General features: G+C 76.1%; 50 protein-coding genes (1 of these 50 running past the window's edge). 22 read left to right on the forward strand and 28 right to left on the reverse strand.

Annotated elements, in window-relative coordinates:
• Positions 1-114 precede the first annotated feature (114 nt).
• Positions 115-1,500 carry a hypothetical protein gene (locus AB0442_RS26120; protein ID WP_366165746.1) on the reverse strand — a complete coding sequence of 462 codons (1,386 nt, stop codon included), beginning with the start codon at positions 1,498-1,500 and terminating at the stop codon, positions 115-117.
• 276 nt (positions 1,501-1,776) lie between these two features.
• On the opposite strand from AB0442_RS26120, the gene AB0442_RS26125 reads away from it, so the two are divergent.
• From AB0442_RS26125 to AB0442_RS26135, 3 genes are all read left to right on the forward strand, one after another.
• Positions 1,777-2,829 (forward strand): transposase domain-containing protein, encoded by a 1,053-nt coding sequence (locus tag AB0442_RS26125; protein ID WP_366165748.1) that lies wholly within the window; start codon positions 1,777-1,779, stop codon positions 2,827-2,829.
• A 319-nt stretch (positions 2,830-3,148) separates the two neighbouring features.
• Complete coding sequence (locus AB0442_RS26130) at positions 3,149-4,093, forward strand: hypothetical protein (RefSeq protein WP_366165749.1); 945 nt, start codon at positions 3,149-3,151, stop codon at positions 4,091-4,093.
• A 105-nt stretch (positions 4,094-4,198) separates the two neighbouring features.
• On the forward strand, positions 4,199-4,717 hold the full coding sequence (locus tag AB0442_RS26135) for a DinB family protein (protein ID WP_366165750.1): 519 nt from the start codon (positions 4,199-4,201) through the stop codon (positions 4,715-4,717).
• Between the two features lie 43 nt (positions 4,718-4,760).
• Here AB0442_RS26135 and AB0442_RS26140 read toward each other — a convergent pair whose 3' ends face one another.
• Positions 4,761-5,354 (reverse strand): TIGR03086 family metal-binding protein, encoded by a 594-nt coding sequence (locus tag AB0442_RS26140; RefSeq protein WP_366165752.1) that lies wholly within the window; start codon positions 5,352-5,354, stop codon positions 4,761-4,763.
• Between the two features lie 85 nt (positions 5,355-5,439).
• Between AB0442_RS26140 and AB0442_RS26145 the strand changes: the two genes are divergently transcribed.
• Both AB0442_RS26145 and AB0442_RS26150 read left to right on the forward strand, forming a co-directional pair.
• Positions 5,440-6,240, forward strand: a complete 801-nt coding sequence (locus AB0442_RS26145; protein ID WP_366165754.1) for an AraC family transcriptional regulator — start codon at positions 5,440-5,442, stop codon at positions 6,238-6,240.
• 130 nt (positions 6,241-6,370) lie between these two features.
• Positions 6,371-7,261 (forward strand): hypothetical protein, encoded by an 891-nt coding sequence (locus AB0442_RS26150; RefSeq protein ID WP_366165756.1) that lies wholly within the window; start codon positions 6,371-6,373, stop codon positions 7,259-7,261.
• Between the two features lie 7 nt (positions 7,262-7,268).
• On the opposite strand, the gene AB0442_RS26155 is transcribed toward AB0442_RS26150, so the two are convergent.
• Together AB0442_RS26155 and AB0442_RS26160 are read right to left on the reverse strand one after the other, a co-directional pair.
• The gene (locus AB0442_RS26155; protein ID WP_366165758.1) at positions 7,269-7,850 is read right to left on the reverse strand and encodes a Uma2 family endonuclease; all 582 of its coding nucleotides are present in this window, start codon (positions 7,848-7,850) and stop codon (positions 7,269-7,271) included.
• A 113-nt stretch (positions 7,851-7,963) separates the two neighbouring features.
• Positions 7,964-9,226, reverse strand: a complete 1,263-nt coding sequence (locus AB0442_RS26160; protein ID WP_366165760.1) for an MFS transporter — start codon at positions 9,224-9,226, stop codon at positions 7,964-7,966.
• 101 nt (positions 9,227-9,327) lie between these two features.
• Between AB0442_RS26160 and AB0442_RS26165 the strand changes: the two genes are divergently transcribed.
• The 4 genes from AB0442_RS26165 (at position 9,328) to AB0442_RS26180 (ending at position 13,459) form a co-directional block, all read left to right on the forward strand.
• Positions 9,328-10,428 carry a DUF5937 family protein gene (locus AB0442_RS26165; RefSeq protein ID WP_366165762.1) on the forward strand — a complete coding sequence of 367 codons (1,101 nt, stop codon included), beginning with the start codon at positions 9,328-9,330 and terminating at the stop codon, positions 10,426-10,428.
• Positions 10,429-10,491: 63 nt separating this feature from the next.
• Complete coding sequence (locus AB0442_RS26170) at positions 10,492-11,061, forward strand: TetR/AcrR family transcriptional regulator (protein WP_366165763.1); 570 nt, start codon at positions 10,492-10,494, stop codon at positions 11,059-11,061.
• 92 nt (positions 11,062-11,153) lie between these two features.
• Positions 11,154-12,041 (forward strand): MoxR family ATPase, encoded by an 888-nt coding sequence (locus AB0442_RS26175; RefSeq protein ID WP_366165765.1) that lies wholly within the window; start codon positions 11,154-11,156, stop codon positions 12,039-12,041.
• The gene (locus AB0442_RS26180; protein WP_366165767.1) at positions 12,038-13,459 is read left to right on the forward strand and encodes a VWA domain-containing protein; all 1,422 of its coding nucleotides are present in this window, start codon (positions 12,038-12,040) and stop codon (positions 13,457-13,459) included. Before AB0442_RS26175 ends, AB0442_RS26180 begins: the two co-directional genes overlap by 4 nt.
• Before the next feature lie 25 nt (positions 13,460-13,484).
• On the opposite strand, the gene AB0442_RS26185 is transcribed toward AB0442_RS26180, so the two are convergent.
• The 4 genes from AB0442_RS26185 to AB0442_RS26200 all read right to left on the reverse strand — a co-directional run bounded on the left by AB0442_RS26185 (position 13,485) and on the right by AB0442_RS26200 (position 17,241).
• Positions 13,485-14,186 carry an SDR family oxidoreductase gene (locus AB0442_RS26185; protein ID WP_366165769.1) on the reverse strand — a complete coding sequence of 234 codons (702 nt, stop codon included), beginning with the start codon at positions 14,184-14,186 and terminating at the stop codon, positions 13,485-13,487.
• 76 nt (positions 14,187-14,262) lie between these two features.
• Entirely contained in the window at positions 14,263-15,519 is a 1,257-nt protein-coding gene (locus tag AB0442_RS26190) for an ArgE/DapE family deacylase (protein ID WP_366165770.1), read from the reverse strand.
• A gap of 175 nt (positions 15,520-15,694) precedes the next feature.
• A complete protein-coding gene (locus AB0442_RS26195) occupies positions 15,695-16,249 on the reverse strand; it encodes a DM13 domain-containing protein (RefSeq protein ID WP_366165772.1) in 555 nt (184 codons plus the stop codon).
• A 122-nt stretch (positions 16,250-16,371) separates the two neighbouring features.
• Positions 16,372-17,241, reverse strand: coding sequence for a GNAT family N-acetyltransferase (locus AB0442_RS26200; protein ID WP_366165773.1), 870 nt, complete (start codon positions 17,239-17,241; stop codon positions 16,372-16,374).
• Between the two features lie 203 nt (positions 17,242-17,444).
• On the opposite strand from AB0442_RS26200, the gene AB0442_RS26205 reads away from it, so the two are divergent.
• Both AB0442_RS26205 and AB0442_RS26210 read left to right on the forward strand, forming a co-directional pair.
• On the forward strand, positions 17,445-18,257 hold the full coding sequence (locus AB0442_RS26205; protein WP_366165774.1) for a hypothetical protein: 813 nt from the start codon (positions 17,445-17,447) through the stop codon (positions 18,255-18,257).
• Positions 18,258-18,443: 186 nt separating this feature from the next.
• The gene (locus AB0442_RS26210; protein WP_366165775.1) at positions 18,444-20,297 is read left to right on the forward strand and encodes a serine/threonine-protein kinase; all 1,854 of its coding nucleotides are present in this window, start codon (positions 18,444-18,446) and stop codon (positions 20,295-20,297) included.
• 30 nt (positions 20,298-20,327) lie between these two features.
• On the opposite strand, the gene AB0442_RS26215 is transcribed toward AB0442_RS26210, so the two are convergent.
• The 7 genes from AB0442_RS26215 to AB0442_RS26245 form a co-directional block, all read right to left on the reverse strand.
• Positions 20,328-21,140, reverse strand: a complete 813-nt coding sequence (locus tag AB0442_RS26215; protein ID WP_366165777.1) for a hypothetical protein — start codon at positions 21,138-21,140, stop codon at positions 20,328-20,330.
• Positions 21,133-21,888: an ABC transporter permease gene (locus AB0442_RS26220; protein ID WP_344625397.1), complete on the reverse strand. Its 756-nt coding sequence runs from the start codon at positions 21,886-21,888 to the stop codon at positions 21,133-21,135. Before AB0442_RS26220 ends, AB0442_RS26215 begins: the two co-directional genes overlap by 8 nt.
• Positions 21,885-22,817: an ABC transporter ATP-binding protein gene (locus AB0442_RS26225; RefSeq protein ID WP_366165778.1), complete on the reverse strand. Its 933-nt coding sequence runs from the start codon at positions 22,815-22,817 to the stop codon at positions 21,885-21,887. Before AB0442_RS26225 ends, AB0442_RS26220 begins: the two co-directional genes overlap by 4 nt.
• Positions 22,818-22,829: 12 nt before the next feature.
• Entirely contained in the window at positions 22,830-23,963 is a 1,134-nt protein-coding gene (locus AB0442_RS26230) for a hypothetical protein (protein ID WP_366165780.1), read from the reverse strand.
• A 194-nt stretch (positions 23,964-24,157) separates the two neighbouring features.
• On the reverse strand, positions 24,158-25,018 hold the full coding sequence (locus AB0442_RS26235) for a hypothetical protein (RefSeq protein WP_366165781.1): 861 nt from the start codon (positions 25,016-25,018) through the stop codon (positions 24,158-24,160).
• Positions 25,015-26,235, reverse strand: a complete 1,221-nt coding sequence (locus AB0442_RS26240) for a pitrilysin family protein (RefSeq protein ID WP_366165782.1) — start codon at positions 26,233-26,235, stop codon at positions 25,015-25,017. The genes AB0442_RS26235 and AB0442_RS26240 overlap by 4 nt, the downstream gene beginning before the upstream one ends.
• A 332-nt stretch (positions 26,236-26,567) precedes the next feature.
• Complete coding sequence (locus AB0442_RS26245) at positions 26,568-26,711, reverse strand: hypothetical protein (protein ID WP_344625392.1); 144 nt, start codon at positions 26,709-26,711, stop codon at positions 26,568-26,570.
• Between the two features lie 121 nt (positions 26,712-26,832).
• On the opposite strand from AB0442_RS26245, the gene AB0442_RS26250 reads away from it, so the two are divergent.
• From AB0442_RS26250 to AB0442_RS26260, 3 genes are read left to right on the forward strand one after another with little or no spacing between them, the layout of a single operon-like run.
• A complete protein-coding gene (locus tag AB0442_RS26250) occupies positions 26,833-28,590 on the forward strand; it encodes a hypothetical protein (protein ID WP_366165784.1) in 1,758 nt (585 codons plus the stop codon).
• On the forward strand, positions 28,575-29,873 hold the full coding sequence (locus AB0442_RS26255; RefSeq protein WP_363543734.1) for a YcaO-like family protein: 1,299 nt from the start codon (positions 28,575-28,577) through the stop codon (positions 29,871-29,873). Before AB0442_RS26250 ends, AB0442_RS26255 begins: the two co-directional genes overlap by 16 nt.
• Complete coding sequence (locus AB0442_RS26260) at positions 29,870-31,024, forward strand: TfuA-like protein (RefSeq protein WP_366165786.1); 1,155 nt, start codon at positions 29,870-29,872, stop codon at positions 31,022-31,024. The genes AB0442_RS26255 and AB0442_RS26260 overlap by 4 nt, the downstream gene beginning before the upstream one ends.
• Positions 31,025-31,106: 82 nt before the next feature.
• Here the strand turns inward: AB0442_RS26260 and AB0442_RS26265 are convergent, their stop codons facing one another.
• From AB0442_RS26265 to AB0442_RS26305, 9 genes are all read right to left on the reverse strand, one after another.
• Positions 31,107-32,819, reverse strand: a complete 1,713-nt coding sequence (locus tag AB0442_RS26265; RefSeq protein WP_366165788.1) for a proline--tRNA ligase — start codon at positions 32,817-32,819, stop codon at positions 31,107-31,109.
• A gap of 209 nt (positions 32,820-33,028) precedes the next feature.
• On the reverse strand, positions 33,029-33,826 hold the full coding sequence (locus tag AB0442_RS26270) for an aldolase/citrate lyase family protein (protein WP_366165790.1): 798 nt from the start codon (positions 33,824-33,826) through the stop codon (positions 33,029-33,031).
• The gene (locus tag AB0442_RS26275; protein WP_366165792.1) at positions 33,823-35,511 is read right to left on the reverse strand and encodes an Ldh family oxidoreductase; all 1,689 of its coding nucleotides are present in this window, start codon (positions 35,509-35,511) and stop codon (positions 33,823-33,825) included. The genes AB0442_RS26270 and AB0442_RS26275 overlap by 4 nt, the downstream gene beginning before the upstream one ends.
• Positions 35,508-37,076, reverse strand: coding sequence for a hypothetical protein (locus tag AB0442_RS26280; protein WP_366165793.1), 1,569 nt, complete (start codon positions 37,074-37,076; stop codon positions 35,508-35,510). Before AB0442_RS26280 ends, AB0442_RS26275 begins: the two co-directional genes overlap by 4 nt.
• Positions 37,057-38,439 carry a hypothetical protein gene (locus AB0442_RS26285; RefSeq protein ID WP_366165795.1) on the reverse strand — a complete coding sequence of 461 codons (1,383 nt, stop codon included), beginning with the start codon at positions 38,437-38,439 and terminating at the stop codon, positions 37,057-37,059. Before AB0442_RS26285 ends, AB0442_RS26280 begins: the two co-directional genes overlap by 20 nt.
• A 13-nt stretch (positions 38,440-38,452) precedes the next feature.
• Entirely contained in the window at positions 38,453-39,160 is a 708-nt protein-coding gene (locus AB0442_RS26290; RefSeq protein ID WP_366165797.1) for a hypothetical protein, read from the reverse strand.
• On the reverse strand, positions 39,157-40,395 hold the full coding sequence (locus AB0442_RS26295; protein ID WP_366165799.1) for a hypothetical protein: 1,239 nt from the start codon (positions 40,393-40,395) through the stop codon (positions 39,157-39,159). The genes AB0442_RS26290 and AB0442_RS26295 overlap by 4 nt, the downstream gene beginning before the upstream one ends.
• A complete protein-coding gene (locus AB0442_RS26300) occupies positions 40,392-40,856 on the reverse strand; it encodes a cupin domain-containing protein (RefSeq protein ID WP_366165800.1) in 465 nt (154 codons plus the stop codon). Before AB0442_RS26300 ends, AB0442_RS26295 begins: the two co-directional genes overlap by 4 nt.
• Complete coding sequence (locus tag AB0442_RS26305) at positions 40,853-41,731, reverse strand: hypothetical protein (RefSeq protein WP_366165801.1); 879 nt, start codon at positions 41,729-41,731, stop codon at positions 40,853-40,855. The genes AB0442_RS26300 and AB0442_RS26305 overlap by 4 nt, the downstream gene beginning before the upstream one ends.
• A gap of 273 nt (positions 41,732-42,004) precedes the next feature.
• On the opposite strand from AB0442_RS26305, the gene AB0442_RS26310 reads away from it, so the two are divergent.
• The 4 genes from AB0442_RS26310 (at position 42,005) to AB0442_RS26325 (ending at position 46,219) form a co-directional block, all read left to right on the forward strand.
• Complete coding sequence (locus AB0442_RS26310; protein WP_366165803.1) at positions 42,005-42,937, forward strand: nucleoside-diphosphate kinase; 933 nt, start codon at positions 42,005-42,007, stop codon at positions 42,935-42,937.
• Positions 42,938-42,948: 11 nt separating this feature from the next.
• Positions 42,949-43,761 carry a phytanoyl-CoA dioxygenase family protein gene (locus tag AB0442_RS26315; protein ID WP_366165805.1) on the forward strand — a complete coding sequence of 271 codons (813 nt, stop codon included), beginning with the start codon at positions 42,949-42,951 and terminating at the stop codon, positions 43,759-43,761.
• Complete coding sequence (locus AB0442_RS26320; protein WP_366165806.1) at positions 43,758-44,771, forward strand: class I SAM-dependent methyltransferase; 1,014 nt, start codon at positions 43,758-43,760, stop codon at positions 44,769-44,771. The genes AB0442_RS26315 and AB0442_RS26320 overlap by 4 nt, the downstream gene beginning before the upstream one ends.
• A gap of 107 nt (positions 44,772-44,878) precedes the next feature.
• A complete protein-coding gene (locus tag AB0442_RS26325; protein WP_366165808.1) occupies positions 44,879-46,219 on the forward strand; it encodes a helix-turn-helix transcriptional regulator in 1,341 nt (446 codons plus the stop codon).
• On the opposite strand, the gene AB0442_RS26330 is transcribed toward AB0442_RS26325, so the two are convergent.
• A complete protein-coding gene (locus AB0442_RS26330; protein WP_344627602.1) occupies positions 46,220-46,381 on the reverse strand; it encodes a hypothetical protein in 162 nt (53 codons plus the stop codon).
• A 287-nt stretch (positions 46,382-46,668) separates the two neighbouring features.
• On the opposite strand from AB0442_RS26330, the gene AB0442_RS26335 reads away from it, so the two are divergent.
• Positions 46,669-46,929 (forward strand): hypothetical protein, encoded by a 261-nt coding sequence (locus AB0442_RS26335; protein WP_366165810.1) that lies wholly within the window; start codon positions 46,669-46,671, stop codon positions 46,927-46,929.
• A 79-nt stretch (positions 46,930-47,008) separates the two neighbouring features.
• Here the strand turns inward: AB0442_RS26335 and AB0442_RS26340 are convergent, their stop codons facing one another.
• Complete coding sequence (locus AB0442_RS26340) at positions 47,009-50,014, reverse strand: BTAD domain-containing putative transcriptional regulator (RefSeq protein WP_366165812.1); 3,006 nt, start codon at positions 50,012-50,014, stop codon at positions 47,009-47,011.
• Positions 50,015-50,555: 541 nt separating this feature from the next.
• Here AB0442_RS26340 and AB0442_RS26345 point away from each other — a divergent pair.
• The 3 genes from AB0442_RS26345 to AB0442_RS26355 all read left to right on the forward strand — a co-directional run bounded on the left by AB0442_RS26345 (position 50,556) and on the right by AB0442_RS26355 (position 53,676).
• Positions 50,556-50,765 (forward strand): hypothetical protein, encoded by a 210-nt coding sequence (locus AB0442_RS26345; protein ID WP_263103044.1) that lies wholly within the window; start codon positions 50,556-50,558, stop codon positions 50,763-50,765.
• 215 nt (positions 50,766-50,980) lie between these two features.
• Entirely contained in the window at positions 50,981-52,948 is a 1,968-nt protein-coding gene (locus AB0442_RS26350) for a hypothetical protein (RefSeq protein WP_366165813.1), read from the forward strand.
• Between the two features lie 29 nt (positions 52,949-52,977).
• Positions 52,978-53,676 (forward strand): hypothetical protein, encoded by a 699-nt coding sequence (locus tag AB0442_RS26355; protein ID WP_366165815.1) that lies wholly within the window; start codon positions 52,978-52,980, stop codon positions 53,674-53,676.
• Positions 53,677-53,758: 82 nt separating this feature from the next.
• Here the strand turns inward: AB0442_RS26355 and AB0442_RS26360 are convergent, their stop codons facing one another.
• Together AB0442_RS26360 and AB0442_RS26365 are read right to left on the reverse strand one after the other, a co-directional pair.
• Positions 53,759-54,874, reverse strand: coding sequence for a LacI family DNA-binding transcriptional regulator (locus AB0442_RS26360; protein WP_366165817.1), 1,116 nt, complete (start codon positions 54,872-54,874; stop codon positions 53,759-53,761).
• A gap of 108 nt (positions 54,875-54,982) precedes the next feature.
• On the reverse strand, positions 54,983-56,582 hold the 3' portion of the coding sequence (locus AB0442_RS26365) for a carbohydrate binding domain-containing protein (protein WP_366165819.1). The gene runs 1,430 nt beyond the window's last position; the window shows 1,600 of its 3,030 coding nt (coding positions 1,431-3,030); the start codon falls outside the window, past its right edge; it ends in the stop codon at positions 54,983-54,985.

Below are 56,582 nucleotides of genomic sequence, written 5' to 3' on the forward strand. Positions count from 1 at the left end.
GGGCTTCCCCCGGCCTTCCTGACGCGTTCCTGGCGCTGTCCGCACCGATCTTGACGGCTCCTTGATCGGGAACGGGCGGGCATCGCCCGGTTCAGTCCCGTCACATGACGGGCGTCAGCCGTGTCCCTGGTCGGGGTAGCGGCAGGCGGCCTTGCGGGCACGGGCCAGGTCGGCCTCCGGGAGTTCCGCCCCCGGCAGCGCTCCGGTGGGCGCGGGCCGGGCGATCAGCCGGGCGTCCGCGACGGCGGTCGGCCCGTCGCCGCCGAAGCAGGCCACCGCCACCACCGGCACGGCCGGGCCACCACCGCCGGCCGCGCCGCCCTCGGCCGGTGCGGCGGGCCGCCAGGTCACCTTGAAACCGGTGGCGGCCTCGGAGGTGAAGCCGATCTGCTGCCACTGGGGCATGGCGCTGCCCGATCGGGGCAGGTAGGCCGCGTAGCCGACGATCGCCACGTGGTCGCCGGTGGCACGGAGTTCGAGCGCGCCGGGCGCACCGGCGGGTGCGGCCGCGGCGAGCGCGATCGAGGAGGCCGGGGCCACGCCGTCCGGGCAATCGGCGGGGCGCAGCCCGGCGGGCGGGTTGCCGTGGACGACGGCGGAGGAGACGTAGCCGCCCGTGGCGAGCCGGAACCACCGGACGTCGGGCGAGCCCGAGGTGGTGTCGAGCACGACGTCGCCGAGGCAGAAGCCGGTGAGGGCGAGGCGGCAACCGCTCGGGAGCTGGGCGACGACGTCCGCGCTGAGGCTGGCGCCGGCCCGCACCCGGGTGGTGGCGTTGTACGTCTCGCCGGCGAAGAGGGCGGGGGTGGCGCCGTCGGCGGCCGGGCAGCCGACCGCGGAGGCGGCCATCGCGGAGGCCGAGGCCATCGGAGCCGCACCGGCGGAGGGGTGGTTCGCCGCGGAGGAGGTGGACCGCACCACCACCAGGACGAGGACGACGGTGAGGGCGAGCACGGCGGCCGTGCCCGCGGTCGTCCAGCCGACCGGCCATCGGCGCGCCGGAGCGGATTCGGCGAGGTCGGCGGGTGCAGTGGTGCCGGGGGTGGGCGGGGCCGCGTCCGCGGACGCCCCGTCCGCCGTGCCGTCGGCCTGTGCGGCGGACTCCGCGGCGGGCTTCCCGGCGGACGGTGCGGCCGGTGTTGCCGATGCCGCGGCTGCGGGTTCGGCGGCGGTGGCGAGGGTGGTGGCCGGCGGTTCGGGCTCGGCGGGGGCGGGCGGCGCACCGGCGTCGGACGCCAGTCGCTTGTCGACCTCCTGCCAGCGCCTGGTCCACGCGGCCACGTCGCCGCCGCAGGCGCCCACGTAGGCCTGGGTGACCTCCAGGCTGGGGAACCGGACACCGCCGGCGGCATCGCTCAGGGTGGTTGCGCCGAAGCCGGCCCGGTCGGCCAGAACCCGGTAAGTGGGGTTCCCTGCCTGCTCCCTGACGATCCGGAGGTCGTAGGCGAAGGCCTGTACCGGGCCGTCGGCCGGATCGACGGGGCGCGGTTTGCGGGCCACAGGGTCTCCTCAGCTGACGGGTCGACAGTTCGCTCGGGAAACTCACGGGATCTGCCCCGTGTTCCTTCACTGCGTGCACGGATGGTGTGAATTCGATCACTCATGCACACGCCACATTCATGACATGAACATAACCGGTCGTCGCGCCCGTCCCGCGGCCGCGCTACCGCCGCGCTACGCCGCGGATACGCGCAGCGGCGAGACTTCGGCGGGGGCCGCGCCCGACGCCGCATCGGGCGCGGCCCCCGCCGCACCGACTCACCACCGGGGATGCCCTTGTCCTACGACACCGCCCCCACCGGGCCCGACGACCGCGGCGACGCGGACGCGGCCGTGGTGGACCTGCTGGTCCGCGCCTACCCGCCGGAACTCGTGGACGCGGCGATCGCGGCCTGCGGCCGCACCGAGCGCAGACGCCGCCTGCTGCCGGCCCGCCGGATGGTCTACTTCGTCCTCGCGATGGCCGCCTTCTCGCCCGCGCCCTACCTGGACGTGATGCGCCGCCTGGAGTCCGGCCTGCGCCGCGCAGGACTCAGCCAGCCCGGCCCGTCGGCCGGCAAGGCCGCCATCTTCCAGGCGCGCGAACGCCTGGGCAGCGGCCCGCTGGAGGTCCTGTTCCGGGACTCCGCGCTCCCCGGCACCGAAGCCGGCACCGGCGGAGCGCCCGCTCCACGGCAGTGGTCCGCACCGCCGCACCACTGCGCGCCGTACTGGCGGGGCCGCACCCTGCACCTGCTCGCCGAGCGGCGCACCGCCGCCTCCCGGCACACCTCCCCCACCCCGCGGCTCACGGTCACCGGACTGCTGGACGGCGGCACCGGCCAGGTCGTCGACGCCGTCTGGGACGCGTCCGGCGCACCCGCGACCCTGCTCCGCTCCGTCGGGCCGGACACCCTGCTGGTCGTCCAGGGACCGGCCCCGGACCACGCGCTGGCCGCTGCGGCGGCGGCCCGCGGCACCGGCGTCGCCTGGCGGCTGCCGACCGCCCGGCTGCCGCTGCAGCCCGAACGGCGGCTGGAGGACGGCTCGTTCCTCGTCCGGCCGCGCGGCGTGCCGCTGCGGGTCATCGGGGCCGGCCTGGTGACCACCCTGCTCGACCCGTCCCTGGCCCCGGCCGGCGAACTCCTGGCCGCCACCGACGCGGTGCCCGACGGCCGCCTGCTCGGCGCGGCCCTGCTCGCCGCCGGACCGGACGCCGCACCGCTCACCAGCCGCACCGCCGAGGGCGTCGACCAGGAGCTGTACGGCCGGCTGCTCGTGCACAACGCCCGGCGCCGCGCCGCGGACCTGGCCGCCTTCGCCTGCGGCCCGTGCCCGGGGGCCCGGTGAACCGTTCCTAAGCAAACGACATTGCCCGCCGCGAAATCGCGCGGCTAGCGTTCCGTCCGGCCGGCCTCGCCGCCGCCGCGCCCGCGACCCCGGCGCGGCGGGCACAGCCCCCGCCGAGAACCACGTCGGCCCGTTCCACACGCGAACCACCGGGCGACCGGGCGCACCCCCACACCTGCGACCGCCGCCCTCCGACCGGGAACGCCTCGTGCACACCCGACGAGCACGCCCCGCCGGAGTCCGGCCGCGCCACCGCCGGGCGGCCCCGGCCCGCCCCGCCGCGCGACCATCCGCACCCGCCCCGAGGAGCCCCCAGGCCATGCCCGGACCATCCCGCCTCCTGACCGCCCTGGCGGCCGCCCTGGGAGCGGCGGCAGTCCTCGCCTCGGCCACCGGCTGCTCGGGCTCCGCCGGCGCGGCCCCGGCGGCCCATGCCCCGGCGCCCACAGCCACCGTGACGGACGGCCTCGACCTGCGCCTGCCGCTCGCCGACCACCTGCTCACCCCGCAGGCGCGGCGCGACCTCGACCGCGCCGCGCGGAAGCTGGTCGACCAGTGCATGCGCCGCTTCGGCTTCGCCCTCGCCGACGATCCGGTCCTGGCGGACAGCGGCCCCACCACGCCGGCCCGGATGCGGTACGGGGTGACCAGCGCGCAGCAGGCGAGGACCACCGGGTACCACGCCGCCCCGGCCGACCCCGGTCGGCCGGCCACGCCCGCGGCCACACCCGGGCCCCGGAACGCCGACCCGGGGTACCTGCTCGTGCTGCGCGGCAACGGCACGGCCGGCACCGACGACGGCACCCCCGCGCCCTACGGCTCCCGCACGGTCCCGCCGGGCGGCTGCACGGGCGAGATGACGAAGGAGCTCTCCGGACGGGCGGCCTTCCTCGGCGATCCTCCGCTGGTGCGCGAGATCGACGCGGAGGGCTTCACCGAGTCGCAGCGGACGCCCGCCGTGCAGGAGGCGTTCCGCGGCTGGTCCGCGTGCATGCTCGCCAACGGCTTCCACTACGGCACGCCGCTGGACGCCGCCGCCGACCCGGCCTTCGCGGGGGAGGGCCCGGGCCGCGACGAGCGGCGGACGGCCGAGGCGGACGTCGCCTGCAAGCAGCGGGGCAACGTGGTCGGCATCTGGTTCGCCGCCGAGGTGGACCGGCAGCACGCCCTGATGGCGGGGCACGAGGACGAGTTGCGCACCGTCGGGATCCAGCTACAGGAGCAGGCGGCCCGGGTCGACGACACCCTCAACACCGCGGGCTGAGCCCGCACGGACCCCGGCGGGGCCGGTCGGCAGCGGCTCTGCCGGCCGGCCCCGTCGGCACCGACTGCCGCGGGCCGCAAGTTGGTTCGGGTACAGTGCGGAGCCATGGAGACATGGGGGGCGGCACTGTACGGGGACCCGTGCGCGGCCTGCGGCTTCGCCTGGTCGGCGACGCCCGCGGACTGCCTCGCGGTGGTGGGCGAGCTGCCGCGGCGGTTCCGCGAGTTGCTGGACGGCCGGACGGGCCGGGAGCGCCACCCGGAGCTGGAGTGGACACCGGCCGCCTACGTCAGCCACGTCACCGACAACCTGCGGATCTGGGCCGAGCGGCTCGCCGGCGCCCGGCTGGCCGGCGCCGCCGACGTCGGCGGCTACGACCCCGACCTGGTCGCCCGGGGCCGCCGCTACCTGGAGATCGCCCCGGCGGCCGCCCTCTGGTCGCTCGACCGCGCGGTGCAGGCCTGGACGGAGTCGGTGACCGCCGCCGTCGCGGCGGGCACCGTCCTGCGGCACGCCACCCGCGGCCCCCAGCCCGCCGGGACCATCGCCCGCAACAACGCCCACGACGGCCACCACCACGTCCACGACGTCCGCCGCATCCTGCACCACACCGACACCCGGTGACCGGGGCGTCCAGCGGTCTGCCGGCGGTGGGACGGGCCCCGGGCTACGCCTGCTCGGGGGCCCAGTGCGGGTCGCGGCCGGAGGCGGCGAGGGCGCGGTGGAGCAGCGGGGCGTCGGCGGGGAGCGGGACGGGGTCGGCGAAGCCGCCGAACTGCCGGTAGAGCTCGGCGTTCTCCTCGACCACGGCGAGGACCAGCTCGGCCAGGTCGTCGGGCACCTCGACCTCGGTGCCGGTGGCGCGGGCGACGTCCCAGCCGTGCAGCACCATCTCCTTGATCAGCATCTTGGCGATGGTCTCGGCCGGGACGGGCGTGCCGCCGAGGTCCACCTCGCCCTCCCAGACGGCCGGGTCGGCCCACGCTCCGACGGCCCGGTCCAGCTGCGCGGCGTAGGCCTCGGCCCAGGCGGCGTCGGCGGTGAAGTCGCGGGCGACCAGGTCCTCCGGCAGCGGGGTCCGCAGGGCGCGGTGCTCCAGGCCGTGCGAGGTGTACAGCACCCAGTGGTTTACCAGGGCCCGGGTGTCGAAGTCGGTGCAGGGGGTGGGGCCGTCCAGGTGCTCGGGGCGGACGCCGCGGGCGATGCGGGCGGCCTCGGCGGCGGCGCCGGACATCCGGGGGTGCAGGGGGTGACCGTTCATGCGGCCGATCCTCCGCCGGCGCCCCGGCCGCGGTCTTGAAGAAACGCGACGGCCCGGCCGCGCCGCGCCCACTACCCTGGCCGGCATGAGTGCACCGGACCTGGGACGCGGGGTGCTCCACCCCGGCAGGGCGGCGGCCGTGATCGAACTGGATCGGCGTGAGCCCGCCCCCGGGGCGGACCGCTTCGCCGAGTTCTACTGGCTAGTGCGCTGGGACTGCCGCGACCGGCCGCCGTACGAGCAGAAGGTGCTCGCCCACCCCCATGTGCACCTGGTCTTCGAGGAGCCCCGGGCGAGGGTCTACGGGGTGGACCGCTCGCTGTTCGTCCGCCGGCTGGAGGGGCGGGGGCACGCGCTCGGGGTGAAGTTCCGGCCCGGCGGCTTCCGCCCGTTCACCGACCGCCCGGTCTCCGCCCTCGCCGACCGGTCGGTGCCCGCCGCCGAGTTCTTCGGCCCGGAGGCCGACCGGCTGAACGAGGAGATCACGGGCGGCCCCGCCGACCCGGAGCGGCTCCGCGCCCTCGCCGACGCCTTCCTGCTCGCCCGCCTGCCCGAACCCGACCCGACGGCCGACCGGGTCGCCGCCGTGGTCGAGCGGATCACCTCCGCCCCCGAACTGCGCCGGGTCGACGACCTCGCGGCGGAGTTCGGCCTCGGAGTGCGGCAGCTGCAACGGCTGTTCGCCGAGTACGTCGGCGCCTCGCCGAAGTGGGTGCTGCGGCGGGCCCGCCTGCACGAGGCGGCCCGGCACGCCGACAGCGGCGCGGACGTCGACTGGGCGGCCCTCGCCGCGGACCTCGGCTACGCCGACCAGGCCCACCTCACCCGCGACTTCACCGCCGCGGTCGGCACCCCGCCCGCCCGGTACGCCCACGGCTCGCGCTGACCCGTCCACGGCCCCGACCTGCGACCATGCACCGCGGTGTCACGCTGTGCTACCGTCCGGCTACGGATCAAAAGTTGACCCCGGCGGTGCGCCAACACCCCGGGGCCCGGCACAGGAGCAAGCCCTCCACATGCACGTCCACCTTATCGCGCCCGACCGGTATGTCCGGGCATCCCGCGAGATCGTCCGGCACCCGCGTCTGCGGGCCACCGCCAAGTCCCTGCTGCTGTGGGCGCTCTCCCTGCCGCCCGGCACCAGGGAGACCGTCCTGACGATCGGTCACCGGATGGCCGAGGGGCGCATGGCGGTCTCCCGCGCCCGCAACCAGCTGATCGACGAGGGCTACCTGCACGTCCGCCGCCGCCAGCACCCCACCAAGGGCACCTGGACGACGGACGTCATGGTCACCTCCGTCCCGCTCCGCACCGCCGAGGAGATCGCCGCCGCCTGGGAGGGCGCCGCAGCGACCGACCGCACCGCGGCAGCCGGGGACGCCCCGGCGCCTCCTGCGCGTCGAATCCCGGCACTCGGCCGGTCGAAGGGTCGGCAGGCCCGCACTTCACCAGATTCCAAGACTGCGGAGAACACCCCACCACCCGACGGGGCCTGCGGGCCGGAGGCCCGCCTGCTCCTCGAACTCGCCCGGCACGACCCACGGTTGCGTCTGAGCACGGCCGAGGCCGCCGCCCTCGCCCCGCTGGCGGCCGACTGGCTCACCCGGGACGCCCGACCGCACCGCCTCCTGCACACCCTGCTGGCCGGCCTGCCCGAACGCGTCCACGCCCCGCAGGCCCTGCTCCGCACCCGTCTGCAGCGCAGCATGCCCACGGCCCCGCCCCCGGCGGCGCCGGCACCCCGGGGGCTGCCGCCGGACCTCCCGCCCGGGTCGACGCGGCCGCCGCGGAACGCAACCGGGTCGGCGCCGGCCACGCCCGCGAACTGCTCCGCGGGGCCCAGATCCCCCGCCCGGTACCGGCGCCGTAGCCAGGCCGCCGGCCGCCCTCAGCAGCACATCCCCTGACGAAACCTCAGCGCACCCAGGCGGTGAGCGGCTCGGTGTCGAGCACGACACCCACCGGCTCCGGGAGCACCACCTCGCGCCCGAAGGGCACGGTGAGGGTGCGCTCGTACCGGACGCCGTCGGGGTCGCTGTGGACGGTGACCTCGCAGCTGTCCCGGTCGATCAGCAGGTACACCGGGATGCCGGTCTCGGCGTAGGCGCGCGGCTTCTCGACCCGGTCCCGCCGGTCGGTGTCCGAGTCGTACGAGGTGACCTCCACGACCATCAGTACGTCCTCGGTGCCGGCCCACTCCCCCTGGCCGACGAACGCGTCGGCCGGTGCCAGCGTGCCGTCCGGGCGTGCGTGACCGGCCCGGTAGGACTGCACCTTGAGCCCCTGGTCGTGCAGCCAGAGGTCCGGCCGTGCCTGGATGCAGATCCGCATCAGCCACTGGATGATGCGGCCGTGGTCGCCGTCGGGCACCGGTTTGACCCCGAGCTTTCCGTTGATGAACTCGAGCCGCAGCCCCTCGGCCGACCTGGCCGCCAGGCGGGCGACTTCCTCGAACTCCTCGGGCAGCATGTGAGGCCTGTCGGAGAGCGCGGTCATGAGCTGTCCTCCTTCGCCTCGGACATCCGCCCGGCATCCGGCAACGAGCGCCTTCCCGTCCGACAATAGCGGCCGAGGTCGGCCCGTGGGCGGCACCTCGGTGGCAGTGTCCCTCACACCCGCGGGCCGAAGCGGCGGACGAGGGCGGCGCCGAGGATGGTGGCGGCGGCGAGGACGGGCCACAGGAGGTGGGGACCGGCGGCGAGGAGGGCGGTGAGGGCGGCGGGGGCGGCGGCGCGGCCGAGGCCGCTGGAGAGCTCCCAGCGGGCGAGGGCCCGGCCGAGGCGGGCGGGCGGTGCGGCGGCGACCACCAGGGCGGTGCCGGTGCCGGTGTAGAGGATCTCGCCGGCGGTGTAGAGCACCGAGACACCCGCGACGGCCGCGGCCCCGGCCGTGCCGCCGAGCGAGCCGGCCGCCCAGAAGCCCAGGTAGGAGAGGGCGAGCACCAGACCGGAGGCGGCCAGGGCGGACCTCCGGGAGCGGCGGGAGATCCACAGCACCACGGCGAGCTGGGTGGTGATCACCATCACGGTGTTGCCGACGAAGATGCCCGAGGACCAGGCCGGTGCGACGTGCAGGGTGGTCACCAGCAGCGCGGGCAGGGCGACTTCGAGCACGTCGAAGCAGAAGGCGTACGGCAGGTTGGCCACGCGCAGCAGGGCGGTGCCGCTCGGCCCCTTTGCGGCCGTCCCGTCGGCAGGGGTGTCCCGCCGGGCGGCGGCCGGCCGGACGGTGAGCCGCAGCGACCAGACCAGGCCGGCGGCCAGCAGGCAGGCGAGGGCGGTGGCCAGGGCGAGGGTCCGCAGGGCGCCGGTGCCGCCCGCGGTCGCCGCGGTGGCGGCCAGGGCGCCGACGCCGAGGCCCGCGTTGCGCAGCGCCCGTCCGGCGGCGAGGGCGGCGTCCCGCAGCCGGCCCTCGGTGAGTGCGGCGACCACTGCCGCGTGCGCGGTCGGCCAGGACTGGCTGCCGATGCCGAGCAGCACGGCCGCCGCGGTGAACCCGGCCGCGCCGGAGGCGGCGAGCAGGACCGCCACGCCGGTCGCCCGGGCGAGCAGCGTCGCGGCCACCGGCAGGCTCCGTGCACCGCGGTCGATCCAGCGTCCGGTCAGCGGCACGGCGGCCAGGCCGGCCAGCATGCCGGCGGAGAGCGCGAGTCCGGCGGTGCCGACGCCGAGGCCGATCACCCCGACGCCGTACAGCAGCAGGAAGGGGCGGAGCAGGCCGGCGCCGAGTGCGTCGACCAGGACGGCAAGGGCGTAGCGGCGGCCACCGGCGATGCTCAGCAGGCGCGCGGTGCCGGGGAGTTCGGCGGCCTGGGACGCAGTCGGGGCGTCAGCTGTCGCGGCGGGGCGGGCGGGGCGGTGGAGGAGGCTCATGGCGGCCACGCTGCGCCGCGGGGCGGGGCGGTGGCACGCGGATTGACGGTCCCCGTCAACCGTCGGCGGGAGGGTGGGGACGGGATGGCAGGATCGCCGGCATGAGTCTGACCATCGACGTCACCGGCCTGCCGGCCGAGGCGCTGCTGTTCGCGCCGTCCCCGCTGGCGGAGCTGAACGCGATGCTGCACGTCCTCGCGGAGCCCGCGCACCATCCGGAGCTGCACGGCTGGGCGGCGGCCACCACCGGTGCGCTGCCCGCGGGCCTGGCGGACCGGCTGCTGGAGGCGGACTTCCTGTGGCGGTCCTCGCGGGCGGACTTCCTCTTCCCGGCCCTGCCGGGTACCACGCTGGCGGAGGAACTGGACGCGGTGGACCGGCTGGAGGACGAGCTGTACACCGTCGCGGCGCTGGTCACCACCTGCGGCTCGTCCCGGCTGTCGTACCGGCCGGCGGGTTCGCCGCTGACCGATCCGGCGGCGGCCGAGCGGGCGCGGGACCTGGCGGCGGCCCGGGGGCCGCGGCAGGCGGCCTTCGCCGACCGGCTGCTCGCCGATCCGCCGGCCGCCCGGGCGGCCGTGCGCCGGCTGCTGGAGGACTGCGAGCGGGCGTTCTTCGCGGACGCCTGGCGCCGGGTGCTGCCCTCGCTGGCCGCGGACGCCCGGCAGAAGGCCGACCTGCTGGCCCGGCGCGGCCCGGCGGAGGCGCTGGCCGCGGTCTCCCCGGTGATCGTGCTGGACGAGGCGGAGCCGGGGCGGCGGCGGATCGTCGTCGACAAGCTGCAGGACAACACGACCAGTGCGGTCGCTGCGGGCGGGGTGACGTTCATCCCGAGCGCCTTCGGGCGGCCGCACCTGCCGGTGGTGTACGCGGCCGGGTGGCGGCCGGTGCTGCAGTACCCGATCGCCGAGGCGGGCGGCACCGACCCGGTGTCGCTGGCGCTCGTCCAGCAGCGGCTGGAGGCGCTGGCCCACCCCGTCCGGCTGCGGCTCGCCCGGACGATCGCGCGCGGCCCGCACACCACGGGCGAGCTCGCCGACGCCTGGCAGCTCACCGCCCCCGAGGTCTCCCGCCACCTCGCGGTGCTGCGCAGGGCCGGGCTGCTGACCACCCGCCGCCGCGGCCGCTACGTGCTGTACGAGCTGGACCTCGCCACCAGCGCCCGGCTCGGCGGCGACCTGCTGGAGGCCGTGCTGCGCTGAGCCCGACCAGGGTCATACACCGATCGGTTTCCTCGCGGCGGCGCGGGCGGTAGCCTCGGCGGCATGGACACCCAGGCGAAGCCCTCCCCGCGCGACCGGCTGCTCGACGCCGCGACCGAGCTCTTCTACCGGGAGGGTGTGGGCGCCGGGATCGACGCGCTGTGCAAGGCGGCGGGGGTGTCCAAGCGGTCCATGTACCAGCTGTTCGACAGCAAGGACGAGGTGATGGCGGCAGCCCTGGAGCGGCGCGCGCCCGGGTACGCGGCGCTGCTGCTGCCCGGGGCGGACGACCCGCGCCCGCCCCGGGCCCGGGTGCTGCACGTCTTCGAGCGGCTGGAGGAGCTCTCCCGGGCGGAGGACTACCGCGGCTGCCCGTTCCTGGCGGCGCAGGTCGAGCTGAAGGACGGGGCGCACCCGGCGAGCGTGGTCGCCACCCGGGCCAAGCAGGCCCTGACCGACTTCTTCCGGACCGAGGCCGAGCGCGGCGGGGCCGCCGATCCCGCGCTGCTGGCCCGGCAGTTGACGCTGGTCTTCGACGGCGCGAGCGCCCGGGCCGGGGCGGCCGGGGAGTCGCTGGCAGGACTGGTGGTGCCGACGGCGACCGCCCTGCTGGACGCGGCCGGGCTGCACTGAGCCCCGGCCGAGCCGGCCCGCGAAGACCGTTCCACCGGAAGGTACTCACGGGTAACATGCCCTGCACGGTCTGACACCCAAGGGAGTCGAGCATGCACGGCACGGACGGAACCCCGGTCGGAACGGGCTTCTTCGACTCGGTCGACGAGGTCGCGGCCCGGCTCGCCGAGGTCGGCTACCTCGCCTCGACCGCCGTCGCCACCACCGTGTTCCTCGCCGACCGGCTCGGCAAACCGCTGCTCGTCGAGGGCCCGGCGGGCACCGGCAAGACCGAGCTCGCCAAGGCCGTCGCCCGGCTCGGCGCCGCCCGGCTCGTCCGGCTGCAGTGCTACGAGGGCATCGACGAGGCCCGCGCGCTCTACGAGTGGAACCACGCCAAACAGCTGCTGCGGATCACCGCCGGCCGCGACGAGAGCTGGGACGAGGCCCGCACCGACGTCTTCGGCGAGGAGTTCCTGCTCAGCCGGCCGCTGCTCACCGCGATCCGCGGCGAGGAGCCCACGGTGCTGCTCATCGACGAGACCGACAAGGCCGACGTCGAGGTGGAGGGACTGCTGCTGGAGGTGCTCAGCGACTTCCAGATCACCGTGCCCGAGCTCGGCACCATCCGGGCGGTCCGCCGCCCCTTCGTCGTGCTCACCTCCAACGCCAGCCGGGAACTCTCCGAAGCCCTCCGCCGCCGCTGCCTCTTCCTCCACCTGGACTTCCCCGACGCCGAGTTGGAGCAGCGGATCGTCCGCCTCAAGGTGCCCGGCCTGGACGCGGTGCTCGCCGAGTCGCTCGTCACGGTGGTCACCGCCCTGCGCGGCATGGAACTGCGCAAGGCACCCTCCGTCGCCGAGACCATCGACTGGGCGCGGACCCTGCTCGCCCTCGGCGCGGGGACGCTCGACGGCGCCCTCCTCCGCGACACCCTCGGCGTGGTCCTCAAGCACCAGGACGACCTGCTCAAGGCCGCCGCGAAGCTGGCACCCGCGTGACCGGCCCGCAGGCCCCGGCCACCCCCGCGGACCCGCCCGACCTCGCGGCCCGGCTCACCGGCCTCGTCCAGGCGCTGCGCGGCCACGGCCTGCGGATCGGCCCCGGCGAGACCGCCGACGCGGCGGCCGCCCTGGCCGTGCTCGGACTCGCCGACCGGGAGCAGGTCCGGGAGGGCCTGGCCGCGGTCCTGCTGCGTGCCGGCGGCCAACGGGCCGTTTTCGACGCGGTGTTCGACCTCTTCTTCCCGCTCGGCGTCGGCACCCCGCACGGCGCCGGGCAGCCGCCGGACCCGCCCGTGGACCGGCCCGCCGCCGTCGCCGAGCTGCGCGACCGGCTCGCGGAGGCGCTGGCCGCGGGCGACCGGGCGGCGGGCGCCCGGATCGCCGGCGAGGCGGTCGAGGCGCTCGGCCGCTACGGCACCTCGCCCGGCACGGACGGCTGGTCCGCCTACCAGACCCTCGGCCTCCTCCACCCGGAGACCCTGCTCGCCCGGGTGCTCGCCGCGCTGCGTGCCGGGCCGGCCGGCCCGGACGACGGAGGGCTCGGTGACCGGCTCGCCGAGGACGAAGTCCGGCGGCGCATCCGGGAGTTCCGCGCCCAGGTCGGCACCGAGGCGCGCCGCCGGGTCGCCGAAGTGCGCGGCACCGAGCGGATCGCCGCACGCGCCGTCGCCCCCGCCCCGGACCGGGTCGACTTCCTCGCCGCCGGGCCCGAGCAGCTCGCCGAACTGCGGCGCACCGTCCAGCCGCTGGCCCGCAAACTGGCCACCCGGCTGGCCGCGCGCCGCCGCCGGGCCGCGCACGGCCGGATCGACCTGCGGCGCACCCTGCGGCGCTCGCTCTCCACCGGCGGGGTGCCGATGCGCCCCGCGTACCGGCGGCGCCGCCCGGCCCGTCCGGAGATCGTGCTGCTCTGCGACGTCTCCGGCTCGGTCGCGGGCTTCGCACAGTTCACCATGCTGCTGGTGCGGGCGATGCGCGACCAGTTCGCCCGGGTCCGGGTGTTCGCCTTCGTCAACCGCACCGACGAGGTGACCCGGCTGGTCGCCGCCGACACCGACCCGGCCGAACTCGGCCGCCGCATCCTCACCGAGGCGGCGGTGGCGGGCTGGCACGGCAGCAGCGACTACGGCGCCGCCCTCGGCGAGTTCGCCGAACGCCACCTCGACGCGGTCGGCCCGCGCACCGCCGTCCTCGTCCTCGGCGACGCCCGCACCAACGGCTGGGACCCGAACCTGCCAGCCCTGCAACGGATCGCCGACCGCGCCCGCCGGGTCATCTGGCTCAACCCCGAACAGGCCACCCTCTGGGGCACCGGCGACTCCGCCGCCCTCGCCTACGCCACCGTGGCCGAGATGCACCCCTGCCGCAACGCCCGCCGCCTCACCGACCTCGTCGCCCGCCTGCTGCCGGTCTGACGCCCCGCACGGCCACGGGCGGTCGTCAGGCGGCGAGCTGGGGGTAGAGGACGGCGAGGTCGCCGGCGAGGCCGGCCTTGACCTGGCGGGAGAGGTCGTCGGCGAGCACCTCGTGGGCGTCGGACTCGATGCCGTCCAGGGCGCGGTGGGCCACGTCGACCGGGTCCGCCTTGGGGGCGGTGATGCCGGAGGTCAGGTCGGTGTCGACGTAACCGACGTGCAGGCCGGTCACGTTGATGCCGCGCGGCTTCAACTCCAGGCGCAGCGAGTTGGTCTGCGACCAGAGGGCCGCCTTGGAGGCGCTGTACGAGCCGGCCAGGCCGATCCAGGACAGCACCGAGTGGACGTTGAGGAGGTGGCCGCCGCCGTTGCGTTCGATCAGCGGGACGAAGGCGCGGGCGGTGAGCAGCGGGCCGTAGAAGTTGGTCTCGAACTCGCGGCGGACGTCCTCCACCGGCGAGTCCAGGAAGGACGCGTTGACCGCGGCGCCGGCGTTGTTGATCAGGACGGTGACGTCCTGGGCGCGGGCGGCGGCGGCCGCGACGGACGCCGGGTCGGTGACCTCCAGCGCGAGCGGGACGGCCTCGGGGTGGGTGACCGTCCGCGGGTCGCGTGCGGTCGCGTAGACCTTGGCGGCGCCGCGTTCGTACAGCGCGTCCACCAGCGCCCGGCCGATGCCGCGGCTGCCGCCGGTGACGAGGACGGCTGCGCCCTTGATCGCGGTCATGGGAATCTCCCCTCAGAGGAAACCGATCGGTTTCCACCAAGGTAAACCGATCGGTTTCCACCTGCAAGCGGCTGGGTCAGTCCGCCCCGGCCGAGCGGAGCACCGCCAGCACCAGGGTCCGCGCGACCTCCGCCGTCTCCCGCACCGACACCTGCTCCCGCGGGCTGTGCGCGACCCGGACGTCCCCCGGCCCGAACTGCAGCGTCGGCACCCCGGCGGCCGCGTACAGCCGCAGGTCGCTGCCGTACGGCGCACCCCGTTCGCGCAGCGCCGGACCGCCCACCGCGTCCGCGTGCGCCGCCCGGACGAGACCGCCCAGCGGATGCCCGGCGGGCAGCCGGCCGCTGGCGAACAGCCCGCCCGGCCAGGTCACCGACGCCGGGTGCTCCCGCAGCCACGGGTCCGCCGCGCAGGCCCGGGCCACGCACTCCTCCAGGTCCGCCATCGCCGCCGCCGGGTCCTCCCCCAGCCGCACCCCGAGCCGGCCCTCGGCGACCAGCCGGTCCGGCACGCTGCTCGCCCAGTCCCCCGCCCGGACCTTCCCCACCGAGAGCGCGTACGGGATCGGGTACTCCGCCATCAGCGGGTCCGGAGCGGTGTTGCGGGCGGCCTCCAGCCGGGCCAGCGCGGCGTGGACGGGCAGGTAGGCGTCGATCGCGCTCACCCCCTCGTTCCGGGTGCCGGCGTGCGCGGCCCGGCCGTGCACCTCGATCCGGAAGGTCAGCGCGCCGGCGTTCGCCGTCACCAGGGTGCCGCCGGTCGGCTCGGTGATCAGGCAGGCGTCGCCGGTGTACCCGCGCCGCAGGGTGCCGAACGCCCCGAGGCCGCCGTCCTCCTCGCCGACCACGAAGTGCACCGCCACCCGCCCGCGCAGCCGGGCGCCGCTCGCCCGGATCGCGGCCAGTGCGGCGAGGTGCGCCGCCAGGCCGGCCTTCATGTCGCAGGCGCCGCGGCCGTGCACCGCGTCCCCGGCCACCCGGGGCACGAACGGGTCGCCGACCCACTGGGCGGCGTCGCCCGGCGGCACCACGTCCACGTGCCCCTGCAGCACCACCGTCGGGCCGTCGTCCCCGCCGGTGCCCGCCACCAGCCCCCAGGCCTCCTCGCGCGGCGCCTCCGTGCCGGGGAAGTCCGGGTGCGCCCGCAGCGCGGGCAGGTCCATCGACCACAGGTCGGTCTCCAGGCCGAGCCCGTCGAGCAGACCGGCCAGGTGGTGCTGGATCTCCGACTCGGCGGCGCTGCCGGTCACGCTGGGGATCGCGATCAGGTCGAGCAGCGTCCGGGCGACGGCCGCCAGCGCGGCGGCCTCCCGGGCGGTGAGGTCTGCGGTCACGGGCGGGCCTTCCGGTCGGGGCCCGCCCGGCAGCCCTGGCGGGCCGGTCGGAGGGCGGGCCGGTGGGTCGCCCGCCCAGCCTGTCAGAGTGCCCCGCCTGTCAGAGTGCCCCGCCCGGGTCACGGGCCCGCCGGCCGCCCCGCCGGACCTGCGCCGCGGCCCGGGGCGGGCGGGCTCAGACCCGGGCGAGGTCGGCGGCGCCGAAGCCGACCGAGAAGCGGTGGCACCAGATCACCGCGCTGCGGACCCGCTCCAGGTCGGTGCCGGGCGGCACGGTGTAGTTCTGGTTGCCGAGGTTGCCCTTGAGCCGGTCCAGTTCGACCGCGCCCTCGCCGAGCGAGTCCAGCCGCGACTGGGCGGCGGGCAGCGCCGACAGGTACACCCGGACGTCCGGGCCGTCCGAGGTCCGCAGGTCCTCCAGCCGCAGCACCACCGTGCCGTCGGCCAGCCGCACCAGCCGGGCCGTGCCGGTGGTGGGGTGCTCCCCGGCGACGAACCCGCCCCGTGCCAGGTCCACCGGGGCCGCCGGGGCGGTCGTCGCGGCGGCCGACGCGGCCGGGCTCGCGGACACGGACGCGGACGGCAGCGCCTCGTCCACCGAGGTGCTGGTGAACGCCTTCCAGGGCGCGAACAGGTACAACCCGAACCCGCCGACGAGCAGCACCAGCAGGGCGAGCGGAACGGTCACCCGCCGGGCGGGCCTGCGGCGCAGCGGTGCACGGAACTTCACGGTCTCCCCCGGGGGTGCGTCGGACGGCGGCAGACCTCATGGGTACCGCGCGGCCGTCGGCCCGCGCCATGTTCGCGGCCCGGCGGTAAGAAGCCCGTAACCTGCCCGGCCCGCAGCCCGGTTCAGGCCGGCGGCGGCCCCTCGGCGCCCTGCGACAGGTCCTTCACGAAGGTCGTCGCACTGCGCCGCACCGTCATGCCCACCCGCTCGTAGAGGCCGAGCGCGCCGGTGCCCGAATGCGTCCACAGCGTGCAGGAACGCCGGCCGGCCCGGTGGAAGGCCAGGAAGGAGTGCCGCAGCAGCAGCCGCGCGATCCCCCGGTTGCGGTGGTCGTGGGCGACCGCGACCCGCTCGACGTACCCGTCCTCGGTGTCGGGGAGGTCCAGCGCGAGGACGGCGCCGACGACCTGCCCGTCCACGAAGGCCAGCGAGGACATCCGCGCGGCGAACGTCGGCCGCTCCACGGTGTGCTGCGCCCACTCCTCGTACGCCTTGCGGCGCGGCTGCCACTCGGCGAAGGCGTCCTCGGTCAGCCGGTGCACCGCCGGCCCGTCGCCCGCACGGAACGGCCGGACGGTGACGCCCTGCGGGGCCTGCGGCAGCGCCGGCTCCCGGGGCATCGCGATCTCCATCAGCCAGGCCCGCACCAGCGGCCCGTAGCCGCGGGAGCGGACCAGGGCCACGGCCCCCGCGTCGGAGTCCGGGACGGTCTGCACGATCCGCTCGGTCCCCGTCTGCCGGGCGCGCGCCTCCGCCCAGTCCAGCAGGGCGGCGCCGAGGCCCCTGCCCCGGTGCTCCGGGTGCACGTCCACCTCCGACCGCCGGTCGACCCAGGCCCGTGCGGCCGGCCGCCCCTGCGCGTCGTGCACCAACAGCGTGTCCGCGCCCAACTCCAGGCCCGGCCGGGCCAGATCGGCCGCGATCCCGCCCGGGTCGGTCTCCACCTGCCCGTACAGCTCGGTCTCGCACGCCGCCACCAGTCCGTGGATCACCGGCACGTCCTCGGCGCACGCCGCCCGCCCCCGGTACCCCGCCGGCAATCCAGGCACCACACCCGTCATCGGCCCCACACTCCCGCGCAGCAGTCCTCCGGTCCCGGCCCGGCACCGCGTCAGTCTCCGCCACCCCCGCATCCACGGCAACGGATTACCCGAAGCCCGGCACACCCCGCACCTGCCCGCCTAGGCTCCCGCCCATGCAGCAGAGCGCGGGCGGTTCGAAGCAGGCGGCGGCGGACCGGTTGGACGCGGCGATGCGGCAGGCGCTGCTGCCCTCCGAGGCCAGGGTGCGGCTGGGTGCCTGGGCGGCCGACAAGGGCGCCGCCTTCGCTGGGGCGGCGGGCACCGGGATGCACGGTGTGGGGTGCGTACCGGCGCACTGGGCGGGCATCGGGCCGTGGCCGGAGGTGCTCGGGGTCAGGGGCGCGACGGGCACGGTGGCGGTCAGCCGGGCGCAGGTCCGGGAGGCCGTCGGATCGGCGCTGGACGGCGGGCGGTGGGACGAGGCGCTGGTCGTGCCGTACGTCTGGGGGCGCGGCAACCGGCCCTGGCGCGGGCCGGTCGTGCTCGCCGGGATCCTCGCGCACCCGGGGACGGCCGGGGCGCTCGCCGGAGCCGTGCAGGCGTTGACCTCCGAAGGTGCCGTGGCGGCCTACCGGAGGCTGGACGGCGCCGTGCCGGGGCTGGGGCCCGCATTCTTCACCAAGTTCCTCCATTTCGCGGGCCTCGCCCTGGTGGAGGCCGTCCCGGGGCCGCTGCCGCTGATCCTGGACTCCCGGGTGGCGGCCGCCCTGCGTGCCCTGGCGGTGCCGGTCGGCCTGGCCGCCGGGCTGCCGGACACTGCGGAGATCGCCCGGTGGACCTGGTCCGACGGCGGGTGGACGCCGCACCGCTACCGCGTTTACCTGGAGTGGATGCACGCGGCCGCCGAGCAGTTGGCCTCCACCTGCCCGGACTGGCCGGCCAGGCGCCCGGACCTCCTCGAACTCGCACTGTTCAAGGGCGTCTGACGGGTCGCACCCGCCCGAGCGGCGGGCCCGACGTTCACACCGTGCGTGCAGCTCCTCCACCGGTGCCGCCGGGCAGTGGCCGGAGGGGGGCACCGGGTGCGGCCCGGAAGCCGGGTGCCGCTAGGTTCTTGACCGGACGTCCGACGCGCCGGGCGGTCTGAAGAGCGGGGACGAAGGGACGTTGGCGTGCAGGGACAGCTGCTGGGTGAGCGCTACGAACTGCTGGAGCGGCTGGCCCCGGCGGGGGCGGGCGAGCGGTGGCGGGCGTACGACCGGCAGCTCGGTGCTCCGGTCGAGGCGGCCGTCCTGGCGGGGCCCGGTGCGGCGCCGGAGGAGGCCGCCCGGCTCGCGGAGGCGGCCCGCGCCGCGGCCGAACGGCCGGATCACCCGCACCTGGTGACGGTGCTGGACGCCGGAACGGACCCGGCGAGCGGCACGGTGTACGCCGTCCTGGAGCAGGTCGCCGGCCGCAGCCTGGAGGAGGCCCTGGCCGCCGACGGGCTGCCCGGTGCCGCCCGTGCCGCCGAGTGGGCCCGGCAAATCTGCGCGGGCCTGGCCGCCTCGCACGCGGCGGGCACCGTGCACCGGGACCTGCGGCCGGCCCACCTGCTGCTCGCCGCGGACGGCACCGTGAAGCTGCCGGGCCTGGCGGTCGACGTCCCGGAGACCGGGCAGCCGGGCAGCGGTCCGTCCGGGGCACTGGCCGGAGTGCCTTGGATGTCACCGGAGTTGGTGCGCGGCGCGGAGCACGTCGACGAGCGCAGCGACCTGTACGCGGTGGGCTGCCTGCTGTACCAACTGCTCACCGGCAAGCCGCCGTTCGGGCACCGTGAGCCGACCGTGCAGTTCGGTGCGCACCTGCGGGAAGCCCCGGCGCCGCCGAGCAGCCGTCAGCCGGGTGTTCCGGCCGGGCTGGACGAGCTGGTGCTGCAACTGTTGGCGAAGGCGCCCGAGGAGCGCCCGGCGAGCGCCGACGAGGTGCTCGACCGGCTCGACGCCCTCGGACCGGAGGTCGCGGCCGCGGGCAGCGGCCCGGCGGGCTTCGCCGCCCCGGCCCACGAGCCTGCCGCACCCGCCGCACCCGCCGGCTCCGTCGGATCCGCCGTTCCCTCCGCGGGCTTCCCGGCGGCGGCCTCGTTCTCCCCCGTCCCGCAGTCGCCCGCTCCGGCGCCGGTGGACCTCCTCGACCCGTGGGAGGACGAGCACCGGACCTCCTGGTGGCAGGGCTCCGCGGGCCGCCGGGCCGGACTGGTGGCGGGCAGTGCCGCGCTGGCCCTGGCGCTGGTCTCGGGGATCACCTGGGCGGTGAGTGCGCAGGGCGGCAAGGACGGCGGGCCCACGGCGGCCGGTGCGTCCGCGGGGGCCTCGTCGGCCGACGGCGGCGCCGGCTCGACCGGGGAGGTGCCCGCGGACGGTGCCACCTGGGCGCTTCCGTCGACGGACGTACCGTCCGGTTCGGCCGCGGCGTCGGCCTCCGCGACGGGGACCACCGGCGCGCCCGGCGCCTCGGCCGGTGCCACGCCCGGCGCACCCGGCACCGCGGGCGGCGGCGGACAGCCCGGTACGACGCCCGCCCCGGGCACCGCCCCCGCCACCCCGGGGACGCCCACCACCGCCGGACCGACCACGGTGCCGCCGTCCCCGGCGACCTCGGCCGGCACGTACGGCTGCAGCGGCGGCCTGATCGGCAGCTACCCGGTGACCACCGCGTCGGGCGTGGTGTTCGGCTACTTCTACATCTGGTTCGACTCCGCGAGCGGCAAGAACTGCGCCGCCACCATCAAGACGGTCAACAGCGGCTACGGCACGGCCTCCGCGGTGAGCGCGAGCATCAGCCGGTGCTCCCAGACCACGGCGGCGGCGAGCTGCAGCAAGGTCGCCGGCACCACCGCCACGGACCAGGGCAGCTTCGCCAAGTTCGCCGGTCCGGTGCGGGTGGCCGCGGTGAAGACCTGCATCAACGGCTCCGGCAGCATCACCTGGGCCGGGCAGACCGCCACCACCCGCTCGCTCGGCAACCGCGCCGTGCACTGCGGCTGAGACCGCCCGGCGCCGGGACGCCGACCGCCGTCAGTGCAGCACCAGGCTGCCGGTGCGGACGGCCCGGCGCAGCGCCAGGCCGAGGGTGAGGTGCGCGGCGACGCCCCAGAGCAGGGCGACGCCCGCCTCGGCGAGCAGCGGCCCGAAGGAGAACGGGGCGCCCTCGGCGAGGCGACGCATCAGCGCGAGCCCGTGCGTGATCGGCAGGACGGCCGCCAGCCGGGCGGGCAGGCCGTCCTGCGGCACTGGTGTGGTGATGCCGCAGAGCAGCAGGTAGCCGATGGTCGTCCCGGCGGTGAGGTACATCCGGGACTCGGGGTGACGCAGCGAGATCCCGGCGAGCGTCAGCGCCAGGCAGTAACTGCTCAGGGAGACCAGCAGGTTGACGGCGACGACGGCGGGCAGGGCGGGCAGGTGCAGCGGCACCGGCAGCAGCAGCGGCACGACGGCGAGGGCGACGGACGAGGTGAGCATGCCGTCCAGCACCCAGTGCAGGCCGCGGGAGGCCAGCACCAGGAAGGGGTTCGCCCGGGTGACGAGCAGGAACTCCAGCGTGCCGGAGCGCCGTTCGCCGACGGTCGAGGAAACCACGCCGAGCGCGGCGAGCGGACCGAGGGCGGCGGCGTTGCCGAAGGCGATCTCACCGGTGGCCTGCGCGGAGCCCAGCAGGGTGCCGAGGGTCGCGAAGAACAGCACCTGGCAGAGCAGCCGGACGAGCCAGCCGCCCGCCCAGGAACGCCAGGTGAACATGGACCGGTAGTCCTGGTGACTGCTGAGCAGCCCGTGCCCGAACTGCCGCAGCGCGGTCGACAGGGCGACGGTGGTACTGCGGCGCTCAGGCATGGAGGGCCACCTCTCCGGAGCGGACGGACGCCAGGACCCTGCGCAGCACGAGCAGTCCGAGCAGCAGGTGCACGGCCACGAGGGCGGCGAGCAGGGCGACCCGCGGGCCGGCGGCCTGCGCGGTGCCGGCCGCGGCGTCGCGCAGCAGCTGGGCGCCGTGGGCGAGGAAGAAGCACCGGGCGACGGCCCGGACCGGCCCCGGCAGCACGCCGATCGGCACGATCAGCCCGGCCAGCAGGTAGAACGGGTAGGTCAGCGCGTTCTGCAGGGCCCGGGCCCCGCGGACGAGGATCATCACACCGCTGATCAGCAGGGCCGTCGCGGCCACCCCGAGCGCGGTCAGCACGGCCACCAGCAGGCAGAGCCCGGGCTCGGCGATCCGGACGGGCAGGCCGAACCCGAACCGCCCGATCAGCAGCACCTCGGCGAGCACGGGCAGCCCGAGCGCGGTGGTGGTGCCGACCCGGACGGCCAGCGCCGCGAGGTAGCGGCCGGGGGTGAGCAGCGAGGGCTCCAGGGTGCCCTCGCGGCGGTCGGTGTCGACCGTCTCGGCCGCGACGAAGACGGCGTGCGACCACAGGCTCATCAGGAAGGCGGTCAGGGCGACGGTGGTGGCCGCCGACTCCCGGTGGTGGTGCACGAGCGCGGAGAAGAACACCAGGGAGTACAGCGGGATGACGGCGAGCGTGGCGAGCAGGTCCGGTGAGCGGACGATCAGGACGGCCTGCATCCGGGCGGCGGCGATCAAACGACGAACTCCCGGTCCTCGATGACGGATCGGTACACCTCGGTGAGGCCGGGCACGGCGACCGAGATCTCCTCGGCGCGGGCCTCGACGAGCACGGCGAGGACCCGGGTGAGCGCCTCGGCGCCGTCCGGGCGGACGGTGACCGCGCCGCCCGGCCCGAGCTCCACCTCGGTGCCGGGCAGCCCCGCGAGGGCCTCGGCGGCGCGCGGCGGGACGCCGGTGGCGGTGACGGTGCGCCGGGCGGAGACCTCGGCGAGCAGGGTGTCGGCCGCACCCTGCCGGAGGATCGTGCCGTGGTCGATCAGCGCGAGGTGGGAGCAGAGCGCCTGCGCCTCGTGCATGTCGTGCGTGGTGAGCAGGACGGTCGTCCCGGCGTCCCGCAGTTCGCGGACGAGGGTGCGGAAGCCGGCCGCCGAGTGCGGGTCCATGCCGTTGGTCGGCTCGTCCATGACCAGCACCTCGGGGTCGCCGAGCAGCGCCCGGGCGAGGTGGACGCGCTGCACCATCCCGCGGGAGAAGGTCTCCACCCGGTCGCCGGCGCGGGCGGCCAGCCCGAGCCGTTCCAGGAGTTCGCCGGTGCGCCGTTCGGCGGCGCGCGCGTCCAGCCCCTGCAGCGCCGCCCAGTACGAGAGATTCTGACGAGCCGTCAGTCTGCCGTAGAGACCGCGGTCGCCGCCGAGCACCAGGCCGATCCGGCGGCGCACCTCGCGGGGCCGGCGGACGACGTCGTGGCCGGCCACCCGGGCCGTGCCGGAGGTCGGCAGCAGCAGGGTGGTGAGGATCCGCGACAGGGTGGTCTTGCCGGCCCCGTTCGGCCCGAGCAGCCCGAGCACCTGGCCGCGCTCGACGGTGAGGGTGACCCCTTCGAGGGCGGTGACCCGGCGTCCGCGCCGGGCCGTGAACGTCCGGCCGAGCCGGTCGGTCTCCACGACGGCCACCGTTCACCGCCCCCCGGTGCCGGCCGCGGCCGGCCAGGGGTCGAGCCGGTCGAGTTCGTCGAGCGCCCGGGCGTGACAGGCGGGGTCGACGAGTTCGCCCGTCACCATCAGGAAGTCGGCGACCGGGGTCCGCGAGATCAGCCCGCCGTCGAAGCGGTGGTGCACGGCGGCGCGGGGGACGCCGTCGCGCAGCGCGGTCAACTGCAGGCCGTGGATGGTGCGGCCGGCGGCGAGCCGGTCCTCGGCTCCCCCGGCGGACTCCGGGAGGTCCGCGGGCGCCGGAAGGGCGGCCCGGCGGTGCCGCTCGGCCGCGGCGGGCTCGCGCAGGGCATCGGTCAGCGCCGCCGGAACGGTCTCCCCGAGGCCGGGCCGTCCAGCGGTGAGCTCGCAGAGTTCGAGCAGCTCCGGGGCCAGGCAGTGGGCTGCCGCGCTGTCCGCGAGCGGGCCCGCGGCGGGCGCGAGCGGCGAGCCGAGAACGACCGCCAGGTCGATGGAGTCCCGGACGGTGAACGGGCGTTGGAACCGTTCCTCGGCGAGCGCCAGCAGGTCGGCGTGCACCTGGTCGGCGGGCAGTGCGGCCCGGACCGGAACGATGCCGGGCTCGCCGGCGAAGGCGAAGGTGGCCACCTCCACCTCGGCCTCGTGGTCCAGCAACGGGTCCTCGCCGTACCACCACAGGCCGACGAAGCGGTGGTCGACGGCGTCCTGGCGGAGTTCGGTGTAGACGGCGCCCTCGAAGGACTGCCGGCCGCCGAGCAGGGCGACGGCCTGCCAGAGCGCCGCCTCGTCGGGGACGACCAGGTCGAGGTCGCCCGGCGGCCGGAGCAGCCCGCCCGGGTAGTACCGGGCCAGCGACGGGCCCTTCATCACCCGCAGGCCCTCCACCGTGCCGACGAGCGCGACGAGTTCGCGGTAGTGCGCGGCGCGGCGGAGCATCCGGTCGAGTTCGCCGCGCGAACCGGTGCCCATCGGGACGCCCTCGCGCGCCGCGAGCGAGAGGACGAGCGGGGCGAGCACACCGCGGACCTGCCGGGAGGCGGCGAGCAGCGGCCGGACCCCGTCCCCGGGGTCGGTGCCGAGCAGCTCGTGGAGCAACGACAGCGTGAGCGGGAAGTCGGACTGCGGGTCTGCGGACATGACGTCTCCAAGGGGCGGTCGGCAGGGGGACCACTCAGGGGCGGGGGGAACTGCGCGGTCCGGGGGCGGTCGTACCGGCAATCAGGGCCGGCCCCTGGTTCGTACGGCGGCCCACATCCGAATTGCGCAGTTCTCCCCCAGCCTTCGGCCGGGAGGTGCCCCCACGCGCCCCTGACTCGGCTGCCCCCGGTGCCTCAGGGGCGGTCGGCGCGGCGGTAGCCGTAGGACTCCTGCCAGCCGTGGCGCCGCAGTGCGGACACCACAGCGGCGCCGGGGTCGGGGGGCAGGCCGGGGCCGGTGCGGTGGTGGCAGACGTGGCCGACCAGCGGCAGTCCGCACCGGGCGGCCTCGGCGGCGGCGACGGCCACCAGGGCGGGCTGGGCGGCCGGGATGTGCACGGGGTCCTCGATCAGGATGTCCACCAGGTCGACGAACGGGGTGCCGCCGGCGTCGTCGTAGGCGTCGGTGACGGCGGTGGCGTGGCCGATCGGGCGGTCGTGGCCGTCGGCCCAGGCCAGCCAGGTCCGCCGGGCGGGTGCGTGCAGGATCTCCTCGACCGCCTCGCGGACGGCCTCCTCGGCGACCTCCGTCCCGAGGTCGGCCTGGGCTCCGGAGACCGCGGTCGCCAGCCAGCCGCGGACGAGGTCCCGGTGCCGCCCGTCGTCCTCGGTGATCCGTACGGCGGGGGCGGCGGCCCGGCCCGCGGTCGCGGCGGCGTCCGGGGTGAGGTGGAGGTAGCTGATCAGCGGCTGCAGCCGCGGGTCGGCGGGCGTGCCGGCGGGGGTGCGCAGCACGGCGGCGGTGCAGTCGGGGTGGCGGGCGAACAGCTCGGCGAGCAGGCGGCCGGGGTCGGCGAGCAGGGCCGGGTCGGCGTGTTCGACCAGGCACTGCGTCTCACCGGTGAGCGGGTCGGTGTACGGTCCGGCGACCACCGGAAGGCCGTCGAAGCGGTGCAGCAGTCCGGCGTCCTCCGCGGCCGCCAGGTAGGCGGGGCCGACGGCGAACGGGTCCCGGCCGGGCCCGGTCGGCATGGTCGGGTCGGCGGCGGTGTTCACGCCGCCTCCGGGCGGACGACGACGACCAGCCCGTCGGCCAGCTCCCGTGCGGCGGCGGCGACCCGGGCCCCGGTCACCCCGCGCAGGGCGGCGATCTCCTCGTCCGGGTCGAGGTCCGTCCCGGTGAGGGCACGGCGCTCGGCGAGGGTGACGGCGCGGTCCAGCGGGGACTCGGCGGTGAGCACCGTCTCCACCACGGCCTGGTGGACGGCGGCCTCGACGGCCTCCTGCCCGGCCCGGCCGTCCGCGGTCTGCGCGAGGACCTCGCGGAAGGCGTCGAGCACCTTCGGGGCGTTCCCGGGTTCGGCGCCGGCGAGCATCCGCCAGGCCCCGGTGTCGCGGTAGCTGCGCGACCAGGAGCGGAAGGAGTAGGCGAGGCCGTCCTCGTTGCGCAGCCGCGCGTACAGCAGGGAGGCCGGGCTGGCGCCCAGCAGGTGGGCGAGGACGGTGTGGGCGTGCCGGCGGGGGTCGGTGGCGTGCGGGGCGCGGCCGCCGGCGAGCAGCCAGCAGAAGTCGTCGGGCCAGGCGTCGACCCCGCCGGGGCGGACCGGTCCGGGGCGGCCGGGTCCGTCCGGGCCGGCCGGGGCGACGGCGGGCAGCTCGCGCAGGCCACCGGCCTCCAGCGCGGCGGCGATCCGGCCGGCGGGCAGGCCGCCGACCACGGCGACGGCGAGCGGCGCGGTGGCGAGCGCGGCGCGGTGCGCGGCGCGGAGGTCCTCGGTGCCGATCCGCTCGACCGTCTCGGGGCGGCCGCCGACCGGCGAGGCGAGCGGGTGGCCCTCGAACAGCCGTGCCAGGAAGGCGTCCTGGACGGTGTCGGCGGGGTCGGCCGCGGCGGCGGCCAGTTCCTGGAGGACGACCCGACGTTCGGCGTCGAGGGCGGCCCGGGTGAGTTCGGGGCGCAGCAGGGCCCGGCAGACCAGTTCGGCGACGCGCTCGGCGTCCTGGTCGAGCACCTGGGCGTGGATCACCAGGGAGTCCGGGCCGGTCGCGGCGTTGCAGGTGCCGCCGAGGCGTTCGATGTGCTCGCACAGCGGGACACCGTCCGCGAGCGGGACGGACATCACCAGGTGTTCGAGGAGGTGCGCGGTGCCGGCGCCGGTCGCGGGGTCGTGCCGGGCGCCGTGGCCGAGGGCGACGGCGAGGCTGGTGGTGCGCAGGTGCGGCTGGTGCTCGACCAGGACGGGGACGCCGCCGGTCCAGGGGGTTTCGATCACGGTGCATCCCGTCGTGGGCGTGGGGCGCCGCGCACCGCGGCGCCGCCGGTGGCGGTGCGGGCCGGGGTGCCCGGGCGGCTGTGCGCCCGGGTCACCCCGGCCGGCGACGGCATTACTTGCCGGCGCGGACGTTGACCTTGTCCAGACGCGGACGCAGGCCGACCTTGTGGTTGCGAACCATGGTGTTTTCCTCCTCTCCCACACGGGACGGTTGTCGGGACATCCGGGGGATCTCCCGTTCCGCCGCGCTTTCCTGCGGCGGCGAGAGAACATAACCACGACCATCACTCATGAGTCAATAAACTCAGTCAAGGCGATGGCCGCGGCCCGCCCTACCAGGGCGTGATGACACCCTCGAGGATGGAGTCCTTCACGGCCGCCAGCTGCTCGAAACACTCCTGAGCTGCGGTTTCGTCGACCTCGACCGACGCGTCGACAGCCTCGGCCGGCCCGGATCCCTGCACTTCCCCTGCCATGACTCTCCTTGCACAAGCCCTCGCGATCACCGGAGGGCACCGTCGGTGCACCCGATCGGGCGCACCTCACGACCGATACTGACAGAACAACATGACTGTGATAGTCAATTTGCTTGTGACTGTGTCAATATCAACGGGGGCGACCGCCCCGGGGCTCGTCCTCGGCCACGCCGGGGCCGCCGGGCCGGCCCGCGCGCACGCGGCCGCGCTCGGCCGGCCCTTCCGGCCGACCGCCTCCCGGCAGGAGCTCGTCGAGGCCGTCGCGGCCGCCCCCGGCGCTCCGGCCTTCGTGCTGGCGCCCGAGGCCGAGCTCGACCTCGGCCTCACCGGCGAGCTCGCCGAGACCGCGCGCGCCCACGCCGTCCGGCTCGGCGTCCTGCCGCTGCCGCCCGACCCCGCGACCGCCGCCCGTCTGCTCGACCGGTCCGCCCGGGCCGCCGGGGCCGCCGGGGCCGGGCCGCGCCACCCCCACCGCACCCTGCACTACTGCGACTTCCGCAGCGAGGCCGTTCCCGGCCCGCGGCACTCCTACGGCTCCGCGGACTCGGACGCGTTCGTCGCCCGGCTCGCCGAGGGCGCCGAGGCCGTCGTCCTGCACGGCCACGGCAACGGCGCGGACTTCCGGGTCGGCCGGCACGTGCTCTGCCTGCAGGTCGACCCGCTCCGCCCGGCACCCGGCCGCCCCGGCGAGCAGTACCTACCCTGCCAGGGCGGCGGCCCCTGCCGGCTGGAGCACAAGACCGGCTTCCGCGCCTTCCACGGCGCCGGGGCCGTCCGCACCCGGCTGCTGGTGCTGCTCTCCTGCTCCGCCTGGCAGCCCGCCGGCGGACTGCTGGGCCCGCGCTTCCAGCTGGCCCGGCGGCTGCTGGACGGCCCGCACGTGGCCGGCTTCGTCGCCTCCACCCGGATCAACCACGGCACCCCGCAACTGGGCGCCGCCGTCGAGCGGCTGCTCGACACCGGCGCCCCGCTCGGCGAGGTCGCGCTGCGGATCAACCTGCTCGCCGGGGAGGGGCTCGCCTCCTACCTCTGCGTCGGCGACCCGGAGCTCCGCATCCCGGCCGACGCCGGACCCGGCAGCGCGGAGGCACCCGCGGCCGGCTCCCGCGCCCCGGCCCGCCGCGCAGCCCGCCCGGCCCCGGCCGGCGCCGTCGCTGCCGTGCCGGTGCCGGTACCGGACGAGCCGCGCGCCGCCCGGCGGCTGGTGCAGTCCCGGATCGTCCGCAGCGCCGTGGCCGCCGGCGACCGCCCGGACGCCGACCTCGCCCTCGCCGACCGCCTCGCCGCCGCCGCGCTCCGGCCGGACCCGGCCCCGGACGGCGAACTCGACCGCCTGCTCTGCGCGTTCCTCGGTGCCACGCTCGCCCGCCGCGGTCCCGACGTGCACGACTACCTCAGCGGCTCGGTCGGCTACAGCCCCGAGGAGCGCACCGGTCTGCTGCACCACTGCGGCCACCGCCTGCTGCGGCTGCGCATCGTGCCGCGCGACCTGCCCGCCGGCGCCCTCGCCCTGTACGTCTGCGAGCGCTGCGGCTCCGCCCACACCCTGCCACCCGGCGGCGAACCGCCCCGCGCCGTGCTCGGCCCGGCCACGCTCACCCTGCACCTCGCCCGGCCGCTCGCCGCCGGAGGCCGGTACACCGCGGCCCGGCAGCCGATCGGCGGCCACCCCGAGGCTGCCCTGCCGGTCGCCGAACTCGTCCCCGGCGCCCGGGAGATCACCGTGCCGCTGCCGCGGGACGGCGCCCCCGGGCTGCGCCGGATCGCCGTCGCGCTGGTCGCCGACGGCGAGTTCTCCGTCCACCAACTACCGCTCACCGACGACCGATCCACCCGCACGACACCACGAAAGGCAGGCCGGCCGTGCTGGACGCCCTGACGACCCGCTGGGACAAGGACCACCGAGACGGCACCCACCGCTCCCGAGCCCCCGCCGACACCCTGGCCGACTACGGCGGACGGATGGCCCGGATGGGCATCACCCGGCTGGCCAACATGACCGGCCTGGACTGGCTGGGCATCCCGGTCTACAACGCGATCCGTCCCAACTCCCGTTCGCTGTCCGTCTCCCAGGGCAAGGGGGCGACGCACGACGCCGCCCGGGTGTCCGCCCTGATGGAGTCGATCGAGTACTGGCACGCCGAGTTCTTCGAAGGCGCGCTGCGGCACGAGTCGTACCGCGAACTCGCCCGCCGGCAGCCCGTCCTGGACGTCTCGCGGCTGCCGCTGCGCGGCGGCCTCGACACCGTCGGCGAGGGCTCCCGGGAGACCCCGGCCCGCGCCGAACTCCGCACCGACCTGCCGATGCTGTGGACGGAGGGCTTCGACCTGCTCGCCGGGTCGCCGCTCTGGCTGCCGTACGACAACGTCCGGCTGAACAAGGTGGGCATCGACTACGCGGCGACCACCTTCCGGGTCAGCTCCAACGGCCTGGCCTCCGGCAACAACCTGGTCGAGGCCGTCATCCACGGCATCTGCGAACTCGTCGAACGCGACGCGCTGACCATGTGGTGGCAGGGTGTCCGCACGGCCGCCGACGTCGCACGGACCAAGCTCGACCTCGGCACCGTCACCGACCCGGTCTGCCGCGGGGTGCTGGACGCCTTCGAGGAGGGCGGCATCGAGGTCGCCGTCTGGGACGTCACCTGCGACACCGGCATCCCCACCTACCAGTGCTGCGTGGTGGAGCGCGCCGACCGGGTCGCCTGGCGGTCCTTCGGCGCCTGCTGGGGCTACGGCACCCACACCTCCCCCGAGGTCGCCCTCTCCCGCGCGCTCACCGAGGCCGCGCAGAGCCGGATCACCGTCATCGCGGCCAGCCGGGACGAGAACTTCCGCACCATGTACAAGGCGCAGAACGACGCACGGACCCTGGCCCGCACCCGCGAGGTGTTCTTCGCCGCCCCCGGCACCCTGCCCTTCGACACCGGCCGCGGCATCGACCACCCCACCCTCAACGAGGACCTGCGCGCCGTGCTGGAGCGGCTCTCCGCGGCCGGCATCGGGAACGTCGTCGCCGTCGACCTCACCAAACCGGAGATCGGCATCCCCACCGCCAAGGTCGTCGTGCCCGACCTCGAGTTCTACTCCCTGTTCATCGGCTACACGCCGGGCCGCCGGGCCCGGCGGCGGCTGCTCGGAGCCCAGGAGGCCACCCGGTGACCGTCCACGTCTTCCTCGGCCCCAGCCTGCCCGTGGAGCAGGCCCGCGCCGTCCTCGACGCGCAGTACCACCCGCCGGTCAGCTGCGGCGACGTCACCGAGCTGGTGCTCGACCGGGAGCCGCCGAAGGCGATCGTCCTGGTGGACGGCCTCTTCGAGCAGGTGCCGACGGTCTGGCACAAGGAGATCCTCTTCGCCCTGGAGCGCGGCGTGCGGGTCTTCGGCGCCGCCAGCATGGGCGCGCTGCGCGCCGCCGAACTCGCCGCCTTCGGGATGGAGGGCGTCGGCGGGATCTACGAGCGGTTCGCCTCCGGCGAGTACCAGGACGACGACGAGGTCACCATCGTGCACGCCCCCGCGGAGGACGGGTACGTGCCGCTCTCCGAGGCGATGGCCAACCTCCGCGCCGGGCTGGCGGCCGCGCTCGCCGCGGGCGCGGTCACCGCCGCCACCCACGACCTGCTGGTGGACGCCGCCAAGCGGCGCTTCTACCCGGACCGCTCCTGGGGCCGGCTGTACGCCGACGCGAAGGCCCTCGGCGTCGCGGAGGAGGAGACGGCGGCGCTGCGCGCGTACGTCCGGGAGCACCGGCCGGACGCCAAGCGCGCGGACGCCCTCGCCGTGCTGCGGCACGTCGCCGGGCTGATCGACGCCGGTCTGGAGCCGCCGGTCGTCGACTTCGCGCTGGAACCCACCTACTACTGGGAGAAGCTGCTCACGGTCGTCCGGCAGCAGCGTGCCGAACGCGAGCTGCACGAGCGGCTCGGCGCCGGGCCCGCGGAGGTCTACCGGCACCTCGCGGAGCACCGGCCCGCCGTGCTGCGGGCCGCGCTCTGCGACGTGCTCGCCGGGCAGGAGTCCGCCCGGCTCGGCCTGCTCCTCCCCGAGGAGCGGACCGTCCACCACCGGACGGTGCTGGACGGCACCGCCGTGCCGGAGGCCCTGCGCGACGGCCTCGCCGTCCGCGAGGCCACCGCGGAGGCGCTGACCGGCCGGCTGCGCGCCTCGCTCGCCGGGCCGGTGCTCGCCCGGCTGGAGCGGGACGGCCTGGCCGGGCCGGTGGCCGCCGCACTCGCCGCCCCGGACTCCCCGGACACCGCGGCCGGCGCCCCGGCCCGGGGCGTACCGCTGCCCGCGGGCCGCCGCGAGTGACCCGGCCCGGCAACGGGACCGCCCCCGGCACCGTGCAGGTGCCGGGGGCGGTGTGCGTGCGGTGTGCGTACCGCCGGCGGGATCAGCCTCGGCGGGCGGCGGCGACCAGGGCGGCCACATGGCCGACCGCGTCCGCCACCGGCACCTGCACGGTCTCGCCGGAGGCCCGGTCGACGACCTCGACCACGCCCTCCTTCAGACCGCGCGGGCCGACGGTGATCCGGTACGGGATGCCGACCAGCTCGCAGTCGGCGAACTTCACGCCCGGGCGCTCGTCCCGGTCGTCGAGGACGGTGTCCACGCCGGCCTCGCGCAGGTCCCCGTAGAGGCCCTCGACGACCTTGGTGGTGCCCTCGTCCGCCTTGCCGATCGGCACGATCACGACCTCGAACGGGGCGACCGACACCGGCCAGACGATGCCCTTCTCGTCGTGGTGCGCCTCGACCACCGCGGCGATCGCGCGCTCGACGCCGATGCCGTAGCTGCCCATGATCGGCTTGACCCGCTCGCCGTCCGGGCCGAGCACGGTGATGTCCAGCGCGTCGGTGTACTTGTAGCCGAGCTTGAAGATGTGGCCGACCTCGACGGTGCGCACCACCTGCAACGGCTCGCCGCAGGTCGCGCAGGGCTCGCCGGCCGAGATCTCGCGGAAGTCCGCCCAGCCGGTGGCGGTGATGTCCCGGGCGACGTCGACGCCGCTCAGGTGGACGCCGTCCTGGTTGGCGCCGGTGGTCATCGAGCGGCGGCCGCGCAGCGCCTCGTCCACCCACACCGGCAGGCCCTCGACGCCGACGGCGCCCAGGCTGCCCGGGGCGGCGCCGAGCGCCTCCTTGATCTCCTCCGGGGTCGCCGGACGCACGGCGCGGGCCGCGGTGGCGTCCAGGAGCTTCTGCTCGACCAGGGCGTGGTCGCCGCGCATCAGCACCAGGGTGAGGGCGCCGTCCAGCACGTAGACCAGGGTCTTGATCTGGCGGTCGGCGGGCACGCCGTGCTTGGACGCCAGCTCCTCGATGGTGCGGGCCTCCGGGGTGTCGAAGGGCTCGGGAGCGGCGGGGCCCTCCGGGTCCTCGACGGCCGGCAGGGCGGCCGCGGCCTTCTCCATGTTGGCGGCGTAGCGGCAGGCGGTGCAGTGCACGACCAGGTCCTCGCCGGCCTCGGTCGGCGACATGAACTCGACCGAGGCGGAGCCGCCCATGGCACCGCTGGAGGCCTGCACCGGGATCGCGGGCACGCCGAGGCGGGCGAAGATCCGGGTGTACGCCTCGTGGTGCAGGTCGAAGGAGCGGTCCAGCCCGGCCTGGTCGAGGTCGAAGCTGTACGAGTCCTTCATGGTGAACTCGCGCACCCGCAGCAGGCCCGACTTCGGCCGCGGCTCGTCGCGGAACTTGGTCTGGAACTGGTACCACATCTGCGGCAGCTGCCGGTACGAGGCGAGCTCGTCGGCGAGGGTGGTGAAGATCTCCTCGTGCGTCATGCCGAGGGCGATGTCGGCGCCCTTGCGGTCCTTGACGCGGAACATCTCGTCGCCCATGACCTCCCAGCGGCCGGACTTCTGCCAGATCTCCGCCGGGTGCATCGCCGGGAGCAGCCACTCCTGCGAGCCGATGCGGTCCATCTCCTCGCGCACGATCCCGACGACCTTCGACCGCACCCGGACGGCCAGCGGCAGCAGCGAGTAGTGGCCGGCCATCAGCTGGCGGACGAACCCGGCACGGACCAGCAGCCGGTGGCTCGCCGCGTCGGCGTCGGCCGGGTCCTCGCGCAGCGTCGGGGTGTACATCTGGGACCAGCGCATATCTGTCCGTCTTTCCTGTCTGGGTGTCAGAACTGTCCGGTGGAGGGCGCCGTGGCACCCGGGCCGGTCTCCGTCCTCCGCCCCGGCGGTGCGCGGGGCCGGACCCGGACGCCCGCCGGCCGGCTGCCGCGGCACCGGTGCGGCCGAGGTGAACGCTACTGGATCCGGCAGGCGGGGTGGGCGCGGACGGCCGGGAGGCACCCGCCCGATCAGGCGCCGCGCAGGCCGTCGAGGGCGTGCCGCAGGGTCTCCCGCAGCAGTGCCAGCTCGTTGCCGACCGCGATCAGGTCGAAGCCCTCGGCGGCGTACTGCCGGGCTTGCTCCGGCCCGCCGGCGAAGATCCCGGCGAGGCGGCCGTGCCGGCGGGCCGCGGCGAGTACGGCCGCCCGGGCCCGGTCCATCGCCGGGCCGGTCACCACGCCGGGCTGTCCGAGCGAGCAGGCCAGGTCGCCGGTGCCGACGAAGAGGCCGTCGACGCCCGGCACCGCCGCGATGGCGTCGGCCGCGGCCACCGCCTCGGGCGACTCGATCTGCACCAGGCAGGTGGTGCGCTTCGCCGCGTCCGCCAGGTAGCCGGGCAGGTCGTGGAACCAGCCGGAGGCGCGCGCCGGGTTGACGCCGCGGGTGCCGAACGGCGGGTAGCGGCAGGCGTCGGCCGCGGCCCGCGCCTCCTCGGCGGTGTCGACCTTGGGCACCATGACGCCGGCCGCGCCGAGGTCCAGCGCGTGCTCGACGTGGTGCCGGTGCAGGTACGGGACACGGACGAGCGGGGCGCAGGAGGAGCCGGTCAGCGCCTGCAGCATCGGCAGCAGGTCGCCCTTGGACATCGGCGAGGCCTCCAGGTCGAGCACCGCGAAGTCCAGCGGAAGGGTGCCGCAGAGCTCGGCCACCATGCTGCTGCCGCTGAGCAGGAAGAGGCCGAGCGAGGGCCCGTCCGGGCCGGTGCGGCGGGCGAGCGGCGGCCAGCCGTCGAACAGCGGATGGCGGCGGGTCTCGGGTGCGGTCACGTCGGTGTCCTCCGGGTCGGTTCGGCGGGTCGGTACTGCGGGCGGTCCGCCAGCGCAGTGAGCTCCGCCCAGAGCGCGGCGGGCACGGGGAAGGCGTCCGGGGTGCCGGCGGCCACGGTCGGGGCGCGGCCGGGCAACCGGGCGGCGGGACGGCCGGGGGCGGTCGGGACGGTCCGCAGGTGCGCCTCCAGCCGGGCCGCATCCCGGCCGACGGCCGCCGCGGAGCGGCCCAGCGCGTCCACCGGGAAGGCCGCGAACAGCCCGCCGTTGCCCGCGCCGCGGGGCCGGGCGGCGTGGCCGGCCCCGGCGACCGCCCCGGCCAGCACCTCGACCAGGGCGGCCAGCGCGTGGCCCTTGTGCTCGGCGGCGCCGCCGAGCGGGCGCAGCGCGGCCAGCGGCGGCTCGGTGTAGAGCAGCGCGGGGTCGGTGACGGGTCGGCCGTCCGGCCCGGTCAGCAGGTCCGGCGGGACGGGCCGGCCGGCCAGCAGGGCCGAGCGGACGGCGCCCTCGGCGGCGGCGCTGGTGCTCATGTCGACCACCAGCGGCGGACCGGGCGGGGCGGGGCAGGCGAGCAGGACGGGATTGGTCGCCCACACCCCGGCGGTGCCGCCGGCCGGGGCGACCCGGGCGCCGGCGCCGCGGAAGTTGACGAAGCCGAGCAGGACGAGCCCGCGCTCGGCGACCTCCCGGCCGAGCGGGGCGAGCCGGCCGAGGTGCCCGGCGCCGCGCAGCCCGACCACGACCGGGCCGAGGTCGGCGGCGCGGGAGAGCTCGGCCACCAGCCGGCGGCGGACCTCGGCGCCGGGGGCGTCGGCGCCGAGCAGCAGCGAGGTGGTCGGGCCGGTGCGGCGGACCCGGGGCCGGGCGGCCGGGGCGAGCCGTCCGGCCGCCGCCTCCGCCAGGTACTCGGGCACCCGCAGCAGGCCGTGCGAGGGCCGCCCGGCGAGTTCGGCGGCGACCAGGTCGTCCGCGGTCGCGGCGGCCGTCCGGGCCGGGAAGCCCGCCCCGGCGAGGGCCGCCCGGCAGACCGCGGCGGCCTCCGCGGCGGTCACCCGGTGGGCGGGTGCGGGGGCCGCAGGCGCATCGGGCGTCGCGGGTGCGGGCGCCGCAGGCGCATCGGGCGTCGCGGGTGCGACCGCCCGGGGTGCCAGGTCGGCGGCCTCCCGGGCGGCGATGGCGTCGACCACGCCGTCCAGGGTCAGGCGGTCGGTGTCGACCAGCCGCACCCCGGGGACGTCCGGCACCTCGGCGTCGAGGTGGCCCCAGGCGAGCCGGCCGTCGGCCTCCTGCATCTTGTGGTCGCCGCGGATGCGGGCGGCGAGCTGTCCGGGGCCGGCCCGCAGGCCGTAGAAGACCCACTCCAGGTCCGGGTCGGCGAGCAGGTCGGCGAAGCGGTCGAGGGTGCGTCCGGGCAGCATGACGCCGCTGACCACGACGACCTCGGCGCCCCACTCCCGGTAGGAGGCGAGCAGGGCGCGCAGGTTGCGGTCGATCAGCGCGTACTGGCGCTCGTCGGCCCGCCAGGGGTAGACGTCGGCGGCGGTGTCGGTGTCGATCAGCGCGGCGGGGCCGCGGTAGCGGCGGACCAGCCGGCGGCCGACCTCGGTCTTGCCTGCGCCGGGGGCTCCGGTGACCACGACGACCCGCAGCGGGGGCGGGCCGCCGGGGCGGGGCGGGGCGGTCACGTCCGCGGCGAGATGTAGGCGACGGAGGTGGTGGGCCGCCCGGTGACGGCGCAGGGCGCGGCCTCGGAGGCCTCGCGGAAGCCGAGCACCTCGCCGAGTCCCCAGCCGGCGACCTCCAGCACGGTCTCCCGGGTGTCGGCGAGCGGGGCGACGGCGACGCCGCGCTCCGCGAGCACCTCGCGGGCGGCGTCGGCCCGGTCGACCGGCCGGCACTGGCGGCGGGCGAAGCCGCGGGCCCGCCGCAGGTAGCCGGCGCCGACCTCGGCGACGGCGGCGGGCAGCAGGGCGGCCAGCGAGCCGAGGTCGTCGGGCAGCAGCACGGCCTCCTCGCGGGTGTCGCAGCGCACCACGACGGCCCGGATCCGGTCGCCGGGGCGCCGCCGCGGCTGCAGGTAGACCCGGAGCGGCACGCCCTGGCGGCGCCAGCGGCGGTGGTGCCGGCCGGCGGCCGTGCGGCCCTCGCCGGCCCGCAGTTCGCAGCGCAGGCCGCGGGCGGTGAGCAGGTCGACCAGCCGGCCGGCCTCGGCCTGCTGCTCGGCGTCGTCGGTGGTGAGGGTGAGTGCCACGTGCACGGGGGCGAGGTCGGGGTGGACGAGCAGCCCGCCCTCGGAGTCCATGCCGAGCATCAGGTGGGTGAGCACCAGGCGGCGGGTGAGCGCGCCGGTGACGTGGTGGGTGTGCCGGCGTTCGGCGCCCTCGCGGAAGCCGACGTCGTACAGCTCGGAGAAGCGGCTGCCCTGGCCGTAGAGGCAGCCGGTCTGCAGGGTGCCGCCGTGCGGCAGCGGCACGTCGCCGCCGATGGTGGTCTCGGAGACGGCGGTGTTGTTCGTCCACGGGGGCCGCCGGGACCACAGCACCGGGACGTGCATCTCGGTGCAGAGCCGGTCCGCCATGGCGACGGCGTCGGCGAGGCCCTCCCGGGCCTGCTCGGCGTCGGCGTAGCAGGCCTGGAACTCGTAGATGTCGGGGGCCTCGATCGCCCGGAAGACGCTGCGTCCGGAGCGGGCCGGGCGGAAGTAGCGGGCCCGGCGGTAGGTGCGCAGCGGCAGGTCGTGGCGGGAGCGGACGATCCGCGCCCAGTGGGTGTAGACGGCGCCCTCGCCGGTCGGGGTGAGCACCATGCGGCGCCGGTCGGCGGCCCAGTCGCCGTCGTCCCCGGCGTACAGCAGGGAGCCCTCCAGCGGCATGATCCGCCGGGTGGGTTCGAGCACCGAGTCGGGGACGAGCATCGGGTAGTCGTACTGCTCGTAGCCGTGCCGTTCGTAGGTGCGCATGGCGATCTCGTCGAAGCGGCGGATCAGCCGCATGCCGTGCGGCAGGGTGACGGTGGCTCCGGGCAGTTCGATCGGGTCCTGGTCGAGGACGTCGGCCTCGCGCAGCCAGCGGGCGAACCGGCCGAGGTCGAAGCCGCCGTCCTGGAGCGGGGTGTCGACCAGCGCCCGGACCTGCTGGCCGTCGTGCGGCGGGTGCCAGGGCAGCGCGGGCGCCGGGACGGGCGGCGGTTCGGGCAGCACCTCGCCGTGGTGCGGCAGCAGCGGGGCGGTGTCAGGCCGTGGCGGTCGCACGGGCACCCCCGCCCGTGCTCGCGGCGCCGAGTTCGGAGACGCACAGGCGGAACTTGCCGGTGGAGGACTCCGGCATGCGGGTCAGGCTGTCGAACTCGACGGTGAACGGGTAGCCGGTGTGGTGCCGGATGCGCTCGGTGAGTTCGGTGGCGGTGCCCTTGCGCAGGCCCTCCGGCGTGTAGACCTTGATCTGCAGGCGGTCCGGCTCGCTCTGCACCACCTGGAACCAGTGCACCTCGGGGAAGCGCATGAACAGGTAGGAGAACAGGTAGGCGTCGATGTGGTCGCCGGACGGGGTGACGATGAGGTCCTGGAGGCGGCCGGCGACCGGGGTCATGCACGGGTAGGGCAGCGCGGAGGTGTGCGGCAGCGGCGCCGCGAGGTCGCTGGTCTCGTAGCGGATCAGCGGCATGGAGCGGTTGTTGAGGGTGGTGAGGACGAGCCGGCCGGTCCGCCCCTCCTCGCAGGGGTCGCCGTTCTCGTCGAGGAACTCGACGAAGACGTTCTCGGACTGGATCAGCATCGGCCCGCCGCCGGGCTGTTCGTGCGACACGATGTTGGTCTCCCGCATCCCGTACTTGTCGTAGACGTCGCAGTCGAGCACCCGGCCGATGGTCTCCCGCAGGGCGGGCGGCAGCGGTTCGGAGGTGCCCTGGACGGCGCGCAGGCCGGGGATCCGGACCTGGCGGCGCTCGGCCTCCTTGGCGATCAGGTGCATGGCGTTGGAGTAGGTGCTGACCAGGGCGGGCCGGAAGCGGACCAGCCGGTCGAGCACGGAGTCGATCAGCTGCGGGGACAGCCGGAAGGTGTTGAACTCCCGCCGGTTGGTGAGCAGGTTCTCGGCCCGGTCGGTGAGCTGCTTGAACGACCAGTAGATCTCCGAGCCCCACAGCAGGACGAACGGGTCGCCCAACTGCCAGCCGCTGCACCACTCGTAGGTGCGCAGCTGGTGGGCGCGCATCCACAGCCGGAAGTCCGCGTCCTGCTGGAACTGGGCGCGGCGGCCGGTGGAGCCGGAGGAGAAGTTGGTCTGCAGGGTGGCCCGGTCGGCCTCCGAGGAGAGCAGGGCGTCCTGCTCGCGGAGCAGCACGTCGCGGCTGAGCACCGGGAGCTTGCGCAGGTCGGCCGGGGACTCCAGGTCCCGCAGCCCGCGCTCGTCCATGATCCGCCGGTAGTACGGGACGGTCCGGTAGGCGTGCCGGACGGTGGCGCGGAGCTTGTCGAACTGCAGCTCGGCGATCTCGGCCGGGGTGCGCTCCTGGTTGGCGCGGAGCCACTCCAGGCGCTCGCGGACGGAGCCGCGGCCGCGCAGGCGCTGCTCCTGCCAGTAGAGCGGGCCGGCTATTCCTCGGGGAAGATGCATGGCTGACGGCCTTTCAGCGGCGGTGGATCCGCCGGTAGCGGGTCAGGGGCAGCGGCGGCGGGCCGCAGGGGGCGGCGCACCCCGGGCGGGCGGCGAGCCAGGCCGCCCGCCGGTCGGCGAGCTCCTCGATCCGCCCGCCGAACCAGGCGGCGAGGATCGCCGAGTGGCTGTACGAGGTGCGCGGGTCCTCGATGTCGTGGTTGTCGTCCCAGTCGTAGAAGACGGCGTCGCGGCCGGCGGCGAGGGCACCGGTGATCTCGGCGACGACGGCGTCGGGCACCAGCCGGTCCAGGACGTGCAGGTAGGCGGGCAGGTAGACCAGGTAGCGGGCGGTCACCAGGTCGGTGGGGCGCCCGGCGAAGCTGACCGTGGAGGTCGCGTAGTCGAAGCCGGGGCCGCGCAGGTGGTCCGGCGGCCGCTTCTCGGCGGGCCGGGCGAGCAGGCTCAGGTCGGTGCGGCCGTCGACGAGTTTGAGCGCCTGCCAGACGTTCTCCAGCGACTGGGAGGTCTGCGCGGTGCCGGGCACCGGGATCCGCCAGCGGCGGTCGCGGTGGAAGGGGTTCATGGTGGCGAACCGGCGCATCGAGGCGGGTGCGGCCTGGCAGGTGTCGATCAGCAGGCCGTCGCCCGCGCCGAGGGCGAGGCCCTCGGCGCGGGAGACCGCCCGGGTCGTCCCGGCACCCGGCCCGGCCGTCGTCGCGGCGGTCGTCGCGGCGGTCATCGCGGTGCGGCGGCGGGTCGGGCGGCGGCCGGCTCGGTGAGCAGGTCGGCGGCGGCCCGCCCCGGGTCGGCGGTGGGGCGCAGCTCGATCCACCGGCCGTGCCGCCGGACCTCGTGGTACCGCTCCGGGGTGCTGCGGCAGCGCAGCTCGGCGGCGTCGAGGGCGGCCGCGGACCCGTCGGCCGGCACCAGCCGGACCCGGTCCTCGCGCACGTAGGCGGCGAGGCCGTCGGACTCGCCGGCCGGCCGCCACTGCGGGCGCGGCCCGGGGTAGGCGTTGCCGCGCTCCCAGTCGACCAGCCGGACCCCGGCGGCGGCCGCCGCCCGGCGCAGCGGCTCGGGCAGTTCGGCGAACGGCACCACCACGACGGCGGCGCCGAGCCCGGCGTAGACGGCGAGCTCGTCGGTGCGCGGCAGGTCGGTGAGGTACACCACCAGCGGCCCGGCGGGCAGTTCGGCGGGCATCGCCGCGGCGAGCGCCTCGGCGAGCCGCCACTCGCCGTCGTCCTCGGCGGCGGCGAGCGGTCCGGCCGCGGTGCCGCTGCCGGGGACGACGGCGTACGCGCGGGAGCGCCCGGGGCTGCCGAGGACGGACTCCTGCAGCGGCCGGAGCCAGTCGGCGTGGGTCTCGAAGGACCAGGCGTAGTCGAGGTCCTCCTTCTCCAGCATCAGGGTGCTCATGTTGTGGACGTCCAGCGGGGCCTCCAGCGGGGCCCGCTCGACGGTGAAGCCCGCCTCCTGAAGGAAGGTCTCGCGGCGGCGGTTGTTGCTGAGCAGCCGCACGGAGTCGACGCCGAGGTGGCGCAGGATCGCGGCGACCGGCTCGTAGGAGCGGGCGTCGACGGGGGCGTCGAGGCGGCGGTAGACGGCCTCGGTGTCCAGGCCCTCCTGCTGGCGCATCGCGTAGATGGCGAAGTGCGCGGCGATGCCGAGGCCGCGCGCGTCCTGGTCGATGCCGTAGAGCAGCAGGCCGCGGCCCTGCCGGGCGAAGGTGTGCATGGCCTCGTCCAGCTGGTAGCCGCAGTCGCACTGGGCGGAGCGCAGCACGTGGCCGAAGAGGCACGCGGACTCGATGCGCAGCGGCACCGGGGTGCCGTCGTGCAGGTCCCCGGTGTGGACGGCGGCCCATCGATCCCCGTCGAAGTCGAAGTGCCACAGGACGAAGGGGGTTTCGCCGCCGGCCCAGCGCAGCGGCAGGTGGGCGGGGCCGTCCGGGCGGGGTGCGGTGGCGGTCATCGGGCGGCCGCCTCCTCCAGCGCCCCGCCGGCGAGGAGTTCCTCGTCGCGGACGAGCACCATCCGGGTGTGCGAGTCGATGGGGTGGTGCGGCACGCCGAAGGCGAGGAAGTCCAGCGGGTTGTCGTCGATCGGGCCCCGGACGCCGTGCGGGTACTCGGCGGGGACGTAGATGGAGTCGCCGGTGCGCAGCACGTAGTCCCGGCCGTCGATGTGCAGGGCTCCGCGGCCGTTCAGCACGTACAGCAGGTGGGCGCCCTCGTGGACGTGCAGCGGGAAGGCGGTGCCGGGCTGCATGGTGATCCGGTCGACGCCGATCGGCAGGCCGCCGGGCAGGACCGCGCCGGCACCGGCCACGCCGGTGATGTCGGCGAGGTGCACCCCGGCGTCGTCGTACATCGTCCGGCGTGCGCCGTCGAGGACGTTGAGGATGTGTTCGTCGGGGCGGAAGACCTGGTTCATGGGGCAACTCCTCGGTGGGACTGGGGTGCGGCCGGGACGGGGATGCGGTCCAGCAGGCCGGACTCCTCGACGTAGCGGGCGCGCCGGTCGTAGAGCGTCCGGAGCATCCCGGCGGAGCCGTCGTAGCCGGACGGCAGCGGCGAGTCCGCGATCGCGGCGAGCATCGGGAGCCCGGTGACGGCGGTGAGCCGGCGGGCCGTCGGCGCCACCCGGGCGGTGCCGCCGATCTGGTTGAGGACGAACCCGTGCAGCAGGGCACGGAGTTCGGGGACGAGCAGGCCGGTGAGGCCGGCCAGGGCGGCCAGGTGCCCGGAGCGCCGCGGGTTGGTCACCAGGACCACCGGCAGGCCCGCGCGGGCGGGCAGCACCTGGTTGGCGAGGTCGTCGGCGGGCTCCAGCTCGCCCGCGCCCGCGGCGCCCTCGACGAGCAGCCAGCGGCCGCCCGTGCGGACCTTGTCGTAGCCCTGCTGCACGGCCTCCTCGCAGTGGCGGCGCAGTGCGGCGGGCAGTGCGGCGGCGTCGAGGCTGTCCTCGCCGGCTACCGGCGCGGTGCCGACCAGCCTGCCGCGCACCCAGAGGTCGCCCTCGGGGGCGCCCGGGTACGGGAGGTCGACCAGCACCGGGTTGTTCCACCACCGCACGGGGAGCCCGGCGGCGGCGCAGTTGTGCAGGACGCCGCGCCGCCAGGGGGCGACCGCGGTGTACGCCGGGTCGTCGGGCGCGACCACGGCGGTGGCCTTGAACGGCTCGCAGGGCACGCCCCTGGTGTGCAGGGTGCGCAGGATGCCGATGCCGATGCCGGTCTTCCCGGTTCCTGCGGCCGCGCCGAGGACGGTCATCCCGTTCGGCGCGGGCGCCTGCTGTACGGGATCCATGCGGTCACCGCTCCTTCGCCGTGGCCGGACCGGCCGGTCCGGGTTCCCGGGAAGTCCGTGCACGGCCCGCGGCACGGTGCTCCCCCTGTACGCCGAGCACACTCGCAGGTTTGTGACAGTTCAGTCAAGTAGTCAGTCACATTCATGACAGCGCCCCGTCGATGGTATTTGACAGATGAGATGACCAGCGGTGTCATAAATGCGCGACAGCACAGACGGAACAGTTCCAGGCCCGCGGCCCGACCGCGGTCCGACACGGAAGGACGGCCGGCCTTGGCCGAATTCGACTACCGGCGCACCGCACTCCTGGTCATCACGCCCGACGCCGTGCGCCGGCACCTGGCCGGGCAGGTCGTGGCCCGGGTGCGGGCGGCGGGGTTCACCGTCGCCGGCCACCGGCTCTGGCCCGCCGCGCCCCCGGGGCTCGACCCGTTCCACCGGCGCAACGAACCGGTCGCCCGCGACCCGGGGCTGCGCCGCACGGTCGAGGAGCTCTTCGACCTCGGCCCGCTGCTCGCCCTCGCCGTCCAGGAGGGCCCCGGCCGCCCGGCCGACGGCGTCCACCGGCGGCTCGCCGAGCTCAAGGGCCGCGGCGACCCCGCCTGGTCGGCGCCCGGCTCCATCCGCAAGGACCTGGGTTCGATCAACACCGTGCTCAACATCGTCCACTCCTCGGACGACGCCGAGGACACCGCCCGCGAGGCCGCGCTCTTCCTGGAGGCCGGCCCCGGGCTCCCCGAGACCGGCCCGGCGGCCCTGGACGCCGCCGTCCGCGCCGCCGAGCGTGGCCGCCCCCGCGAGGAGCGCGGCCACGACGAGGTGCTCGGCGGCGTGCGCGCCCGGGTGCTGACCGCCGTCCGGCCCGGACTGCCACCCCGGCTGCGCGAGCACGCCGACCGGTGGTGCGACCGCCACGGCGGGGCCGGACTCGCCGGCCCCGGCGGCGGCACCCTGCTCGCCGGGCTGCTGCCGCCCGGCCACGGCATCGACGGCCTCCTCGCGCCGCCCCCGCCGGGCAGCACCCCCGAGCGGCCCGTCCCCGCGGTGGAGACCGCCGCCCTCACCGCGCTCGGCGTCGCACTGGACCCGTGGGAGCACCTCGTCCTCGGCACCTCACGGCACTACCCGCCGCCCGCGGCCGCACCGCCCCGCACCGCCGCCGCACCCGCACCCGCACCCGCACCCGCACCCGCACCGACGACCTAGGAGCCGACCCCGTGTCCGACCTCACCCAGCAGCAGCGCGACAGCTACCGCGAACAGGGCTTCCTCGGCCCGCTCACCCTGATGTCCGTGGCGGAGATGGAGGCGCTGCGCCCCGAACTCGCCGCCGTGCTCGACACCCCCGGCCGCGCGCCCGCCCCCGCCGCCGAGCAGGTCGAGGGACGGCTCGCCGGCCTGGTGGCCGGCCGCAGCGGAGGCGAGAGCCCGGTGCCGTACATGGAGAGCCGTCACCTCGACTCCCCGGCCGTGCACCGCCTGATCACCCACCCCGCCCTGCTGGCCGCCGCCCGCGCGCTGTACGGCGAGGACCTGCTGGTGTGGCGGTCGACCTTCATCGCCAAGGCCTCCGGCGGCCCCGAGTTCCAGTGGCACCAGGACTGGGGCGGCGTCTACGCCCCCGGCGAGGAGTACGGGCTGGAGCCGCCGCTGCACTTCACCTTCTGGATCGCCGTCAGCGACGTCACCGAGGACAGCGGCTGCCTGCGCTTCGTCCCCGGCACCCGGGCCGTGCTGCCCGCCCGGCCGTCCGGCCCCGGCCGCCGGGCCACCCTGCTCGTCCCGCCGGAGCACGTGGACGAGAGCCGCGCCGTCTCCCTGCCGCTGCGGCCCGGCCAGTGCGCCGTCTTCACCGACCGGGCGCTGCACGCCTCCGGCGTCAACACCTCGGGCACCGAACGGCTCGCCCTGGCCGTCCGGATGACCGTGCCCGCGGTCAAGGTCCGCCCGCACTTCCCCGGCCACGCCTGCACCCTCGTCAGCGGCCAGGACCGGGCCGGCCTCAACCGGCTCGCGGAGCCGCCGCGGTGAGCGCACCCGCCGCGCACCCGCCCGAGCCGCTCGACCCGGCCCTGCTCGCCCCGCTCGACCCCGAGCAGGCGCTGCACCTGCTGGACGGGCTCACCTGGCTGCCCGCCGCCGGCCCCGACCGCTGGCGGCGGGTCGCCGACCACCTCGCCGCCCGCCTCCCCGACCGCCCGGCGCCCGCACCGCGGGACTGCCGGGACGCCGCCCGGGCCCTGGCCGCCGCCCTCGGGGAGCCGGGCGGCGCCGGGGCGCTGTACCGCGCGAAGTACGACCTCATCGCGCTGCTGCACCCCGACCCGTGGTTCACCTTCCTCAACATGGGCCACTGCACCGCCGGCCCCGACGGGCCGGACCCGTGCGCCGACCCGGAGCTTCCCGGCACCGGGCGGCACGGCGGCGCGCTGTACGACCTCACCGCCGCGCCCGCCCCGCTGGAGGGCGCGGCGGTGCTGGACGTCGGCTGCGGCCGCGGCGGCGGCACCGCCCGGCTCGCCCGCACCCGCCTCCCCCGCACCGTCACCGGCCTCGACGCCTCGCCCCGGAACGTGGCGCTCTGCCGGCGCGACCACACCGCCCCCGGACTCGACTTCCGGTACGGCGAGGCCGACCGGCTGCCCCACCCCGACGCCTCCTTCGACGCCGTGGTCTCGGTGGAGTCCGTGCACTGCTTCCCCGACGCCGGACGCTTCCTCGCCGAGGCCGCCCGGGTGCTCCGGCCCGGCGGGCACCTGCTGCTCGCCGACGAGTGGCCGGCCGCGGACGCGCACGGCCCGGCCCGCGCCGCCGCCGCGGCCGGGCTGCGCGTCGAGGCGGTGGAGGACATCACCGCCGGGGTGCTCCGCTCGCTGGACCGCCTGCCCGCGGAGGCCGCCCGGCTGCTCGGCACCCTGGACGAGGGACCCCGTGCCGCCTACGCCCGCTTCTTCGCCGACCGGGTCGGCCGCGACTCGGCGGGCCTGTACCGTTCCGGGCGCTGCGTCTACCTGCGGCTGCACGCCCGCCGGGAGGGCTGAGCCGGTGACACCCCACGGCCCGCCCCGGACGGCCGGAATGATCGGAACACTCCTTGACAGCGCTCCGCGACTGATAGTCTCGCGATCGAGTCAAGAAGGGGTGCGCCGTGGCGGACAACCAAGAGCTCGGCAACCGGATCCGGCAGCTCCGGCGGGCCGCGAAACTCTCCCAGGCCGACCTGGCCGGGGACGACCTGTCGCCCAGCTACGTCTCCCTGCTGGAGGCGGGCAAGCGGGTGCCGACCACCCGCGTGGTCGAGCAGCTCGCCGAGCGGCTCGGCTGCGACCCGAAGGCGCTGCTCGGGCTGATGCCGCGCGCCCGCACCGAGGACATCGAGGTCGAGCTCCGCTACGCGGAGATCATGCTGCGCAACGGCGACAGCGAGGGCGCGCTGCGCGCCTACGAGAAGGTCTCCGCCGAGGCCTCGGACGCCGGCCAGGACGACATCGCCGCCCAGGCCGAACTCGGCACCGCCCAGGCGCTGGAGCTGTGCGGGCGGCTGGAGGAGGCCGTGGTGCGCTACGAACGGCTGCACGCCGGCGGCCGGCCCGCCCGGCAGGGCGCCGGCCGGCTCACCGTGGTGGTCGCGCTCTGCCGCTGCTACCGCGAGCTCGGCGACCTCGCGCACGCCGTCGACCTCGCCGAGACCACCCTCGCCGAGGTGCAGCGGCTCGGCCTGCTGCCCACCGTCACCGGCATGGAACTGCTGTCCACCCTGGTCGGGCTGCACTCCGAACGCGGCGACCTGCACCGCGCCTCCTACCTCGCCTCGCTCGGCCTGGAACAGGCCCGGCAGGTGGAGGACCCGAAGGCGCTCGGCGCCGTCTACTGGAACGCCAGCCTGGCGGCCCACCGCAGCGGCGACTCGGAGAACGCCCTGGTGCTGGTGCAGCGGGCGCTGGCGATCTACGCGGAGGGCGAGAACGAGCGGGCCGTCGCCCGCCTCCGCAACGCCTACGCCACCGTGCTGCTGCAGCGCGACGAACCCGACGTCGAGGCGGCCAGGGACCTGCTGCGCCGCAGCGCCGACACCCTCGTCCGCGAGGGCAGCAGCATCGACCTGGCGTACTGCGAGACCGCGATGGCCCGCGCCGAACTGCTCGCCGCCGACCCGGCGGCCGCGGCCGAGCACGCCCGCAGAGCCCTGGAACTGCTCGGCCCCGGCCACCGCCTGGAGACCGCCCGGACGCTGCTCGTCCTCGCCGCGGCACTCCAGGAGCAGGGCGACGAGGCCGGCGCCCGCGAGTCCTGCGAGCGGGGCGCGCTGATGCTGGAGGCGTCCGGCGCGGACCGGCAGGCCGCCTTCGCCTGGGCCGAGCTCGCCGAGATCCTCGACAGGGCCGGCGAGAGCGAACGGGCCGTGCACGCCTACCAGCAGGGCATGCGCTGCCTGGGGCGGCGGGGCAGCCTGCTGCCCCACCGCCCCGGTCCGGCCCGCCGCCGCTGATCAGCAGCAGGCCGGGAAGTCCCCGGTCGTCGCGTCGGTCGACACCACCGCGCCGTCCGCGGTGACCGCACCGCCGGCGACCGGCGACGCGGCCCACCCGAGGACGGCCAGCAGGGCGAGGACGAGGCCGGCACAGGCCGTTCCAACCGGGATTCGACGCATGACAACTCCTGAGTAACCGAGTGCGGGACGGGGGCCCGGCCGGTACGCCGGACACCCCGGTCGGAGCCTGCCGGGAATCCCCCGGACGGCTCCGGAAAGCACCCGCCGGAATGCTCTCCGGCGGTCTTCCGTGCCGTGGTCGACGGCACACAGGAACGCTATCCCGAGCACATCTACAACCGATGTACAACCCGATAAACGCCGCCCGTCCCGCGTGTGCGCCACCGGAATTCCGACCCCGGTGCGACGCGCGTCCGACCGGGGGCCGACAGAAAGGCGGACCGGAGATGAAGAAGGCGACGGAAATGCGGCGGGTCCTGCGGCGGGCGCTGCTCACCGGCGCGGCGGCGGCCGTGCTGCTGCTCGGCACCGCGGGCACCTCCCCCGCGGGCGCCGCCTCCGCGGACATCCCGATCGAGTCCTGGAACAACACCGGCGCCTCCGCCGGGGACACCTCCGGCGGGTCCTCGCCGCACACCGCGGACATCCACATCGGTTCGTGGAACAGCACCGGGGCCGACTACCACCGGCCGCCGACCGTCTCCTGACGCACCGCCCGCCGCCCGGCCGCTCCGGCCGGGCGGCGCACCCGGGTGCCGGGCACCGGGTACACCGCCCGACGGGCCCTCAGGCCGTCCGCGCCGCCACCAGGCCGGCCACCAGGTCCGCGTGGTGCGCGTCCACCGGCAGGCCGAGTCCGGTGAACAGCGCCCGGGCCCGCAGCAGGCAGGCCCGTGCCCGGCCCTCCTCGCCGAGCTCCGCCAGCGCGCGGCCCAGCGCCAGCAGCGCGTGCGCCTGGTCGCGTTCGGCGCCCAGGTCCTCGCAGGCGGCGAGGGCGGCCTCGGCGTGTTCCACCGCCTGCCGGAGCCGGCCCGCCGCCCGCAGGCTGTCGGCCAGCCGGTAGCGGGACTGCGCTGCCCGCACCTCCAGACCGAGGCCGGAGGCCAGCGCCATGCTGCGGCCGAACCACTCCGCGGCCTCCGGGTGGTCCCCCAGCGTGTGCAGGGCCAGGCCCAGCACGTACATCGCGTAGGCCCGGCCGGGGCCCTCCTCCGCAGGGCCGCCGGGCAGGCCCCGCGCCAGGTCCGCGAGCACCTCGCGGCAGACCGCCGCGCCCTCCTCGGCCCGGCCGCCGTACACCCGGGCCAGCGCGACGTTGACCCGGGTGGCCACCTCGCCGGCCCGGTGCCCCAGCCGGCGGGCCAGCTCGACCGCCTCGCCGTAGAGCGCGTCGGCCTCCTCGTAGTCCGCCAGGTACTGGGCGACCAGGCCGCCGTCGTTGAGCACCTGCCGCAGGATCGCGGTGTCGCCGGCCGCCCGGCTGGCGGCCGCGGCCAGCCGGGTCTGGCGGCGCGCCTCGGAGAGCCGGTGCAGGTCGAGCGCGATGTTGCCGCGCAGGAAGCGCGCCCGGCCCTCGGCACGGGCGTCGCCCCGCCGGACGGCCGCCTCGGCCAGCGCGTCCACCGCCTCGGTCAACGGCCCCCGATGCGGGCCGAGTTCGAACGGGCTCAGCATGACCAGCAGGTCGACCGCGTCGTTCAGCCGCTCCCGGTGGTCCGGGTCGGCGCCCTCCCCGTCCGGCGGCTCGGTGCCGATCCGGTGCGCCAGCGCGACGGCCGTCCCGGACTCCGCCGACACCCAGGCCTGCGCCGCGACGCGGTCGGCGAAGGACAGCCCGGCTGCCGACGGCCGGGCGAACACCCGGTCGATCTCGTCCCCCGGGCAGCCCTGCCGGAAGGCCTCGTACCCGGTCGCGGTCAGGAACCCGAGCAGCCGCTGCCGGGCGGCCGCGGCCTCGCCGGGGTCGGTGCGCCGCGAGGTCCGCTGCGCGAAGGAGCGCAGCAGGTCGTGGTACCGGTAGCGGCCGATCCGCAGCGACTCCACCATCCGGACATCCACCAGGGACTCCAGCAGGTCCTCGGCGTCGTCCCGGCCGACCGCGAGCACCGCCGCCGCGGCGTTCAGCCCGATGTCCGGCCCCGGCACCGCGGCCACCAGCCGGAAGGCCCGGGCCTGGTCCACCGAGAGCTGCCGGTAGCCGAGGGCGAACGCGGCCTCCACCGCGAGGTCGCCGATCCGCAGCTCGTCGATCCGGCGGACCTCCACCGCCAGCCGGTCGTTCATGCTGGCGACCGTCCACGCCGGGCGGGCCGCCAGCCGGGCCGCCACGATCCGCACCGCCAGCGGCAGGTGACCGCAGGCCGAGACGAGCCCGAGCGCGGCGGGCCGCTCGGCGGCCAGCCGCTCCGGACCGATCACCCGGCCGAGCAGGCCGAGCGCCTCCTCCGGGGTGAACAGCTCCAGGTCGGTGTGCAGGGTGGCGAGCGAACTCGCCGCCCCCGTACGGCTGGTGAGCAGGACGGCGGAGCCGGCGGTGCCGGGCAGCAGCGGGCGCACCGAGGCGGCCTCGTCCGCGTTCTCCAGCACCAGGAGCAGCCGGCGGTCCGCGAGCAGCGAGCGGAGCAGCGCGGACCTGTCCTCCGCACCGTCCGGCACCGCCTCCGGCGCGATGCCGAGCGCCGTCAGGAAGTTGGCCAGCACGGCCGCCGGACGGCCGCCGTCCGGGCCCTCCCCGCGCAGGTCCGCGTAGAGCTGGCCGTCCGGGAAGAACCGGCGGACCTGGTGGGCGACGTGGAGCGCCAGGGTGGTCTTGCCGACCCCGCCCATACCGGCCACCGACACGATCGCGGGCGACCCGTTCACCGGCGAGACCAGCGCCTCGCCCAGCGCCATCACCAGCGTCTCCCGTCCCACGAAGTCCGACGTGTCGGGCGGTAGTTGGCCGGGCACCGGCAGCACGGCGGCGGCCGGCCGCCGCGGCACCGGCGCTGCCGCGGCCCGCGGCGCGGGGGCCCGGACCGCGGGCTGCGACGGAGCGGCGGCCACGCTCCCGCCGGCCAGGATCCGGCGGTGCTCGGACTCCAGCTCGGCACCCGGCCCGATCCCCAACTCGCCCACCAGGGTGCGGCGTACGGTGCGGAAGGCGGCCAGCGCGTCGGCGGTGCGGCCGGCCTGCGCCAGCGCCCGCATCAGCAACAGGTGGACCCGCTCGCGCAACGGGTGCGCCGCGGCGAGCTCGGTCAGCTCGGGGACGCAGCGCCGGTGGCCGCCGAGCGCGAGGTCCAGGGCGATCCGCTCCTCCAGCAGCGCCAGCCGGCGGTCCGCGAGCAGCCGCCGCCACCGGTCGGCGAACGGCCCGGGGATGCCGGCGAGCGGTTCGCCCCGCCAGAACGCCAGTGCCGCGTCGAGGAGATCGCGCGCCTGGGCGGTCTCGCCGTCGGTGCTCGCCCGCTCGGCGCAGGCCGCCGCCTCCTCCGCGCGGAAGACGTCCACCGCGGAGGTCGGCAGGTCGAGCCGGTAGCCGTCGCCGCCGGTGGCCAGCACCTGGGGGCGCTCGCCGTCCTCCAGGACGCGCCGCCACCGCCAGGCGTACGTCCGGATGATGCCGGTGGCCGTGCCGGGCGGCTCGTCGCCCCAGATGGCCTCCGCCAACTCTCCCGCACCGACGGCGAGTCCGCGCCGCAGCAGGAGCACCGCCAGCATCGCCTGCTGCTGCGGGCCGCCCGTCCTGAGCTGCGCCGCCCCCCGCCGCACCTGCATCGGCCCCAGGACGGAGAGCCTGAGATCGTCCATGGATTCGTGCCCTTTGCCGCTGATCTGCCCCACCCCCGGGGTCAGGCTAGCCCCGGCCCCGGGCGGGCACCCCCGTCGATCGACTGGAATCCCGGGCACCCGGTCGACAGGACGCGGACAACCGGTGCCGCGGTTCGCGCCCCGCTCGTCCGGCCCTCGCCGGGCGCACCGCCGGCCGGACGCCCGGCCGACCCCCGGGACGCGCCCCCGCCCCGCACCGGCCCTGACGACCCGTCCGGGAACACGCCGGCGAGCTGAGCCGATCGAGTGAAGTCGACCATCCCCCGCGCGCCGCCCGGAACCTCGGATACGAAGAATCCCGGAACCCCGCCGAATTCGACCGACTTTACGATCTCCGGACCGCCCGGCATTGCCGTACGAATGCAGGCACTATTCCCGCGAAATCGATCACCGGGCGTATCCGGTTCCTTGCTCTGCGTCGCGGAGCCCCCGTAGTGTCCAGCTCCGTCGGACACCCGTCCGACCGGGGCGGCCGAGTCGCGGCCGCCCCGAGCGCAACCGTACGGAGAAATGGATCCCCATGATCGACATGTCCGTCCTGGAGACCGAGACCGCCGAGCTGCTGCCCAAGCGCGAGGCGCTGAGCCGCTTCAGCTTCAACCTCCACAAGACCACGGTCACCAAGCACGCCGTCGTCTACGCGGAGAACAACTCGGTCTCCTACAACGACCACTCCTGGGACTCCCTGGCGGCCTCGGAGGCGAAGCAGTACATCTCCATCCACCAGTGACGGATGCTCCGCCGCTGACGCCCCGCCGCCCAGCGTGGACGGCCCGGGTGCTGTGAACGGAAGGCGGCCGGCAGGGCAGCCGGCTCGCTGCCGGGCCCCCGACCGGCATTTCTGACCCGTTCACGGAAATCATGCGGAAAGTGTTTCCGGTGGCGCCGGAATCGCCGCCGGAAACACTTTCCGCACTTCCAACGACTGCCAGCCCGGAAGGTGACGTGACCGAGAGCGGACACGGCATCGGCAGCCGGACCCCCATGGCCGCGGAACGCCCGGCGACCGTCGGCGACACCCGACGGCCGGCCGTTCCCGACGCCTGGGCGCGGCCCGGCACCGAGCCTCCCACCGACCCACCGACCGACCCCGGCCAGGCCGGCCCCGCACCGCGGACCGCCGACGGCCCGCACCCCGCCGCCGACGCCCCGCACCGCGTGCCGCGCGACGTCCCGCACGGCACCGCCGAGGACGTGCCGCGGCCCGCCCCCGGGCTCACCCTGCAGGGCGAGTACCGCGACTCCGGCTTCACCACCCCCCGCTACCTCGTCCGGCGGGCCGACGGACAGATGGTCCAGCTCAGCCGGCTGCTCTACCTGGTGGTCGAGGCCCTGGACGGCACCCGCACCCGGCGCGAGATCGCCGAACTGGTCGGCGCCCGCTCCGGCCTGGAACTCGGCCCCGAGCACATCGCCCACCTCCTCGACCACAAGCTCCGCCCACTGGGCCTGCTCGCCCCGCCGGCCGGCAGCGCCGCGGCCGCACCCGTCCCGGTCACCGACCTGCTGCTCGCGCTGCGCGCCCACAAGGTGCTGCTGCGGCCGCCGTCGGTCGACACCGTGGCAGCCGCGCTGTCCTGGCTGCACCGGCCGGTCGCGGTGGCGACCGTCCTGCTGCTCACCGCCGCCGCCGACGTCTGGCTGTTCGCGGTGCACGGGGCGATGGCCCCCGTGCTGAACACCGTGCAGGAGCCGGCCCTGCTGCTCGCCGTCCTCGCGCTGACCGTGCTGTCCACCGTCTTCCACGAGTTCGGCCACGCCTCCGGCTGCCGCTACGGCGGCGGACGGCCCGGCTGCATCGGCTGCGGCATCTACCTGGTGTGGCCGGCGATGTACACCGACGTCACCGACGTGTACCGGCTGCGCCGGCCCGACCGGTTGCGCACCGACCTCGGCGGCGTCTACTTCAACGCGGTGTTCGTCGGCGTGCTGTTCGCCGCGTACTTCGCGACCGGCCGGGACTTCCTGCTGGCCGCCGTGTACGTGGCCCACTTCGAGATCGTCGAGCAGCTGCTGCCCGTGCTGCGGCTGGACGGCTACTACATCCTCGCCGACCTGGCCGGCGTCCCCGACCTGTTCGGCAAGGTCCGGCCGATCCTGCGCAGCATGCTGCCCCGGCGGCCCGTCCCACCCGAGATCGCGGGGCTGAAGCGCTCGTCCCGGGTGATCGTGACGGCGTGGGTGCTCGCCATGGTCCCGCTGCTGGTGGCCGAGGTCGCCTACGTGCTCTGGAACGCGCCCCGGCTGCTGCGCACGGCGGTGGACTCCTTCACCGGCCAACTCTCCGACACCGCCGACGCGTTCGCCGCAGGGGCACCCGCGGCCGCGGCGCTCGGCGTGATCGGCCTGGTCATGCTGCTGCTGCCGACCGCCGGACTGGTCTACCTGGTGGTGCGGCTCGCCCGGCGGGCCGGCCGCGCCGCCGCCCGCGCCCGCTTCACCCCGCGGGGCCGGGCGGTGCTGCTGCTGACGGCCGCCGCCTGCACCGGCGCGGCCCTCGCCCTCGCCTGGGGGCACCGGACCGCACCGGCCCCGCTCGCCCCGCGGCCACCGCCCGCCCGGGCACCGGCCCCCGGCCCGGCGCTCCGGACCGAACTCCCGGTCACCCCCTCCGCGGCACTCGCCCGCCCGTCCCCCGCCGCCTCCTCGACGACGGACGGCTCCACGGCCGCCGCCCCGAATCGCGGCCGGCCGAGTCCGGCACCCGCCCGGCCTCGGGCCGGCCGGACCACCCCCGCCGCCACGCCGACCTCCGCACCGCGCAGCACGGCCACCGCTGCGGCCGGCACGTCCCCGGCCCCCTCGCCGACCCCGTCGGCCCCGGCCGGCGGACCGGCGTCCGGCGAAGCCTCGGCGGCCGCCGCCCCGGCCTCCTCGCCCGCCTCGTCGCCCGCTTCCTCCCCCGCCCCCTGAGCCACCCCTCGAACCGCCTGGAGCACCTCGTGAACCGATCGCACCGCAGCACCCCGACCCGCCGGCTCGGCCGCCTCCTCCGCTCGGGCCCGCTCGTGCCCGCGGTGGCCGCCGCCGTCCTGCTGGTCGGACCGGCCGCCGCCACCGCGGACGCCAGCCAGGTCCGCTACGAGCGGACCAATGCCGTCAGCGTGGCGAGCCCGGTGCACACCCGCGACACCGACGTCGCCTTCGAGATCCGCCAGTTCGGCCGGACGGTCGGCGTCGACGTCGACAACCGGGCGATCGCCACCGCCCGGTACTGCAGCGAGGGGCAGCACTGCCGCGCCGTGGCCCTCTCCTTCCAGATCGTCACCACCGGCGGCAGCAACGTGCACGTCGACGCCGACAACAACAGCAAGGCGACCACCGTGCACTGCGCCGGTTGCCAGGCCGTGGCCGGCGCCTACCAGTTCGTCATCAACACCCCGCAGCCCGTCCGGCTCGGCCAGGACGCGCTGCGCGAACTGGCGGCGGTCGAGAAGGCCGTGCGCTCGGCCGCACGGACCCAGGACCCGGCGCAGCTGAAGGCCACCGTCGACGCGAAGGTCGTCGAGATCACCGACATCCTGCAGGCAGCCGTCGCCGCGCAGCCCGCCGCCCCGGCCGCCCCGTCGAACCGCAGCCTGGCCGAACGGCCCGGGGTGACGGTGCACCGGATGCTCGACGGCTGGCCGGGCAACGACTAGGAGCCGCCGTCACCCACGCACCCGGGCACGTGTCCTCGAAGGCGTACGGGGTGCACACCCCCGTGCCCTTTGAAGACGGTTCCTACGGTGTGCCCGACGGGCCGTCACCCCGGTTCCGCGCCGCTGCCTCGGCCCGCCGTCCGGGCGGCGGGGGCGGCGCGGTCGAGGCCCGGACGACCAGCCGGGTGGGCAGCAGCCGGCGCACCGGCTGCTGCTCGCCGCGGATCGCCGCGAGCAGCGCCCCGGCTGCCGTCCGGCCCTTGGCCTCGACGTCCTGCCGGACGGTGGTCAGGGCGGGCCTCGTCCGGGCGGCCTCGGCGAGGTCGTCGAAGCCCACCACCGACACCTCGCCGGGCACGTCCACGCCGAGGTCGCGCAGCGCCTCCAGGGCGCCGAAGGCCAGGATGTCGGAGAGTGCCAGGATCGCGGTCGGCGGCTCGGGCCCGGCCATCCACCGCCGGACGGTGCGTTCGCCGTCGGCGCGGCTGATCGGCACCTCGGCCAGCTCGACGTCCGCCATGGTGCGGCCGGCCTCGGCGAGCCCGTCGGCGAGGCCCGCGAGGCGGCGGGCGAGCGGGCCGCGGTAGCCGCGGACGGCGGTGTCCGGCCCGGGGTCGAAGGAGAGCACGGCGATCCGGCGGTGGCCGAGCCCGACCAGGTGGCGGACGGCCTCCCGGGTGCCGCGCCGGTCGTCGACGTCCACGCCGGGTGCCTCGGACTGCGGGTCGCCGTCGACCAGCACCACCGGGGTCCGGTGGCGGGCGAGTTCGGCGACCTCGCCGCGGTCGGTCTCCAGTCCGCAGACCACGAAGCCGTCCACGGCGGCGTACGGGATCGCTTCGAGCATGGATTCCCGCAGCGGCGGGGTGAGCAGCAGGGTGTACCCCTCGCGGTCGCACACCTCGCCGACGCCGCGCAGGAATTCGGTGTAGTAGGGGTTGCGCAGGATCGCCGCGAGGCCCTGCGGCAGCAGCACGCCGAGGGCGCGGGTCTGCCCGGCGCGCAGCATCCGGGCGAGCGGGCTGGGCCGGTAGCCGAGTTCCTCGGCGACGGCGAGGATGCGCTCGCGGGTCGCCCGGGACAGCTGGTCCGGGCTGTTGAACGCGAAGGAGACCGCGGTGCGGGAGTATCCCGCCGCGGCCGCCACGTCCCCGGCGGTCGGTTTGCCCCGTCCGCCGCCGGTTCTCCCTCCGGGCATGGTGGTGCCCTCTCCTCTCTCCCCCGCGTTCGCCCGTGCCCCGTCGTCCGGTCCGGTCCTGCGGGTGCCGGCGGGCGGGGAGCCCCGCCCGCCGGCACCCGGCGACCGCTACTTCAGGTACGGGCCGTCGGTGCCGATCTTGCCCGGGGCGGCGTTCTTGCCGCCGAGGTCGAGCACGTAGACCCGCAGGTTGCCCTTGCCGGGCGCGGCGACCGTCAGGGTGCCGTTGGTGACGGTCCTCACGTCACCGGTGACGGCGTCCTTGTAGGTGCCGTTGGGGATCCCGCCGTAGGTGGCGCCGTCGGTGACGGCGACCAGGGCGAAGCTGTCCACGCCGGTGGCGGTGTCGGTGTAGCGGCGCTTGAAGTTCATGCCGCCGCCGCTGATGCCGTCGGTGGAGTACTGGCCCGTCTGCAGGGCAGGGACCGCCCGGCGGATCTGGTTGAGCCGCTGCAGCTGCTTGACCAGCGGCTGCTGCAGGGTGGTGGCGACGGCACCGGTGGCGACGGAGACCACCGAGTAGTCGCTCGCCGTGACCGTGCCGGCGATCTTGTCGCCGTAGTAGGCGCGGCCGGTGGTGGCGAGCGGGCAGGACGGGCCGCAGTCGATCTGCTTGCCGGCCTGGAACTCGATCTCCGAGCCGTAGTACAGCGTCGGGATGCCGCGGAAGGTCCACATCAGGGCCATGTTCTCGGCCCAGGCGTCGGTGCCGCCCGCGTACCGGGTGCTGGACTTGTTCGGGCCGAAGTCGTGGCTGTCCACGTACACCACGTTGTAGGTGGCGTCGTTGTAGCTGTCGTCCGAGTCCTTGCCGTTGGAGTAGGCGTTGTGGGCGTCCCCGAAGTTCATGTGCATCCGCATGTCGATGACGTTCATGCCGGAGAACTGCGAGTGGTCCGGGGTGTGGTACGCGTTGCCGTCGAGGAAGGCGTTGGTGGAGGTGGGCTGGTTGCCGGTGCCGAGCTGCTCCTCGTAGGTGTACTGGTCGAGGGCGGCCTGCACGTCGTCGGCGGTGTAGTCCTTGCGCTCCTTCCAGGTGAAGAACTGGGCGGAGTGGTTCACCGAGCCGCGGTTCCACTTGTCGTTGACGAACGCGCCGACCTCGCCGAAGACGAAGAAGTTCTGCGCCTTCGCCGGGCCCCAGTCCCGGGTGACCCGCTGCTGGATCGCGGGCAGGAAGCGGCGGTTCCAGGTGACCCGCGGCACGTGCACGGCGGTGTCGATCCGGAAGCCGTCCACGCCCATGTCGATGTACTTGTCGTAGGCGCCGATCAGGTAGTTCTGCACCTCGGGGCTCTCGGTGTTGAAGTCCGCGAGGTCCTCGTGCAGCCAGCAGGAGCGCGAGTCCTCGCCCTCCCAGTTGCCGATCCAGCACCGGTGGTAGTACTTCGACGGGAACATGCCCGAAGTCGGCGACGGCCACTGGCAGTTGTAGACGGTGTAGCCCTCGGCGCTCTTGTTGCCGGTGGGCGTGCCCCAGCCGACGCAGGTGGAGCCGGCCGGCTTCTCGGTCGACCACAGGTCGCCGTTGTACCAGGACTTGCCGGTCTTCGGGTCGATCGTCAGGCCGTCGTACTCGAAGCCGGTCTGCTTCTCGTCGTAGTACCAGGACCACTGGGAGTCCCGGACGCCGTACACGGCCGGCACGAACAGGCCCTTGGCGCCCCACCGGGAGCTGTGGTTGTAGACCACGTCCTGGTAGATCTTG

Origin of the sequence: Kitasatospora sp. NPDC085895 (assembly GCF_040702125.1) — a bacterium.
Lineage (GTDB): Bacteria > Actinomycetota > Actinomycetes > Streptomycetales > Streptomycetaceae > Kitasatospora > Kitasatospora arboriphila.

What these genes read in the sequence shown, in the direction of transcription:
- AB0442_RS26130 (WP_366165749.1), top strand. Translation starts at nt 3,149, where the DNA reads ATGCCCGGACCATCCCGCCTCCTGACCGCCCTGGCGGCCGCCCTGGGA.
- AB0442_RS26135 (WP_366165750.1), top strand. Translation starts at nt 4,199, where the DNA reads ATGGAGACATGGGGGGCGGCACTGTACGGGGACCCGTGCGCGGCCTGC.
- AB0442_RS26140 (WP_366165752.1), bottom strand. Translation starts at nt 5,354, where the DNA reads ATGAACGGTCACCCCCTGCACCCCCGGATGTCCGGCGCCGCCGCCGAG.
- AB0442_RS26145 (WP_366165754.1), top strand. Translation starts at nt 5,440, where the DNA reads ATGAGTGCACCGGACCTGGGACGCGGGGTGCTCCACCCCGGCAGGGCG.
- AB0442_RS26150 (WP_366165756.1), top strand. Translation starts at nt 6,371, where the DNA reads ATGCACGTCCACCTTATCGCGCCCGACCGGTATGTCCGGGCATCCCGC.
- AB0442_RS26155 (WP_366165758.1), bottom strand. Translation starts at nt 7,850, where the DNA reads ATGACCGCGCTCTCCGACAGGCCTCACATGCTGCCCGAGGAGTTCGAG.
- AB0442_RS26160 (WP_366165760.1), bottom strand. Translation starts at nt 9,226, where the DNA reads ATGAGCCTCCTCCACCGCCCCGCCCGCCCCGCCGCGACAGCTGACGCC.
- AB0442_RS26165 (WP_366165762.1), top strand. Translation starts at nt 9,328, where the DNA reads ATGAGTCTGACCATCGACGTCACCGGCCTGCCGGCCGAGGCGCTGCTG.
- AB0442_RS26170 (WP_366165763.1), top strand. Translation starts at nt 10,492, where the DNA reads ATGGACACCCAGGCGAAGCCCTCCCCGCGCGACCGGCTGCTCGACGCC.
- AB0442_RS26175 (WP_366165765.1), top strand. Translation starts at nt 11,154, where the DNA reads ATGCACGGCACGGACGGAACCCCGGTCGGAACGGGCTTCTTCGACTCG.
- AB0442_RS26185 (WP_366165769.1), bottom strand. Translation starts at nt 14,186, where the DNA reads ATGACCGCGATCAAGGGCGCAGCCGTCCTCGTCACCGGCGGCAGCCGC.
- AB0442_RS26205 (WP_366165774.1), top strand. Translation starts at nt 17,445, where the DNA reads ATGCAGCAGAGCGCGGGCGGTTCGAAGCAGGCGGCGGCGGACCGGTTG.
- AB0442_RS26215 (WP_366165777.1), bottom strand. Translation starts at nt 21,140, where the DNA reads ATGCCTGAGCGCCGCAGTACCACCGTCGCCCTGTCGACCGCGCTGCGG.
- AB0442_RS26230 (WP_366165780.1), bottom strand. Translation starts at nt 23,963, where the DNA reads ATGTCCGCAGACCCGCAGTCCGACTTCCCGCTCACGCTGTCGTTGCTC.
- AB0442_RS26245 (WP_344625392.1), bottom strand. Translation starts at nt 26,711, where the DNA reads ATGGCAGGGGAAGTGCAGGGATCCGGGCCGGCCGAGGCTGTCGACGCG.
- AB0442_RS26265 (WP_366165788.1), bottom strand. Translation starts at nt 32,819, where the DNA reads ATGCGCTGGTCCCAGATGTACACCCCGACGCTGCGCGAGGACCCGGCC.
- AB0442_RS26285 (WP_366165795.1), bottom strand. Translation starts at nt 38,439, where the DNA reads ATGCATCTTCCCCGAGGAATAGCCGGCCCGCTCTACTGGCAGGAGCAG.
- AB0442_RS26290 (WP_366165797.1), bottom strand. Translation starts at nt 39,160, where the DNA reads ATGACCGCCGCGACGACCGCCGCGACGACGGCCGGGCCGGGTGCCGGG.
- AB0442_RS26295 (WP_366165799.1), bottom strand. Translation starts at nt 40,395, where the DNA reads ATGACCGCCACCGCACCCCGCCCGGACGGCCCCGCCCACCTGCCGCTG.
- AB0442_RS26300 (WP_366165800.1), bottom strand. Translation starts at nt 40,856, where the DNA reads ATGAACCAGGTCTTCCGCCCCGACGAACACATCCTCAACGTCCTCGAC.
- AB0442_RS26305 (WP_366165801.1), bottom strand. Translation starts at nt 41,731, where the DNA reads ATGGATCCCGTACAGCAGGCGCCCGCGCCGAACGGGATGACCGTCCTC.
- AB0442_RS26330 (WP_344627602.1), bottom strand. Translation starts at nt 46,381, where the DNA reads ATGCGTCGAATCCCGGTTGGAACGGCCTGTGCCGGCCTCGTCCTCGCC.
- AB0442_RS26335 (WP_366165810.1), top strand. Translation starts at nt 46,669, where the DNA reads ATGAAGAAGGCGACGGAAATGCGGCGGGTCCTGCGGCGGGCGCTGCTC.
- AB0442_RS26340 (WP_366165812.1), bottom strand. Translation starts at nt 50,014, where the DNA reads ATGGACGATCTCAGGCTCTCCGTCCTGGGGCCGATGCAGGTGCGGCGG.
- AB0442_RS26345 (WP_263103044.1), top strand. Translation starts at nt 50,556, where the DNA reads ATGATCGACATGTCCGTCCTGGAGACCGAGACCGCCGAGCTGCTGCCC.
- AB0442_RS26360 (WP_366165817.1), bottom strand. Translation starts at nt 54,874, where the DNA reads ATGCCCGGAGGGAGAACCGGCGGCGGACGGGGCAAACCGACCGCCGGG.